Raw genomic sequence first — 56251 nt, 5'->3', positions numbered from 1 at the left:
CCGATCATGATGATCCTGAAGAACCTGCCACAGGCAGTCGTTCGGCGACTGCCGCTGTAGGGGCGTGCAATAAGGCGAGGGACGCTCCTGCTGGTTCAGCGAACCGCGGTGCCCTGCAGCGATTCGGTCCGCCACAGTGACTGCGGGTGGTTCAGCGCATCGGCAACGGCGTCCCTCTCGGCGAAGGCATCCTCGTCGACCAAGCCGGCGGATTCTGCGCGGCCGACGATATAACCGTCGGCGTACTCACGCCAGTTCCCATAAGCCTGACGGGTCACGTGGAGTGCGGAGTCGACCAGGGTGTCCGTGTCTTTCACGTCGATCAAGCCGGTCCGGAATGAGACGCGGAGCAGCTGAAGGGCTCGGGCGATATCCCATGCGGCCGTGTCCCGGGGGAGCACCGACGGCAGAACCTGCGGGGCATTCACCGTGATGAACGGGTCGAGCACCCGATGGACCTCCCGCACAGGATCCCTGTCCGGGAGGTTCTCCGATATCCTCCGGACCATCTCGTCAAAGAGATCTCCTGCCCTGTCGATTCGGGCCTCGAGCGGTCGTGCCACGATGTCTCGCGCATAAGGCAGCAGGACGCGATACCCCGGATCCCCGGCCTCGAGGATCAACTTCCATGCTGTATTGACCGCCGACGCTCCGGTCGTGACTCCCCACACGGAGTTCAGTCTCTCCTTGTCGAGCCGACACAGGCCTTCGAAGCCCGGAGGCGCTCCACTGCGATCGGAAACGAACGCGACCCACGAAAAAGACCGAGGACGGGCCCGGTAGTCCCCGCTCGGCCCGTCGACGACACGCCCCTTGTCCATCTCGAAGGGCATCGACAGCGACCACGCGAGCTGCCGCTCCCGGTTCAGTCGGTTCTCCCTGACGAGCGGGTACCTCCCCGCCTTGAACCCGTCGAGTGCAAGGTACTCGTCGTACGTCATCGATTCCGTGGTGTTGTCCGCATACACGGGAGGCAGCGTAGCAGGCTGCGAGGTGCTGAACCGTGGCCTTGTTGCCGCAGGATTCCATCGAGCACCATCGCCGACTGCCGCTATAGGCGGCGCAGCGATTCCCCTCTGCCCGCGAAAAGCGGATCGTCGTGCGCGTTCTGGCATATGCTCATGCCTATGACACGCTTCGACAGGATCACGGTCGACCCCGCAAGGATGGGCGGCAAGCCGACTATTCGCGACCTCCGCCTGTCGGTCTCCATGATCGGCAACATGGTGGCCGGCGGGAAGAGCGTGCCAACGATCCTGGACGAGTATCCCTTCCTGGAGAAGGAAGATGTTCAACAGGCGTTGGCCTACACCGCGGCGCTGGCGGACAGTGAGTACTACCTCGAGCTTCAACAATCCGAGTGACGTAGCGCAACAGCCCAGGAGGCGCTACCGAATCACTCGGAGTCAACCAATCCCAGGGCTTCTCTGCCTGCATGCGCCAGTCGAAATCGGAGTGGCATTGCCGATACCTGCCGGATAAAACCACGATCGACAAGGTCGGCTGTCCTTGGGCGGACATACTGCTTCGATTTTTTCAGGGACTTCGCAATGACCTCCAGAGTTACCTCTCCCTTCACCCCAAACAACGATGCCTGCCCAATGATGGCCAGAACCTCTACGGCACCATTCTTCGACCCCCGGAAAGTGTCGTCATTCTTCAGTTCCGGAACCCGGGCGACAATCGCGTCAATCTGCTTCTTCCTGTGCTCCAGATCGTCACGCATTCGACCCTGGGCTTCCGCAATGATCTCCAACATGGAGGTGACGAAAACCGTGGCATCGCCGTGATTCAACGGCTGCTCAGCGTCCTGAAATGCCTTATAGTACCGTTCTTTGTTGTCAGCGATCGTGGCCGACAGAGACAACCACGCGACGGGCGACAAGCTCCGGCCCAAGTCCAGTGCAAGCAGGTAGCGCCCAGTTCGTCCGTTGCCATCATAGAACGGGTGCACATTCTCGAAGATGAAGTGGGAAATAACTGCCCTGACCAGTATCGGGATGTCATCATTCCGAGACTGACTCAACATCTCGCGGAGCCCAGAGACAATGATCTCCTCGGTGGGCGACCCCGAATGAACTACTTTCTGTCCTGAGGAGATATGTACAGCACCAGCCCTGAACAGATCCCCATCCAGTGAGTCACCGGAATCAATTTCCCCGTCAGTGACGTCGTCGTAGATACGGCGAATGTCCTCAATAGTCCCCGGCGGCTCCACGGTGTTGTCCGACAATGCACTGTAGAGCCGCGCCATCTCGCGGAAACGCCGTTGCTCCGATACTGCACCACCCTGGACCGCATCCAAGACATCCGCAATCTCCTGGCGAGTGGAATAGACGGCCTCAATATCGTTCGTTGCGTAGATCTCCTCCACAATCATCGTCCGCAGATAGTGGTACTGCACAGCACGGGGGAGGCTTCTCCATACCTGGCGCGCCCGATTCTCATGGTCCATGATCCGCTCGATCAAGCGTGCAATGTCCGGTGTTACCAGGCAGAACATCGTGTGGTCGCCGACCATGAAGTTCCAGTGGATCGCGGCAGGTGACGACCGGCGGGCCGCCTCTTCACCGTCGGCAGTGCTGCGGTCCCGCTGATGGAAGATCGACTTGAGCGTGCGGTAGGACATCATCGAACCCTTCGTGGTGTGTGCCGAACCTGGTCTACGGGCACGCTGAGATCATGTTGCCGACCTCAGATCTAGCCCAACTTGATGTAAATGGCACTTTACATCAAATTGGCGGTCACCTTCCGGCACCAGAATGATCCACGGGGCCACCGAGATCATTCTGACCCCGGCTAAGCCCCTACCCCACGAACGGGTAGTCGGTGTAGCCGTGGGCGCCGCCCACGTAGAACGTCGAGGAGTCCGGCTCGTTGAGCTCGAGGCCGTCCTTCCAGCGACGCACCAGGTCCGGGTTGGCGATGAGCTGACGGCCCACGACCGCCGCATCCGCCAGGTCGTCCTCGACGATGTGGCGTGCCTCGTCGAACTGGGTGACCTTCCCGAATCCGCTGTTGAGCAGGAATGCCCCGCCGAAACGCGCGCGCAGCGCGGCGACCAGGTCGCCGTCGATGTCGGCGTGCAACACCGACAGGTACGCAATCCCCACGTCGCGGATGCCGTCAAGGAGGGCACCATAGGTGGCCAGGACGTCCTCCCGGTCGTCCTCCGGCACGCCCTGCACACCGTGCTCCGGGGAGATACGCAGCGCCGTACGGTCCGCTCCGATCTCCTCGGCGACCGCGCGCACGACCTCGACGGTCAGTCGCGCCCGGTTCTCCGGCGACCCGCCGTAGGCGTCCTCCCGGTGGTTCGAGGACGCGGCGGTGAACTCGTGCAGCAGGTAACCGTTCGCGCCGTGGATCTCCACGGCATCGACGCCGGCATCCACCGCGCGGCGTGCACCGTCCACGAACTCCTGGATGATGCGCGGGATCTCGTCGGTGGCCAGGGCACGCGGCACCACGCCATCGAGCTTGCCGGAGAACCCACGGACCGGGCCGCCGGTGCCGAGTGCGCTCGGGGCCTCCGGCTCACCGCCGCGCAGCAGGTCAGGGTGGGACGTGCGCCCGCCGTGCATGATCTGCATGACCAGGGTGCCGCCGTCGGCGTGGACGGCGTCGGCCACCCGGGCCCACCCGTCACGGTGCTCGTCGGTGGCGATGCCGGCCTGGCCGGGGAAGGATCGGTTGCTGAAGGCGGGGAAGGTGCCCTCGGTGAGCACCAGTCCGGCGCTGGCACGCTGGCGGTAGTACTCCACGTGCAGGTCGGTGGGGTTGCCGTCCTCCTCGGCGCGCTGGCGGGTCAGCGCGGCCATGGTCACCCGATTGTTCAGGTGCAGAGCGCCGGCGTCCAGCGAGTCGAAGAGGGAGTTCACTGAAGTTGCAGTGGTTGCGGTGGTTGCGGTCGTTGCAGTCGTTGATGTCGAAGTCACGTCCGGTCAACCTGGTGTGCGGCGGCGGTATTCCCAGACGACGTCAGAGCAAGCTAATTTTGCAGGTTCGGTACCCACATGACCACCTCGGGCCAGATAAGGAAGATCACGGCGATCACCATCGTCGCGAGGACGTACGGGAACGCGCCCTTGAAGACGGTGATCGGATTCACCCTGACCGCCTTCGCCACCACGAAGACGTTGATACCCATCGGTGGGGTCACCATTCCTGCCTCGGCAAGGAGAACCACGTAGATGCCGAACCAGATCGGGTCGTATCCCAAAGCCTCCACCACCGGCAGTGTCACCGGGACCGTCAACGCGATGATCGCGATCTGATCCATGAAGAACCCCAGGACGATGTACACCACGCCGATCAACAGCATGATGATGAACGGGTTCCAGCTGGAGCCGCCAATGCTTTCGACCAGCTTCGGAGTCACGCGGGTCTCGGTGATGAAGATGCCCAGGATCCCTGCGGAGATGATGATCGCGAAGATCATCGCCGAGGTTTTCACAGTCTCCAGGATCGCCACGCCGACAGCCCGGGTGTTCCACCGGCGAAGAGCGATGACCAGCACGAGTGACGCGAGAACGCCAAGTGCCGCAGCCTCGGTCGGGCTGGCGATACCGAAGAAGATGGACCCGACGACCGCGATGAAGACGACCAGGAGCGGCGACGCCTTCACCAGATAGCGCAGTTTCGTCCCGAAGGACGACCGCTCACCCTTCGGTGCGGCACTCTTGTCGCGAAGGAAACCGAGGTACATCGTGACAACCAGGCTCAGGGCGATCACAATGCCAGGGAAGAAACCTGCCACCAGGACTTTCCCGACCGGCGCCTCGGCAGTGATCGCGTAGAACACGAGGATGATGCTCGGAGGAATCATGGCGGCCAACGTTCCGACCACGGCGACGAGACCGGTGGCGGTACCTGTCCGGTAGCCCTCCTTCAGCATGCGGGTCGTCGAGGTCTGCGCCAGCGTCGCCGCCGCAGCCGTGGATGACCCAGACACGGCGGCAAAGGCCGCACCCGCTCCGACGGTGGCCACAGCCGTGCCACCGGAGATCCGTCCGACGAAGCTTCGCGCGGCGTCGAACAACGAGTCCAGGAGCCCGGACAGGAGCATCAACTGTGCCATGAGGATGAATAGGGGAATCGCGGAGAGCGAGTTCGACCGGACGGCGGCGAAGGGGGCCGATTCCATCGCGTGGAGGGCCAGGCCGGGACCGCCGATAAAGAGGAGCCCCACCAGTCCCGCGGCAAAGACCGCGAAGCTGACCGGAACCCGCAGCATGACGAGAACAACGAGGAGGAGGAGGATCGACAATGCCAACATGGTCAGTGCACCTCGCCCGGGTCGTAATCGGAGTAGGGGCGGTCCCAGGGTGCGATGAGTTCACGCACCAGGTCGAGCGCCACCACGATCACACCGAGAAGTGCGGACAGCGGCACGATGACCAGGAATGTCCAGTCGGGAAGAGGCAGGTCCGCCAGACCCGGCAGGACCCGGTGACCGAGCTCCACGGACATCGCCGTCTTGTTCCATCCTGCGACGAGCAGCGTCAGCAGCACGGTCAAAATCAGGAGATGAATCAGTACCAGGATGACTTTCCTGATCCGCGGGTTCAGCCGGGCGAAAAGGGAGGCGACGGCAATGTGCGACGCCGTCCGGTACGCGGTCACCAGACCGAAAAAGGCGATCACCGGCAGCAGGAACTTCTCGATGACAGAGACGTTCCACCCCAGGGGATGGTGGAAGACCGAACGCATCACGATCTCCACGAGTGTCAGGATGCACAGGACGACCACAGAGGCACCGGCAATCCAGGCGCAGAACGCCGATAGCCCGTTCTGCACGCGGTCCAGGCGCGGATGATCCGTGTCGCGGAACCCGAACGCAGTGGGAATCGCGTTACCCTGATGGCTTAAATGGACGATTGTAGAGGACACGGGTATCAACTCTTCTCGATGTGGTGGTTGGAGTAGTGGTCCATCGCGGTCGTGAAGGCGTCGAGCACGCGGCGTCCGGGCAGACCCGCTGCCTCAGCGGTCTCCACCCAGTTCTCGACGACGGGCTCGGTGGCACGACGCCACTCGTCCCGTTGCGGCGAAATGTCGTGGAGCGTGACGCCTGCGTCCTCCATCGTCTGGTACGCCTCGGCGTTGGCGTTGTTGAGTTCATCGCAGACCGACCGCTGTGCGATTTCGGCGGCCGCGATGACGGCCTGCTGTTGGTCCGTGGAAAGCCTCTCCCAGGCATCCGTGTTGATCCCGTAGAACACGGTGATCGAGCCGAGCTCGGCCCCGACCGTGGTGTCGGTCAGGACGTCCTCGAGACCGTAAGGGGTCACGCTGACCGGGCCGGTCACCGTGCCTTCCACCGTCGATCTCGAGATCGCCTCGTAAAAGTCGCCGGTGGGCATCGACACGCCGGCAGCGTCCAGTCCGTCGACGACCCTGTCGAGGGACCCGCCCGGGGAGCGCAGAACAAGGCCGGCCGCGTCCTCCGGGGACGTGACCTCCACTCCTGACGTCATGACCTCGTAGGAAGGCACCGTCGACGCCCAGAGCGGACGGAACTTCATGTCCTCGAGCTCTTCGTCGTAGAGGATGTTCCCCGGCGCCCCCAACTCCATCATCGAGTAGCCGATGGCGCAGGCGTCCGAACCGAAACCGGGCAGGTCACCGACACTGGACAGGGGAAATTCCGAACTGTTGTAGGACGGCGAGACGATCCCCAGATCCACGATCCCGCCGCGGAGGGTATCGGGGAGGTCCTGGACGGCCCCCATCTGTCCTGAGGCGAAGTAGTCCACCTCAACTCCTGACTCGCCGAGCGCGTCGAGGAACGGGGTTGTCCCGCCGACTCCGAAGGGGTGGGTCAGGGCCCAGCCGTCGGCCATCTTCAGGGGGTTGGTGGCGGTACCGTCCCGCACTTCGGGCGTGCATGCCGTGCCGGACGCCAGGAGCGTCACTGCCGCGACGGCTCCGACGATGGTGCGGGTCACGGCCAGAATGCCGCGCCGACTTCCGGGGGTTGTCCTGGGAGACATGACCCACTCCTCTGGTTGTGGATGAACTGTTGTCTGGTCACGGGCCGTCATGTTTACGACGCTCCTGTCCTGGCAGGGCGTTCCTGAGGATCTTCTCCGCCTGCCGGATGAGAGGGGCATCCACCATCCGTCCACCGACGGTGGATACTCCGCCGCCACGTCCGCTGTCGATGACGTCGCGTGCCCACGCCACTTCGGCGTCTCCGGGTCGGAATGCCTTCCTGATCACCTCCGCATGTGAGGGGTGGATACATGCCTTGTAGGTGAAACCACTGGCCACGGCATCCGAGGACTCCTCCGCCAGGCCGGCCACATCGGCGATGTCCAGATACACCGAGTCCACGGCGTCGGTCCCGGCCGCGCCACAACTCAACAGCACTTGTGAGCGGGCCGTCCGGCAAACGTCGCGGTACCGACCCGACGGGTCCCTGCTCGACTTTCCGTCGAGCGAGGCGATGAGGTCTTCTGCACCCCACATCACAGCGCTTACACCAGAATGGGCGGCGATGGCGGGGGCACAGAGGACTCCCTGGGCCGTCTCGATCAAGGCCACCACCTCCCATCGGTCCATGCCGTCGAGGTCGCGGGGATCCTCGACCTTGGGAAGCATGATCCTCGTATATTTTGTCCGCGCCACCGCCTCCAGGTCGGCGTCCCTGTGCCCGCTCCCGGCAGGGTTCACCCGGACGATGACCCGCGCTGGGTCCACCGGGCACTCCACGAGGGCGGTACGGGCACGGTCCTTGTCCACATCGGCGACGGCATCCTCGAGGTCGATGATGACCGCGTCCGCAGCTGCCAGTGCTTTCGTGTACCGCTCGGGACGGTCACCGGGACAGAACAACCAGACAGGTCCGGGGATACTCATGCCGGTTCACCCCCCTCAGGTGACAGGCGCATCAACGTGGTGCGGGTGACCATGGCGACGACCACCCCGTCCTGATTCTCGGCGATATGCTTGAATGTGACGATCCCCTGGTCAGGGCGGCTACGCGATAGCCTCTTCTCCAGCACTTCGGTGCGCCCGTAGATCGTGTCTCCGCTGAAGACGGGGGCCGGGAACACCGTGTCCCCGAAACCGAGGTTGGCCACGATGGTGCCCTGTGTCAGGTGCCCCACCGACAAGCCGACCAGTACCGACATCGTCAACAGACTGTTGACCAGCGGTTCGCCGAACTCGGAGCTGCTGCTGCGTGCTGCGTCAAGGTGAAGGGACTGCGGGTTCATCGTCAACGTGCTGAACTGGATGTTGTCGGACTGGGTCAATGTCCTTCCCGGTGCATGGCGGTAGGTCACGCCGGTCTCCAGTTCGTCGAACCAGAATCCGCGTTGCTCCACTGTCCGGTACGGTCGGCTCTCTGTGGTCGACGGAACGGGGTTGTTCATCATGCCACCTCCCCGACGATCAGCGGAGGTTCGGTCGCTGCCTCGACCATCTCCCTGGTGACACCCGGTGACAGTTCCCGGAGGACCAGTCCTTCCGTGGTGACGTCAATGACCGCGAGGTCAGTGACAATACGGTCGACGCAGCGGCGACCAGTGGCGGGGAACGAGCACTCACGCACAATTTTCGGTGAGCCGTCTTTCGCGGTGTGTTCCATCATCACGATCACCCGACGGGCGCCGTGGACGAGGTCCATCGCCCCTCCCATCCCCTTGATCATCTTGCCCGGGACACTCCAGTTGGCGAGATCTCCTTCACCCGACACCTGCATCGCGCCGAGAATCGCCGTGTCGATGTGACCTCCCCGGATTAAGCTGAACGACTCTGCGGAGTCGAAGAAGGAAGCTCCGGGGAGCGTGGTCACCGTCTCCTTGCCTGCGTTGATGACGTCGGGGTCGACGGCGTCGACGGTAGGGTACGGACCGACCCCGAGAATGCCGTTCTCCGACTCGAGGACGACGTGGCGCCCCCGGGGAATGTGGTTCGGGACCAGCGTGGGAAGCCCGATCCCCAGGTTGACGTACTCTCCGTCGTGAAGCTCATCTGCCACGCGTCGCGCGAGGGCCTCTCGGTCCAGGCTCATGGTCGTACCATCCTTTTCTCGATCTTCTTGCCTTCGTCGCCGACGCGGACAACCCGCTGGACGTAGGCCCCGGGGGTATGTATGTCATTGGGGCCGATTTCTCCCGGTTCCACCAGCGTCTCCACCTCGGCGACGGTGATCCTGCCCGCGGCCGCACACAGCGGGTTGAAGTTTCGGGCCGCGCCGTCGTACCTGAGGTTTCCGTGCCGGTCGCCGACCGCTGCCCGGACCAGCGCGAAGTCGGCGGTGATCGCCTCCTCCAGGATGTAGTCCCTCCCGTGGAAACTGCGTGTCTCCTTAGCCGGGGAGACGGTGTCGACTGTCCCGTCGGTCCGGTACTTCCACGGCAGCCCGCCCTCGGCGACCTGCGTCCCGACGCCGGCGGGTGTGAAGAAGGCGGGGATCCCCGCACCTCCGGCACGGAGCCGCTCCGCGAGAGTGCCCTGGGGGCAGAGCTCGAGTTCCAGTTCCCCACTGAGGTACTGCCGGGCGAACTCCTTGTTCTCACCGACGTAGCTACTGGTAGTACGGGATATCCGGTGGTGGTCGAGCAGAAGCCCCAGACCGGTGGCATCGATGCCGCAGTTGTTGGAGATGGTCCTGAGGTCCCCTACTCCCTGGTCAAGCAACGCCTCGATCAGCCGGAAGGGAATACCGCACAACCCGAAGCCGCCCACGGCGAGACTTGCACCATCGGGGATGTCCGCGACCGCGTCCACGGTCGACCGGTATGTCTTATCCATTGTTCCTCACAATTCTCTGCATCAGCGCCGCAGAGCATCCGTTCTCCGCCAGCACTCGTTCGGTGTCTTCGCCTTTACGCCGCGGAGGCGTCCGGAACGCCCCTGGAGTCCGACTGAGTTTCACGGGCACGCCGGGGCCGGTGTAGTCGTCCTCCCGGACGACCATCTCCCGGAATGCCACCTGTTGACTGTCGAGTGCCTCATTCACGGTGTTGACCGGCGCTGCGGGGATCCCCCGAGAGAGGAGAAGATCGGACAGGGCATCCCTGTCGAAGTCCGCGAGAGCATCCTCCAGGAAACGGCGCAGGCGCTCCCGGTTGCCGACACGTCGGGCGTTGGTCACGAAATCGGGGTCGTCGGCAAGCTCCGGCCGTCCAAGCAGTGTGGTGAGATCCCTGAACTGCCGGTCGTTGCCTGCACCGATGAACATCGCCCGCCCGCCGGCCGAGAAGACGTCGTAGGGAGCGATCGTCGGATGGGCGGAGCCCGTGCGTACCGGTTCCCGTCCATCAACGAACCAGGACGACGAGTGGGGGTGCAGGAGGCTGACAGCGCTGTCCAGGAGCGTGGAATCCACCCGCTGACCACGCCCGGACCGGTGGCGCTCAAGGAGTGCAAGGAGGATCCCGGAGAAACTCAGCATTCCCGTGACCATGTCCACCACCGGCACTCCGATACGCAGCGGGGCCCCGTCCGGTTCCCCGTTGATGCTCATCAGACCCGAGTAGGCCTGTAGGGCCGCGTCATACCCGGGAGTGCTGCCCATAGGGCCCTCGGTGCCGTAGCCGGTGATGCGGCAGTGGACCAGCCGGGGGAACTCGCGTTCCAGCCGGTCGTCGGTGAACCCCCAGCGGGCCAGGGTGCCCGCCTTGAAATTCTCGACGAGTACGTCCGCACCCTGCAGAAGTGTCGTCAGTGCCTCCACACCTTCCGGAGAGGTCAGGTCCAGACAGATATTGTCCTTGTTCCGGTTGAGTGCCGAGTAGTACCCACTGGTGTCACCGTCCAGGAACGGCGGCCCCCAGGTCCTCGTCTCGTCACCTGCGGGAGGCTCGACCTTGATCACCGTCGCACCGTGATCGGCGAGCATCTGGGTGCACAACGGGCCCGCCAGGACCCGGGACAGGTCGATGACCTGCAAACCTTCCAGGCTCCCCGCGCCGGTCTTCTCTGTTTTCTCCACTGCGTTTCTCCGCTTTTCTCTTCTCAGGTCCGTCGGTACCGTGCGGCCCGCGGGGTCAGTACGACTTCGGCAGACCCAGCACATGGTTGGCGACGTAGTTCATGACCATCTCCTGGCTCACCGGGGCGAGCCGGAGGATCCGCGACTCCCGGAAGTAGCGTTCGACGTTGTACTCCCTGGCGTAGCCCATCCCGCCGAGCGTCTGTATGGCCTGGTCAGCAGCCTTGAATCCGGCGTCTGCACAGAGCCACTTCGCCATGTTCGCCTCGCGTCCACAGCTCAACCCACGGTCGTAGCGGGATGCGGCGTTCCGTGCCATCAGTTCTGCGGCGTCCAGTCGGGTCTGGCATTCGGCCAGGGGGAAGGCGATTCCCTGGTTCATGCCGATCGGACGGTCGAACACGATCCGTTCGCCGGCGTAGGCGACCGCCTTCCGCATCGCGGCGCGTCCGATACCGAGTGCCTCATGGGCCAGCAGGATACGTTCCGGGTTCAGCCCGTCGAGCAGGTAGCGGAATCCCTTCCCTTCGTCACCGACACGTGCGGTGTCCGGCACGAAGAGGTCATCGAAGACGACCTCGTAGGACTGGACAGCGTTCCGGCCCATCTTCGGGATCGCTTGGACACTGACGGCGTCGTCGTCGATGTCGGCGAGAAACAGCGACATCCCGTCGGTCGGCTTGGCGACCTGGTCGCGTGGCGTGGTCCTGGCGATCAGGACCATTTTGGTGGACTGCCCCGCTTTCGTGATCCAGACCTTGCGTCCGTTCACCAGGTATCCACCGTCCACCTTCTTCGCGAACGTCCTGATACGGGTGGTATCCGTGCCTGCATCGGGCTCGGTCACTCCGAAACAGACATGCAGGGAGCCGTCGACCGCCCTGGGCAGGATCTCCTGACGCAGTTCCTCACTTCCGTGCTTGACCACCGTGTTCAGGCCGAAAATGGTCAGGTGCATCGTACTGCAACCATTCATCCCGGCTCCGGACTCCGCGACCTGCTGGAGCAGCACGGAGGCCTCAGTCACCCCGAGTCCACCGCCTCCGTACTGCTCGGGAATCGCGATACCAAGCCACCCGCCGTCGGCGAAGGCGGTGTAGAACTCCCACGGGAATTCTCCCAGTCGGTCCTTCTCTGCCCAGTAGTCGTCCCCGAAACTATCTGCGAGCTCCCTCGCCCCGTCGCGGAGGTCCCGCTGGTCCTCACTGAGTTCAAAACCCATGTCGTCCGCCCATCTCGTTGTCGTCCTAGTTACGAACGCTCGTTCCTATATAGGAACGTTCATTCACGAATACAACATAGTTCAGGAGGTAGGATCTCGTCAAGAGGCTTCCAACAACCGGCCACTCACACCGTCGGGATCCACGCGGGGCCACTACGAGCCCACCTACCCACAGGAGAGCAATGAACGACAGCACGCCCCGGACTGAACCCCTGCGCCCGCCACGGGAGGGATCGGCACACCGGACCGTGTCGCGAGTGACGTCGATCCTGGAACTCGTCTCCGCCTCAGAGCCCGCCGGAATGAGTTTGGCCGCGCTCGCCGAAGCACTGCAGGCACCGAAATCCTCGGCTCATGGACTAGTCCAGGGACTGTTGTCCGTGGGCTACCTAGTCGGGACGGAAGGCATCTACCACCTAGGTCCCGCCCCCGGCGCACTCCTCCGTTCAGCACAACCCCCGCTCGCCGAGCGTGCCCGCCCCGACATGGAGGCGCTGAGAGACGACATCGACGAAACAGTCGTCCTATCGGAGCTGGTCGGTGACACCTTCGTTTACGTGACGATGGTCGAAGCACATCAGGCGATCCACTACTCGACACCACTCGGCATCAGGAAGGCACTCGTCCCCATGAGTGCTGGCCGAGCATTTCTCTCGACCATGAGCAACAAAGCCGTCGATGCCTACCTACGAAAGCATCCCGACCTAGACGGGGAAGCCCTTCTGGACGACCTCGCCAACATCCGCCACACCGGTGCCGCCATCAACCGAGAACTGACCGTGCCCGGCCTTAGCGCAGTGGCGAGTGCTATCGGCACAGCGCAACCGGCGCGGTGGGCACTGTCCGTGGCAGGCCCTACGGACCGACTCTCGGCACATATCGACGAAGTAGCCGGGAAGGTAACCGCAACGGCCAACCGGATCTCACAATTGCTTTAATCCCATCCGACCACCCCTTGCCCGATACCCCATAGGGGTATACAGTCGGACGTGTCAGAAACATTGAAGGCAAGGAGAACACCATGGCCACCGTCACCAAGAACTACACCGTCGAAGGCATGACCTGCGGACACTGCAAGGCCTCCGTGGAGGAAGAGGTCGGCGACATCGCCGGCGTCACCTCCGTCGCGGTCGACCTGTCCACCGGCGCGGTCAGCGTCACCGGCGAGGACGTGACGGACGACGCAGTCTCCGCCGCCGTCGCCGAGGCCGGCTACACCGTGAAGGCATAACCATGACCACCCCAGTCGAGAGCAACCCAGTTCAGACCACCCCGGTCGACGTGATCCATCTCGACCTCGGCGTGACCGGCATGACCTGCACGTCCTGCTCGGGCCGGGTGGAACGCAAGCTCAACAAACTCGACGGGGTGGACGCCACGGTCAACTTCGCCACCGAATCCGCCTCCGTCGACTACGACCCCTCCAAGGCCGACACCTCCACGCTCATCGACACCGTGCGCGGAGCCGGCTACGACGCTTTCGCGATGAAGGACGACAGCGTTGCGGACGACGGGGACGGCGGCAGCGACGAGCCCGCCGCAGCCACCAGTGCCACCGACACCGCCCGCGACGACGAGGCCGCGGACCTGAAGAAGCGCACCATCGTCTCGGCGCTGATCACCGTGCCCGTCGTCCTGCTCAGCATGGTGCCGGCACTGCAGTTCGACAACTGGCAGTGGGCGGTGCTCACCATGGTCACGCCCGTCTACTTCTGGGGCGGCGCCCCCTTCCACCGCGCCACGCTGGTCAACCTGCGCCACGGCGCATTCACCATGGACACCCTGGTCAGCCTGGGAACCACGGCGGCCTACCTGTGGTCGCTGTGGGCGCTATTCCTCGGCAACGCCGGCATGCCCGGCATGACCATGGAGATGCACCTGCTGCCCTCGAACTCCACGATGGACGAGATCTACCTCGAGTCCGTCGCCGTGGTCATCACGTTCCTGCTGCTCGGACGCTGGTTCGAGACTAGGGCGAAGGGACGCTCCTCCGAGGCGCTGCGCTCCCTGCTGAACATGGGAGCGAAGGACGCCACGGTGCTGCGCGACGGCACCGAGGTCCGCGTACACGTCAAGGAACTGCAGGTCGGGGACGTCGTCGTGGTGCGTCCCGGTGAGAAGATCGCGGCGGACGGCGTGGTCACCGACGGTACGTCGGCGGTGGACGAGTCGATGCTCACCGGCGAGTCCGTGCCCGTGGAGGTCACCGTCGGCGACACCGTCACCGGTGCCACGATCAACGCTTCCGGACGCCTGCTCGTCAAGGTCACCCGCCTCGGCGAGGACAGCACGCTGTCGCAGATGGCGAAGCTCGTCACCGACGCACAATCCAAGAAGGCCCCGGTCCAGCGCCTGGTCGACCGGATCTCGCAGGTCTTCGTGCCGGCGGTGATCCTCATCGCCGTAGCGACGCTGCTCGTGCACATCGCACTCGGCCACGGTGTGGCCACGGCATTCACCGCCGCGGTGGCGGTGCTGATCATCGCCTGCCCCTGCGCCCTCGGCCTGGCCACCCCCACCGCCCTGCTGGTGGGAACCGGACGCGGCGCGCAGCTCGGGCTACTGATCAAGGGCCCGGAGGTGCTGGAATCCACCCGGCGCGTGGACACGGTGGTGATGGACAAGACGGGCACGGTCACCTCCGGTGTCATGTCGGTCTCCAATGTCACCACCACCGGCGCCAACGGCACGACGGACGTGCTCGCCGCGGCGGCTGCGGTGGAGACCGGTTCGGAGCACCCGATCGCCCGCGCCATCGTGCGCGCGGCCGAGCAAGCCGTGCAGGACGGTAAGATCGCCGAGATCCCGTCCGTCACGGACTTCGCCACCACCGCCGGCCACGGCGTGACCGGCACGGTGGACGGTTCGACGGTCACCGTCGCCCGTCCGTCCGACGCCCTGCCCGACGAGCTGCGCCTCGCCGTGGAGCGGGCGCAGCAGGACGGCGGCACACCCGTCGTCGTCGAGATCGACGGCGCGGGCGTCGGCGTTGTCACCGTGCGCGACACGGTGAAGCCCACCTCCGCCGAGGCCGTCGCCGGTCTCAAGGAGCTCGGGCTCACCCCGGTGCTGCTCACCGGCGACAACGAGGGGGCGGCGAAGGCCGTCGCCGCGGAGGTCGGCATCGACCCGGCCAACGTCATCTCCGGTGTCATGCCAGAGGGGAAGGTCCGGCACATCGAGAGGCTGCAGGCCGAAGGACGCAATGTAGCCATGATCGGTGACGGGGTCAACGACGCCGCCGCCCTCGCGGTCGCCGAACTGGGCCTGGCGATGGGCGCGGGGACGGACGTGGCGATCGAAGCGTCCGACATCACCCTGATGAACAACGACCTGCGCTCCGCGGTGGATGCGATCCGCCTGTCACGGCGCACTCTGCGCACGATTCGCGGCAACCTGTTCTGGGCATTCGCCTACAACGTGGCGTTGATCCCCGTCGCCGCCATCGGGCTGCTCAACCCGATGCTCGCCGGGGTGGCCATGGCGTTCTCCTCGGTGTTCGTGGTCTCCAACTCGCTGCGGCTGCGCGGGTTCCGCTCCAGCCACAGCAGCTGAGCGGGCCTCACACCAGCGGGTTGCCCTCGGGGATCTGCCCGCAGGTGCCGGTGGGCTCCACCCCGTCGAAACGGGCGTTGACCCACGGCACCATCTGCGCGGCCCAGGCAGCCCCGCCGAGGCCGTGCCCGCCGAGCGGCAGTTCCCGGTAGTCGACCACCGTGCCATCGGCGCAGTACTGCCGGGCGAGCGAACGGGTGTCGCCGAGGAGCATCACCCCATCGCCGTCGCCGAGCTCCGGGTGCTCCGGGGTGTCCTCTGCCTCGCCGCCGCCGGCCTGCACCAGCAGCTGAGGGAACGCCGGAGTGTCACGCAGGGCCATATTGGTGTCGTCGAGAAGGTCGCGGACCTCGGGAATCGCATCAGGGTCGGGGTACTCGGGCAGGATCATCTCGTCCCACCGCAAGTGCTCGTAGGAGTCGGACGCCTCACCAATGGCCACCCGGTCCAGATCCTCGAAAACCTCCCGACCGAGATCGGTGAGGTAGGGATCCATGTCCACACCGTAGGCGCGGGTCAGCCCCACCATCGCCATGCCGACCACGCCGGACCAGCCACTACCTTCCCCGGCGTAAAGCAGATTGTTTTCGGGGCGCACCATCGTGCCGCCCTGAGCCACGCCGACGATGTTCGCCGCCACGTCCGGGGCATAATCCTGCGCCATGATCGCCGCCCAGCCAGCACCGATGGACCCGCCGGAGTAGCCGGTCAGCGCCAGCGGGGAGTCGGAGGCAACGTCCGCCTCCGGCGTGCGGTACGCCGCGCGCATCCCGTCGAGAATGATCTGCCCGTACTCCTGCCCGGCGGCGAAGATGCCGCGTTCCCCCTGGATATCGGGCATGACCACGGTGTGTCCCGAGGCGAGCAGCGGCGCGATGAAGGCGAGTTCGGCCAGGACGATCACTCCGCCTTCACCCACCGTGCCCGACAGCACGCGCGATGGCCCGTCGGACGGACGCATCGAGTCGTAGAAGCTGGCGTACATGACCGTGTTCCCGGAGGGTTCAACGGACGCCGGCGGGTGAATCACGCTGGTCACCGCGGCGGTGGGCTCGCCGAGGGTGTCGGTGGTTCGATACTGCACCTGGGTGACCTGCAGTGGGGCGTCGAACTCCTCCGTGGTCGTCGGGATGGTGCGCTGCTTCAGCGGAGCACCGGGCGCGTACGCCTCGCCGACTGTGGCGTCGGTGGCGGCGTCCGGCAGGGCGAAGAAGGACGCATCGTCCTGCACCGTGGGAATCTCCGCCGGTGCCGTGACCGGTGCCGTCACCGGCGGGTCCTGCTGGGCGGTGCCGGCGCACGCCGGCGCGGCGGTCGCCCCCAGGGCGAGGACGAGCAGCGCCCCGAGCGTCCTACTACGCATCCCCGTCAGCCCCGGGCCACGACGCCGGCGAGAACCTGAGCCACGATCTTCTCCGCGAGCCCACGGACCTCCGCAGCGTCCTGATCCTCCCGCGGACGGAACCACATCGCCGTACTGTTCAGGCTGCTCAGCAGCACACGGGTGGCCAGCCGCGAATCGCCCGCGCGCACCGAACCATCGGCAATACCCTCCTCGACGACGTCCCGAAACATCACCTCGTACTCCTCCCGCAAGCCATTCAAGGTGCCGAGCAGGTCACGCTGACGCTCCTTCAGCGCGGCGAAACGCTGACCGGGAACGCCCTGGTGGATGGCGTTGTGGTAGCCAAGGTGCTCCATGAGGTTCACCACGTGGGCCACACACATCGCCGTCAGCCGCGCCTCACCGGTCCCGGGTGTGGCGGCGTAGGGCTCCACGGTACGGCGGACGTCGCGCATGCCGTTTTCGTAAACCGCCAGGTAGATATCGAACTTGGAGCGGAAGTAGTAGTAGACCCGGCCTTTGGTCGCACCGATCTCGTCGGCGATATCGTCGATCGTCGCCCGGTCGAAACCTTTGCTCTCGAAGACGTCCGCGGCGGCGTCAAGGATCTCGCGCCGCGAAGAATCGTGGGCGACGGAGTCGACGCCGAAGGTATCCGAAGTCATAGTGTTTCCACCCTATACGTTTCCTGAGTCGCTCACCCCTCCAATTCGAAGAGCCCGGCCGCACCCATGCCGCCACCGATGCACATGGTCACGACCACGTACCGCGCCCCGCGGCGACGCCCCTCGCGCAGGACGTGGCCCACCATGCGCGCACCACTCATGCCGTAGGGGTGACCGATCGCGATGGCACCGCCATTGACGTTGTACTTCTCCGGATCAATGCCCAACTGGTCACGGCAGTACACCGCCTGGGACGCGAAGGCCTCGTTGAGCTCCCACAGGTCAATGTCCTCCACGCTCAGGCCATGCTGTTCAAGCAGCTTGGGAACGGCGAATACCGGACCAATGCCCATCTCATCGGGTTCGCAGCCGGCGACGGCAATTCCGCGGTAGGTACCCAGGGGCTCCAACCCGCGGCGGGCGGCCTCGTCCTTCTCCATGAGGACGACGGCGGCCGCGCCGTCCGACAGCTGGGAGGCGTTGCCTGCCGAGATGGTGGCAGCGTGGCCGTCCCTGTCGGGGAGCACCGCCTTGAGCTTCGCCAGGCCCTCGGCCGTCGTAGTGGGGCGGTTGCCTTCGTCGAGGGAGAGGCCGCCCGCGGGCACGATCTCCTCGTCGAAGATGCCAGCCTCCTGGGCGGCGGCGGTCCGACGCTGCGACTCCAGCGCGTACTCGTCCTGCGCCTCCCGCGAGACACCGAACCGCTCCGCGACGTTCTCGGCGGTCTCGAGCATGGAAATGTAAACGTCGTGACCGTTCTCCCGGAGCCACGGATCCACCGCCCGGTAGGTGTTGCGGTGGTCGTTCTGCACCAGGCTGATCGACTCCACCCCTCCACCGACGGCGACCTGCAGACCGTCGACCATGATCTCCTTGGCAGCAGTGGCTATCGCCATCAGGCCGGACGCGCACTGCCGGTCGACGGTCATCCCCGGCACCGTGACCGGTAGCCCGGCACGCAAGGCGGCCTGACGTGCGACGTTGTACCCGGTGGATCCCTCCTGCATCGCGCAGCCGAGGATGACCTCCTCGACCTCCTGCGGATCGAGACCGGCACGCTCCACCGCCTCTGCGATCGCCAGGCCCGCGAGCTCCTGGCCCTGGGTGTCGTGGAAGGCCCCCTTGTAGGCACGGCCGATGGGGGTTCGGGCGGTCGAGACCACCACTGCTTCTCTCATGGTCTAGTTCTCCTGGGTATCGGGGTTCTCGGGGCTGTACATGGCGACGGACATGGTGGACGTCAGCCCGCCGTCGAGTGGAATGGTGGTGCCGGTGATGAAGGAACTCGCTGGTGCAAGGAGGAACGTCGCCAGGGCGGTGATGTCCTCCGCCCGGCCGATCCTGCCGAGCGGATTGGCGTTACGCATCTCTTCGCCGTGGTCGTCGAGCACCCACCTCATCATTTTCGTGGGGAAGGGCCCCGGCGCGATGGAATTCACCAGAATTGACGGTGCCAGCGTTGCTGCCATGTGTTTGGTGAGGTGATGCACAGCGGCCTTGGACGCGGAGTAGGCGTAGTTCTCGTAGTTCGGTACGGCGAGCCCATCGATCGACCCGATGTTGATGATGCGCGAGGGCCCCTTATTGCCGGCCTCCAGTAGCGGTCGCAGCTGCTGCGCAAGCAAAAATGGGGTCTTAATGTTCACACCCATGACCTTGTCCCAGGCGTGGGCCGGGAAGTCATCGAAGGGGGCACCCCACGTGGCACCGGCATTGTTGACTAGACCGTCGAGGTGATCGGTGATGCTGGAGACCTGCTCGGCGAGGTCGCGACACCCGTCCTCGGTGGAGATGTCCGCGGCGATGGCGTGGACGTCGCCGAAATCGCCGAGGGCCCGCCCCGCCTCCTCCGCAGCGTCCGGCTTACGGGTGGATATCAGGACGGTCGCACCGGCGCGCAGCAGTCCTTCCGCGAGCATCCTGCCGATGCCGCGTGCACCACCGGTGACCAGGATGGTCCGGTCGGAGATGTCGAAGAGCTCTGAGGCGGTCACGACGCCAATCCCTCCGTCCCAGCGGCTCCGACCGACTCTGCGGCGAGCCGTGCGGAGCGCAGCGCCGGACGGCGAACCTTTCCTGCGTCGTCACGCAGCTGTTCACCGACGGTCTCGAATGTTCGCGGGACCTTGTTGCGTGACAACCGGGACGTCAGGAACCCGAGCAGCTGCTCCTCGTCGATCCGTGTCCCCGTGGTGTTCATGATGGCGTGCAACCTGTTGCCCGCGCGGTCATCGGGCAAGCCGATAACCACGGCGGTGAGCACCTCCGGGTGCTCCATCATGGCCGCCTCAACCTCGGCGGGGTAGATGTTCACTCCGCCGACGGTGACCATGTCGGACCGCCTGTCGTGCAGGTACAGGTATCCGTCCTCGTCGAAGTGCCCGACGTCGCCCAGGGACGACCAGCCGTTGTGCGTCTTCGGTTCCGCACCAATGTAGCGGTACGTCGCCGGCATGCCGTCCTCGGGACGCATGTACACTTCGCCGGGCACTCCGGGGTCCTGGATCTGATTGCCGTCGTCGTCCAGCAGGACCATTCGACCCCAGGTCACCTGCCCGATCGACCCAGGATGGTTGAGCCATTCGTCACCACGGATCGTGCATCCAGCCTCCGCCTCGGTACCAGCGTAGAGCTCCCAGAGGCGCTCGGCACCGAGCCACTCGATCCACTCCCGCTTCAGCCAGGCCGGGCACGGCTCAGCACAGTGCCAGAATGACCTCACCGACGACAGCGAGTAGGACTCGCGGATGTCCACGGGCAAGGCGAGGATACGGCGCATCATGGTCGGGACCAGGTAGATCCAGGTGGCGGCGAACCGATCACTCTCCGCCAGCGTCCCCTCGGCGTCGAACCGATCCTGCAGGCAGACGGTTCCACCGCGGAAGACCGTGCACAGTGTCACGCTCAATGGGGCGTTGTGGAACAGCGGGGCGGTGATCAACGATCGCTCGCGCGGTCCGACTCCCCAGAAGGTCTGGTCGGCCTCCGCGGTCACCGCCTCGCGACCGGACATGATGATCTTCGGACGCCCGGTGGAGCCGCCGGAGACCGGGGCCTTCCAGGACTTCGCGGTCTGAGCCTCAACTGCCTCTGCCGACCACGCCGTGGACAGTTCGGCAAGGGTGACAACTGCACTGACCCCGGCGAGAGCTTCCGCTCCTTCGGGAACGATGACCGCAGCCGGTTCCCCGAGGTCGAGAATCGCGGACAACTCATGGGCTGTCATCCGCGGTGAGAGCACCTGGGGGCTGGCCCCGGCCTTGTAGCAGGCGAACACTGCGAGGATGAGGTCAGTGGAGTTCGGCAGAAGGATAGAGACGATACGTCCCGGTTCCGCCCCGCGTGCTGTGAGGCCACGGGCAGCCCGATTGCTCCCCTCCTCCAGTTCTTGCCAGGTAAGCGAGCGTCCGCCCGCCTCCACCACGACCGTGTCGGGCATTTCCGCGGCGTAGAAGCCGGGAATCGCCGACAGCGGAAAGCCGAGCTCGGGTTCTCTGGTCATGTCACTCATTTGTCCTCCTCGAAGGTCTCGCCGTAACGGACGAGCCGATCGTTCACGTCCGCCTGCCGGAACGTCGTCCCGGTCTTCGCCGCCTGGGCGGCCTCCTTTGCCATCACCTGGTCCTCCTTCTTCAGAGCCCGCCCGAGTGCGATAGACAGCAGGCCACCGACTATGGAGACTCCGATGATGATCCAGAACCCGGTGGTCGGAGTACCCGAGGCGGTCTCCGCCAGGCCAAAGACGTAGGGTCCGACGAATCCTCCGGTGAGCCCGACGGTGTTGATGAACGCCAGGCCGGCCGCTGCCATGAGGCCGGTCATCCGCGGCATCGCCACAGACCAGAACAGGGGAAGCGTCCCGAGAAACAGGAAGCCGAGCACACCGATCAGGATGATCCGAAGCACCGGCGAAGACGTCATTAGAAATGCCGCTGCGGCGACGGCACAGCCGATGGCGAGGATTCCGATGATGGCGGACTCGTTGGTGTATCGCTTCGCGATTCGGGGAATCACGAGGACACCCACCGTGCCACCGACACCGGTGACTCCGCTGAGCAGCCCGACTGTGAAGCTACTGTTAATGTTCATTTCCTCGACGATGGAGGGGACATTGAAAGTCACACCGTTGTTCGTGACCTGATTGAGGAAGTAGATGAGCCCCACGAGCAGGATGAACGGGCGGCCGAAGGCGACTTTGAAATTGCCTCTGAGCGAATGCCGTTCATGCGCCTCATCACCGCCCGTCGCCGCCTCCGTGAGAGCATCGGCCTCCTCCTGACTCAGCCAGTCCGCTTTCTGAGGCTTGTCCGGCAGCATGAACAGGACGACTAGCCCCACGAGGATGGTCAGTAGGCCCTCGACGAGGAACATCCACTGCCAACCATGGAGCCCCGCCGTGTCCTGCATACCCATCAGAGCACCGCCCAAGGGAGCTCCGAAGAACATCCCAAGGGTCGCGGCAAGATAGGTGTACCCGATTGCGGTCGCGCGGTCCTTCTGCGCGAACCACTGCGTGATCATGAACATCATCGCCGGGAACAGACCCGCCTCAGCCGCGCCAAGGAGCATGCGCAAGAGGTAGAAGGTGAAGTCGTTGGTCACGAACATCATCAGTGCGGTGACCGTTCCCCAGCTCGCCGCGATGCGGAAGATCCACCGACGAGGCCCGACGCGGTACATGATGAGGTTGCTCGGAACCTCGAGGAAAGCGTAGGTGATGAAGAACAGTCCGGCTCCCAGACCGAAAGCGGCGACACTGATGCCGACGTCCGCCTGCAGGTGCGTCTTCGCCATCGCAATGTTGGTGCGGTCCACATAGGACATGAAGTAGGCGAGGCACAGGATCGGCAGCAGCCGGAGCATAGCCTTCCTCGTGGCCAGTGCGTGGATGCCTCCCGTGGCCTTGTCACCGCCGCTGGGCTCCCGGACGACCGGGGGATTCTTGATCGACATCGTGCTCACCTCCCCAGTCCGGCGGCTGCGCCTGCGCTCGCGGAGCCTGAAGCTTCCTTGGCCAACCGCACATACAGTGCCGTCTGGTCGAATGCGGACCCAAGGGTGTGCGGGTCCCCGAGATCAGAGATCCTGTCCCAGTTCGCAGCAACTCCTTCGGCCGTGCACTCCTCCGCTGCCAGGGCCACCGGCTCTGCCTCGACCATGCGGGAGACCGCGAAGACACCGGCACCAGCACCAAGGATCACCCCGGTCGGGGCGTCCTGCGAGACGAGGAATACGGCACCGGGAGCGACCGTCTCCGGGCCGAGCTGCGCTGCAGCGTCCTCTTCGATCAAGCCCTCTGTCATCCGGGTTGCGGCGGTGGGAGCGAGCGCGTTGACCCGGATTCCCTTGCGCTCTCCCTCGATGGCCAGGACGTTGGCGAGTCCGACGAGTGCGGACTTCGCCGCGCCGTAGTTCGCCTGGCCGAAGTTCCCGTAGATTCCGGAAGCCGAGGTTGTCATCAGGATGCGCCCGTAGCCCTGCTTGACCATGTGCGGCCAGGCGCCCTTCGTGCAGTTCACGGAACCCATGAGGTGAACATCGACGACCTTGCGGAAATCGTCGAGGTCCATCTTCGCGAACGTCTTGTCGCGCAAGATGCCAGCGTTGTTGACGAGGATGTCGATTCGGCCCCATCGCTGTACCGCTTCATCGACCATCGCGGCGGCCGCCGTGGCATCCGAAACGTCGGCGGACGAGGCGACGGCCTCTCCACCGGCTGCGGTGATCTCGGCGACGACTGCGTCGGCGGCACCGAGGTCGTTGACCACGACCTTGACTCCCCGGGACGCCAGGTCGAGGGCGTGGGACCTGCCCAGACCTCCGCCGGCACCGGTGATCACGGCTACTTGTCCTTCAAAGTTCACGGTTGCTCCTTATCGCCTTCACCTGCAGTACTCCCGAGTATTATGTGTCACAGGTCTCATTTGTGTCAAGGAGATTATCTAGACCACAAAATCTCTTCACGGACGGCCTACGCGAGGTCAAGCAGCCGACCAAAGCGACTTATGGGAGTAGAAAGATGCTGATCCAGTTACGCCCCCATCACCCCCGAACCCACGCCTGACCTGCGGCACAAGAGAACACTGGAGAATGCGCGGGGCACCCAGCGTGACCGTGCACGAACACTCACCTCATACCCAGAGGAGCACCAGTCATGACCGCTTTGATCGCGAGCTACGCCCGCACCCCGTTCACCAAGTTCACGGGGCAGCCCCACGACCTTCTGTCCGACCAGCCCGCCACCGCATTGGGCTCGCACGCTGCGAAGGCCGCGATCGAACGCGCCGGCATCACCCCCGACAAGATCGACCAGGTCGTCTTCGGCCAGGTCATGCAGGCCGGCGCGGGTGAGAACCCCGCCCGCCAGACTGCCGCCGGGGCAGGCGTGCCGAAGACGGTCCCCGCCATCACCCTGAATGCCGTCTGCCTGTCCGGCCTGGAGGCCGTCGCCCAGGCCGCACGCCTGGTCAACGCCGGCGAGGCGGACATCGTCCTGGCCGGTGGCCAGGAGTCGCACTCCCAGGTGCCGCACGTGATCAACCTGCGCTCCTCGGCGGGACGCGGCGATGCCACCCTCGTGGACCTCATCGACCTCGACGGCCTGCAGGACATGTTCTACAACATCAACATGGTCGAGCTCACCGAGCAGGGCAACAAGGAACTCGGCGTCTCCCGTGAGGAACAGGACGCCTACGCCGTGGAGTCGCAGCGACGCGTGGCCGAGTTCGCCGACTGGCGCAACGAGGAGATCGCACCCTTCCCCAGCGCCGCGAAGGACGGCGGCGACCTGGCCTGGGACAACAGCGGCCACGAAGGGACCACCATGGAGGGTCTGGCAAAGCTGCGCCCGATGCTCGGCGGTGAGAACGACACCATCACCCCCGGGAACACCGGTCCGCTGGCCAACGGAGCAGGCGCACTCGTGATCGTCAGCGAGGACGCCGCCGAGAAGTACGGCATGACCCCGATCGCCCGCATCGAGGCGACCGCCTTCGTCGCCGGCCCGGAGGACAACACCTACCTGCACTCCCAGCCGTCCCACGCCATCTCCGCCGCACTGAAGAAGATCGGCGCCACCCCGGACGAGCTCGTCGCCGCCGAGATCAACGAGCCCTTCGCCCTCGTCGGCCTGCAGTCGGCCCGTGACCTGGGACTCTCCCCCGAGGTCGTGAACCCGCACGGTGGTGCGCTCGGCCTGGGTCACCCCCTGGGTGCCACTGGTGCGCGCATCATCGGCACCCTCGCCCGCGAGCTCAAGGACGCCGGCCCCGGTTCCCTCGGCGCCGCCGCGGCCTGCGGTGGTGGCGGCCAAGGCAGTGCTGTGGTGCTGCGCGCGCTCTGACTCGAGCGTCCTGAAACGGCACCCGCTTCCTAGCCGCGCAGTTCCTCGAGCAGCGGGGCGTACATCCGGGCCTTGATCGTCGCCAGGGTGTCCCCCGCCTTGCCCGTCTGCGCGGCGGCGAGGTCCACGGCGGTGGGCAGCACGTCCTGCTCATCGACGGCGCGGTCGACCACTCCGGACGCCGCGGCGTCCACCCCACCGAAGCGCTCGGAGGTGACCATGGCTCGGTGGGCGACCTGGCGGTCCAACCGCTCGCGCACCAGCGACGACATACCGAGGGTGAAGGGGATGCCGATGTCGGCCTCCGGCAAGCACCAGAATCCACGGTCGGCACGCATGACCCGCAGGTCGTGGGCCAGAGTGAGCATCGCACCAGCGGCGTAGGCGTGTCCCTGTACAGCAGCGACGGTGACCACCGGCAGCGACAAGATTCGGGCGTAGAGGGCCTCCACGCTGGCGAGGTAGTCGGCGCGCTGGTCCTGGTGAGCGTCAAGCCACTCCAGGTCGAGGCCGTTGGAGAAGAACTTGCCGGTGGCGGTGGTGACCAGGGCGCGGGGCCCGGTGGCCGCGGAAACCTCGTCGAGCAGGGCCGTGACCTCCTCGACCCAGGTCGGGTGGAAGCGGTTCTCGGAGTCGCCGAGATCGAGGACGAATACGTCGTCGCGGCGGGTAAGAGTGGGCACAGTTTTCCTCACGGATCGGCGGGCGGTGACTCCCCCAGTGTCGCAGGTGCGCGCCGCCGCCACCCCGATTTACCCGTGCTTACCCATGTTTACCCGTTGTTCGCCCGCTCGAGCAGTTCCTCCAGCTGTTCGCGGGTCACCGAGCCGCCGCTGAAGGTCACGATGCGGTCCAGGGGGATCGACGACATCAACGTCATCATGTCGACGCCGAGGCCATCCCCGCCGGAATCACCCGAGTCACCCGAATCACCGTCCCCACCGAAGACGTTGCCCAGCGACTCCGCCACCGACGGCACCGCCAGCGCCTCACCCAGGGTGGACTCCAACGTCAGCGGCACGTGGATCTCCTCGCCCTCCAGGTCGACTTCCACGGATCCGCGCAGGTCCCGGCTGGAGGATCCCAGGTGCACCACGTAGCGTCCCGGCTCCAGGACAAAGCGGTCGGCGCGCACGTCCCAGTACTCCAGGTCTCGGCGGTCCAGGTGGATCTCGATCTCCTCGCTCGCCCCGGGTTCCAGGGTCACCGACCCGAATCCGGCGAGCGCGCGTTCCACCCTGACCTGGGAGGAGTCCGGGACGGCAACGTAGGCCTGGACGACCTCGCGTCCCGCGCGGCGTCCCGTATTGGTCACCGTGACGGTGACGGTGATGCCGTCGCCGTCGTCGTCGGGCTGCCCGTAGACATCGTCATAGCGGAAGGTGGTGTAGGACAGCCCGTGGCCGAAGGGGTAGGCGACGCGCAGGTTGCGGGCGTCGTACCAGCGGTAGCCCACGAACAGGCCCTCGCTGTAGCGCACGTGGCCGTGTTCCCCGGGGAAGTCCAGGTAGGAGGGGTTGTCGGCGAGCCGCGCGGGCAGGGTCTCGGTAAGTTTTCCGGACGGGTTCACCACTCCGGTGAGTACGTCGGCGATGGCCGCCCCGCCACCCTGGCCGAGCAGGTTGGCGTCCAGAATCGCCGGGGCGAGGTCACTGACCTCCCCGAGTTCCAGGGCACCGCCGTGGGACAGCACAACCACGACCCGGTCCTGCACAGCACGCACCGCCCGCAGCAGTCCCAACTGTTCGGCGGGCAGGGAGATGCTACTGCGGTCGAGGCCTTCGGTCTCCTGGTCGGGCGACAGGCCGAGGAAGACCACGGCGATATCGGCGTTGGCGGCGTCCTCCACCGCCTCGGCGAGCAGCCCGGCGTGACGTCCCGAACCGTCCGTGGTGAACCCGGCGGCGTAGGTGACCGGCGCGGCGATACGTTCCTTGAACAGTTCCAATGGTGAGTCGACCCGGGTCGGGTTCACGTGCGAGCTGCCCCCACCCTGGTAGCGCGGTTCCGCGGCGAAGGCACCGATGACCGCGACAGAACCGGTCACGCCAGACGCCGCGATGGGGAGGATGTGACGGCCGTCGGCACCGTCGTTCTTGAGCAGGACGATGGACGCCGCGGCGGCCTCCCGCGCGAGTGCGTGGTGGGCGTCGGCGTCCACCGGCGAGCCACCGCCGGACGCCTCCTGCGCCTCCTGTGCCCGGCGCGCCCGGTCGGCGAGGCGCGCGACGCGTCCTGCGGCGGTGGTGACGACGTCCTCCTGAAGTTCACCGGCCTCGACGGCGGCGACGACTTCGGCGTCGGACGTCCCACCGTCCGACGGCATCTGTAGGTCGAGACCTGCCGCGACGGCGGCCACCCGGCCGCCGACCGCGCCCCAGTCACTGACGACGACCCCGTCGAAACCCCACTCGCCACGCAGGATGTCGGTGAGTAAATCGTGGCTGTGGCGTACGGGCACCCCGTTGACGGCGTTGTAGGAGCACATCACCGTCCAGGGGCGGGCGTCCTCCACGATCCGGCGGAAGACGCGCAGGTAGACCTCGCGCAGCGGCCGGGGGTCCACGTCGGAACTGACGCGCATCCGGTCATTCTCCTGGTTGTTCAGCGCGAAATGCTTCAGACTCGCCCCCACTCCCCCGTCCTGCAGGCCGGTGACCCACGCGGAGCCGAGGACGCCGGACAGGTGCGGGTCCTCCGAGTAGTACTCGAAGTTGCGCCCACCCAGCGGCGACCGTTTGATGTTCACGCCGGGGCCGAGCAGAACCTGGACGTCCTCAGCACGGGCCTCGGCGGCCAAGGCCGCGCCCACGCGTTCCACGAGCTCCTCGTCCCAGCTCTGCCCGAGGCCGGCCGCCGGCGGGAAGCAGGTCGCCGGCACGCTGCCGGCCAGGCCCAGGTGGTCCACCCCGCCGGTCTGCTTGCGCAGGCCGTGGGGGCCGTCGGTGAGCATGATCGAGGGGATCGTGCCGTGCTCTCCGGCTACGTCCTTGGTCTGCCAGAAGTTGCGGCCCGACCCCAGGGCGGCCCGGTCGGCCAGTGGCAGTGCTGATACGTCTGTGGTGTGGTGGCTCATGGTGTCCTTTGTACGGGGAATCGTGTTCCGGTGTGGCGGGGGCCACTGTGGTCACCAGATAAAAGCCACATGAAAGGGCATGAAAACAGGTGAAGACACAGAGACGGCCATAATCGGAACCTTCCGCACCGGGGCAGTCAGGGGTACAGTCTGCGCAAGACCACCCGCCCAACCAGAAACGAGCGCCATGTCCGATACACCCCGGCCCAGTCCCGTCCACCTCGTCATCATGGGCGTCAGCGGGAGCGGCAAAACCACCATCGCCGAACAGCTCGAAGAGCGCACCGGCGTGCCCTACGCCGAAGCCGACGCCTTCCACCCCGAGGCGAACAAGAAGAAGATGGGATCGGGCCAACCCCTCAACGACGACGACCGCTGGCCCTGGCTGCACGAACTGCGCGACTGGATGACCTCCCAGGCACAAAAGGGGCACTCCACCATCGTGACCTGCTCGGCGCTGAAGAAGTCCTACCGCGACGTGCTCCGCGAGGCCGTCGGCGACGAGTTCTTCGTCCTGCTCGACGCCCCGGAGGACGTACTCGCCGGACGCATGGAGGTCCGCAAGGGCCACTTCATGCCGGCCTCCCTGCTGCGCTCGCAACTGGACACCCTGGAAGGTCTTGACGCCGACGAGAACGGCCTCACCGTGGACGTCACGGAGCCCCCCGAGGCCCTCGCCGACGAGGTCCTCGCGCTCAGCGCGCTGGCCGTGCTGGTCGATGAAGGCGGCCGGCCGTGAGCCTGGCGGCCGCCTCCGTCACCACAGCCGCCGCCGCGACAGCCGGTGAGGGCCAACTCGTCGTCGCCGCCGTCGTCGGCATCGCCCTGATCATCGGCTTGATCGTCTGGGCGAAGCTCAATCCCTTCCTGTCGCTGATGATCGGTTCGGCGGTGCTGGCGCTCGTCGCCGGAACCCCGCTGGTCGAGGCGTTCGGAAGCTTCACCGAGGGTTTCGGCGGCACCGTCGGCGACGTCGGCGTGCTCATCGCCCTGGGCGCGGTGATCGGCCAGTTCCTGGTGAAATCCGGTGCCGCCGACGCCATCGTCGACGCCTTCCTCGACCGCACCCGACCGGCGCTACGCCCCTGGGTCATCGCCGGGCTGGCGATGTTGCTGGGAATCCCGCTGTTCTTCGAGGTCGGCATCGTCCTGCTGATCCCGGTGGTCATGCTGGCCGCGCGCCGCTCCCAGCTGCCGCTGATCCTGCTGGGCATCCCCGCCCTGGCCGGTCTGTCCGCCCTGCACGCCCTGGTGCCGCCGCACCCAGGCCCGCTGATCGCGGTGGACGCCCTGGGCGCCAACCTGGGCCTCACCCTGGCCCTGGGCCTGCTGGTCGCGGTTCCCGTCGTGGCCATCGCCGGCCCGCTGTCGGCGAAGGTGATGGCACGGTGGGTGCCGATCGAGGCACCGACCTCCATCTCCGGCCAGGACATCACCGAGAGCTCCGACGAGAACCGACCCTCCGTGGGACACGGCCTCACCGTGGTGCTGCTGCCGGTGGTCATGATGCTTTCGCGCACCGTGGTGGAGTCGCTGCAGATCTCCGAGGACTCCGTGGTCTACAAGACTTTCGAGTTCCTGGGCGAGCCCATCGTGGCACTGCTCGCCACCGTGCTGGTGGCGATGTTCTTCCTCGGCTTCGGCATGGGACGCACCCGCCAGGAGGTGTCCGACCAGGTTGGCGGCGCTTTCGGCCCGATCGCCGGGGTGATCCTCATCGTCGGTGCCGGCGGCGGTTTCAAGCAGACCCTGGTCAACACCGGGGTCGCCGACGTGGTCGGCGAGTGGGTGCAGGCCGCCCCGGTTTCCCCGCTGATCGCCGGCTGGCTGGTCGCGGTGTTCATCCGCCTGGCCACGGGTTCGGCGACGGTGGCTACCGTGACCGCGGCCGGGATCATGGCCCCGGTCGCCGCGGGCATGGGTTCGACCGAGGTCGCGCTGATGGTGCTGGCCGTGGGTGCGGGTTCGGTGATCTTCTCCCACGTCAACGACGCCGGTTTCTGGCTGGTCAAGGAGTACTTCGGCATGACCGTGCCGCAGACGCTGAAGACCTGGTCGCTGATGGAGACGATCCTGTCCGTGGTCGCCCTGGTCATGGTCCTGCTGCTCAACCTCATCATCTGACTGATCGACTGACCGTCCCGTCGCACGCTCCCCATGCGGGGCCACCCCTCCGGGTGGCCCCGCTTTGTGCTGCTCAGAATACAGGTAGGGTCGTGGGACTTTCGACCGACAGATGGGAGTACGAACCATGACCGACCAACTCACGTTCACCAACCCCGTCACCCGCCACCCCAGGATCGAGCCGCCGAAACAGCACCAGCCCGAACCGGGGCTGGACGCCGACCTCGTCCCCGCCGCCGACATCGGCGCCACCGGCTACCGCGGCACCGGACGCCTGGAAGGACGTAAAGCGCTGATCACCGGTGCCGACTCCGGCATCGGCGCGGCCACCGCCGTCGCCTTCGCCCGCGAGGGTGCCGACGTCGCCCTGGCGTTCCTCCCCGAGGAGGAGCAGGACGCCCGGCGCGTCGCGGACCTCATCGAGGCCGAGGGGCGTCGCGCCGTCCTACTGCCCGGCGACCTGGGCGACAAGGCGTACTGCGCCGACCTCGTGGAACAGGCCGTGGCCGGCCTCGGTGGACTGGACGCCCTGGTGAACAACGCCGGACGCCAGATCACCGTGCCCTCCTTCGAGGAGGTCACCGATGAGCAGTGGACGAGAACGTACGACGTGAACGTCCACGCCATGGTCCGGGTGACCAGGGCGGCGCTGCCGCACCTGGGTCCTGGGGCGACGATCGTGAACTCCACGTCGATCCAGGCCTACGACCCCTCGGACCACATCATGGACTACGCCTCGACCAAGGCGGCGATCAACAACCTCACCAAGAGTCTGGCCACCCAGCTGGCCCCGAAGGGGATCCGCGTCAACGCCGTGGCCCCGGGGCCGGTGTGGACGCCGTTGCAGGTGTCCGACGGGCAGCCGCAGGACGCGTTGCCGGGCTTCGGCCATGGCACCCCGCTGGGACGCGCCGGCCAGCCGGTCGAGCTCGCCCCCGCCTATGTGTTCCTGACCTCGCAGGAGTCCAGTTACGTGGTCGGTTCCACCCTCCACGTCAACGGCGGACAGATGACCCCGTGACGCACAACCACACGAAAGGACCCGAACGATGAAACTCGACACAGTCCGCGGCCTCAGCGATGCGCAGGGCCCCTTCACAACCCTCTACCTGGAGGGACGTGCCGCCTCCGAGGACGCGGCGAAGGAACTACGCCTGCGGTGGGACGCCCAGCGTTCCTCCCTCGCCGACGCCGGAGCCGGCGAGGAAACCCTCGCCACCATCGACGATGCCCTGTCCGGCCCCGACGTCACCGAGGTGCAGACCGACGGTCGCGTGATCGTCGCGCACCCGGGCGGCGTCCTGCTCGACGAAGCATGGGACGCCCGCGCCGGCACCGGCGACGACTCCGTCTTCGGCGACATCCCCGAACTGTCCGCTTATGTGCGCGAACGTGCACGCGCGGTGCGCGTCCTGCTCGCCGTCGTCGACCAGACGGGGGCCGTGGTCCGGCGCCTCGTGGCGACCGAGGACCGCAACCTCGACGAGAGCGGTCACGACGTCGTCGACGCCAGCAGCGACGAGCCCGTCCGCAAGCCCCGGCAGGGGGCGTTGTCGCACAACCAGATCCAGCGCCGCGCCGACGAGGCCGTCAAGCAGAACGCCCGCGGCGTCGCCGACCACCTGGAGGCCACGGCACGCTCCTGGCGTCCGGACGTCCTGGTACTGGCCGGTGAGACGCAGGGGCGCGCCGCCGTCCGCGGTGAACTGGGCACCGAACTCGCCGCGATCGTGCAGGAGACCGACGAGGGCGGCCTCGCCGAGGCGTCCGGCGACAACGCCGGCGAAGCCCTCGACCGCGCCGTGGGCACGATCGCCAGCGACGTCGCCGCAGGCCACGCCCTGGCACAGACCGAACGTTTCGAGGAGGCCCGGGCCCGCGGGCGCACCGCCGAGGGCGTGCACGCCGTGGTCGAGGCCGCCGGCATGGGCGCGGTGGAGACCGTGCTGCTCAACTACGACGTCCCGACCACCGGGGAGAGCGAGATCGTGGTCAGCTGCGCGCAGGTCGACGCCGATGCCGCGCTGATCGACGCAGAGGTCACCGACGGCATCGCCGCCGTTCTGCGCTTCGAGGCCCCCGAGGAACTGGGACGTTCGGAGTTGAACGGATGACCCAGGTCGAGCCGGGCTACGTCACCCGGCTCTGGCGCCAGGTCACCAGTCCGGAAGGCTCCACGGCCGCGCTGCAGATCGCCAAGTGCGTGATCGCCGCGACCGGGGCCTGGTGGATCTCGGTGACCTTCCTCAACACCAGCTTCCCCTTCCTCGCCCCGTGGGTGGCGCTGCTGACCATTGACGCGACGGCCTACCGCACCCTGTCGCGTGGGGTGCAGTCCACCATCGCCTCGCTGCTGGGCATCGGCGTGGCCTTCCTCGTCGGCCACCTGCTCGGCGTTTCCGTGTGGACGTACGCCCTGGCACTGCTGGTGGGGCTGGTCCTGGCGCGTCTGCCGTGGATCCGCGACGAGGGTGTCACGGTCGCCACGATGTCGATCTTCATCCTCAGCGACGGTTTCTCCGAGCAGCAACAGCAGTTCGGCGACCGCATGATGGAGATCGTGGTGGGCATCCTCGTCGGCGTGGTGGTGAACCTGCTGGTCCTGCCTCCGCTGCGGGACCGTCAGGCATCTCGCTACGTGGACAGCGTGAACCGCCGGATGGGGTCGGTGCTGGAGAACATGGGCGAGGAGTTCGCCTCGTCCTGGGACACCAACCACGCCGACGACTGGATCCGGGAGACCGACTCGATCAACGAGGAACTCAACTCCGCCTGGTCGGTGGTGCGTTTCGCCCGGGAGAGCCGACGCGCCAACCCGCGGTCCTACCTGGACCGGCTGCGCCAGGCCCGCGCCCGCGGGCAGGAGACCCCCGATCCGGAGGACGCCAGCTGGGAGGACATCCTGCGCCGCGCCGGTGAAGGCGTCTCGCACCTGCGCAACCTCGCCCGGACGCTGCGTGAGGCGTCCTACGCCGAGGGCGAGTGGGACACCCGCTTCCGTGAGGAGTGGGCCTCCGTGGCGCGCGACTCCGGACGGGCCGTCGCCGACCCGGATGCCGAGGTCGAGCCCTTGTCGACGCGCCTGGAGAACCTCACCGAGGAGCTCTCGAACGACGAGAACCTGCCGACCATCCACTGGCCGGTATACGGCACGATGATCACCGGCCTGCAGCACATCGTGGAGATCGTGGACGACGTTGCCTCCTCACGGGAGGCCCGCGCGCCCAGCTGAGGTCGCCGCGTGTTCGATTCCTCTGCTGTTTGTTCGAACACCGAAATTTTCATGTCCGTGTCCGGTGCGATGATCTGTCCAGTCCTTCGAGGAGAGGACGCCCCACCGAGACAGAGAGACGTGTCACCATGACCACGAACTTCCAGCCCCAGCCGTTCCAGCCCGAACCCTTCCAGCCTGAGCAGCCTGCGCAGCCCGCCAAGAAGCCCTTCTACAAGAGGATCTGGTTCATCGCCCTCGCCGTGGTCCTGGTGATCGGCGTGGCCGTGGCCGTCACCGGTGAGGACGACGAGACCACCACCGCCAGTTCCACCGAAACCACCCAGGTGAGCCCAGTGACCCCGGTTGCTGATGAACCGGTCGTCGACGAGCTGACGGACGAGGACGCCGCGCCCGAGGCCACGGAACCTGTCGTCGAGGAGGCTGTGGAAGAAGATACGGCACAGGACGCTGCACAGGACGCCGGCGGGGACGTCCCGCGCGAGTTCGACTCGGCGCTGCGTAAGGCGACGACGTACTCCGACATGATGCACATGTCCAAGGCCGGCGTCTTCGACCAGCTGACCTCGGAGTACGGCGAAGGCTTCTCCACCGAAGCCGCCCAGTACGCGGTGGACAACGTGGAGGCCGACTGGAACGCCAATGCCCTGGAGAAAGCACGGACCTACCAGGACACCATGGCCATGTCCCCGACCATGATCCACGAGCAGCTCGTGTCCGAGTACGGCGAGAAGTTCACCGTCGAGGAAGCCGACTACGCCCTCGCGAACCTGGAGAGTTAGGCTGCCGCTCTGTTTGGGGGGCTTTCGGCATATCGCAATAACAGTTATGCTTCCAGCACCACTGAGCGCCCCGGCGCTCAACCCTCAATCTCGCCAGGAGCTCAGCTGTGTCGTCCCGCCACCACCGTCCCGAGCGGGGCCGAAGGCTCCTCGCCGCCAGCCTCGCCGCCGCCCTGACCACAGGGGCCGTCGGGGCCGCACCAGCTTTCGCCGATTCCAGCCTCCCCGGTTCAGGCGCAGGATCAGCAGGTAGCTCGATGTTCGGTTCGGTGGCTGGCTCGGTGTCTGGCTCGGTCTCGGTGGTCGATGACCTTATTGCCGATGCCAAGCAGCAGGTCTACAACATCACCGATTCCGAATTCGTGCGCACTCCCCTGGCGAATGCGATTCTCGGGCGCACTTCTTCACCGGTGGTGGTGCTGGGCGCGCAACTGCAGGACGACTGCTCGGCACCGCAGGTGCTCGAGGACCGGTTGGACGCCGCGGCACGTCTGTTGAAGGAGCACCCGGAGAATCCGGCGATCCTCACCGGCGGAGTCACTGTCGAGGACTGCGAGAGTGAGGCAGCGGTCATGGAGGCCGGTCTGAAGGACCGCGGTGTCGACAACGACATCATCCTCGAGGAGGACTCGTGGAACACCCTGCAGAACGTGGAGAACACCGCCGGGACGATCAAGAAACTCGGCGGGACCGCGATCGTGGTGACCTCGGACCCCCACTACCTGCGGGCGCTGAAGAACTACCGTGACGCCGGCCTCCGCGCCTTCGGCTACGTCGGCGGCATCGGCTGACCGTCGACCCCCGTCAGTCCAGCATCTCCACGGTGACACGGTCCTCCGACACCAGGCAGCGGAACTGCGTCCCGTCATCGCGGGCCCCCTGGGTGACCTCGACGCCCTCGATGTGTTCGCTGAACACCTGCCCGTCGACGATCCAGCGGTCGGCGTCCGTGTCCGGTCGGGCGTCCCACAGGTCCAGCTCGGCGTCCTGCCCGTAGCCGGTCTCCCAGCGGACCTCCTCGCTGCAGTGTTCCCGCGCACCGGACTCCCCCAGCCCACCGGCGCGCGTCTGGTAGCTCTGCAGGAACCACCACAGGGCCACACCGCCGACCACCGCGACCAGGACGATCACGGTGACGGCGGTGAGGAGAACTCTACGGTCAGGCGTCCTGCTCATCCTTGACCCCGGCCGACGAACCGTCTGAAGTACCGGCCGCGTCCTTGCTCATGTCACGCGCATCGATGCGCAGCACCAGGGCCAGGACGAACACGATCACGGCGATGCCCGCACCGAAGTAGAACGCGATGTGGACACCGTCCACCAGGGCACCTATCGGCTCAGCCGCGGACGAGCGCGAGGAGCCGATGCCCATCACGGCGATGAACAGTGCAGTACCCGCCGCCGCAGCGAGCTGCTGCAGAGTGTTCAGGATCGCCGAACCGTGGGAGGAGATCTTGTCCGGCACGGCGGCCAGCGCGTTCGACATCAGCGGGGTCATCATCAGCGACAGGCCGATGTTCAGCACCACCGCGACGGCGGCGAGGTACCAGAAGGTCTTGTTCTCGTCGAGCATCAACAGCATGACCATTGCCGCGACGAGCAGTGCACCACCGGGGATGATCAGCGGGCGGGTACCCACACGGTCGTAGAGCCGGCCGACGATCGGACCCATCGCACCCATGATGATGCCGCCCGGCAGCGTGACCAGGCCGGTCTGCAGCTCGGAGAGACCCAGCACCGTCTGCCCGAAGATCGGCATGATGATGATGAAGCCGAACAGCGAGCCGAAGGACAACAGCATCAGCGTCATCGACAAGATGAACTCGCGGATGCGCAGGGGCTCGGTGTTCATCAGCGGGGCTCGGTGCTCCCCTGCGGCCTGGGCACGCATCAACATGCCCTGGCGCCGGAAGAAGACAACGAGCACGAGCGCACCAATGACCAGGCACACCACGGCGACGGTCGGGAAACCTTCGGCCGCAGCGGACAGGCCGGACAGGCCGTAGATCGTGGCGGCGAAACCGACGGCGGACAGACCCACGGACAGCAGGTCGAACGGCGGGCGGCTGGGCTCCTGGAAGTTACGGATCTGCCAGATACCCATGATCAGGGCGAGCACGGCCAGCGGGATCATGACGATGAAGATCCAGCGCCAGCTCAACAGCTCCAGGACGAGGCCGGCGAACGTGGGGCCGAGGGCCGGGCCCACGGCGATGACGATGGTCACCAGACCAAAGACCGAACCGCGCCGCTCCACCGGGATGAGGATCATGATGGTCGTCATCAGCAACGGCATGATCAGGGCGGTGCCAGCCGCCTGCAGGACGCGGCCGACCAGCAGGATGGCGAACGCCGGGGCCACGGCGGCGAGGATGGTGCCGGCGAGGAACAGCGACAGGGCGATGATGTAGATCGACCGGAGGGTCAACCGTTGCATCAGATAGCCGGTGGTGGGGATGACCACCGCCATGGTCAGCATGAACACGGTCGTCAGCCACTGGGCGACGTCCTCGGTGATATCGAACTCGCGCATCAGCGTGGGCAGCGCGTTCGACAGCGCGGTCTCGTTGAGGATCGCGACGAAAGCCGCCGCCACGAGAATTCCGATGAGCAGCCCGACGTTCACGCCCTGGTTGGCGGGACGGGTGCCCGTGTTCTGTGCTGCGGACATCGCTCCTGAGTCTGGTCCTGAGTCTCGTCCTGGGTGTGGATCGGTGTGTGCCATGGGGTTCCTCCCGGGGTACTGCACGACGAGGCCACACACGGGTGGTGTGGGATCGGTCGTCGGTGGGCTGTGGCGGCAGATCACACGCCACAGCACTCTGCACGGGTCATAAGGCAAGCAAAAAGACCCCCTTGCGATCGGAGGTCTCGTATGCGTTATCCGGGATGTCGGGCTCTATGGCAACGAAATACACCGCGCCCGTGCACTAGCCCTGCCATCTTAGAGGGGGTCGGTGACCCGTGCAACCTGGGTCTGACCACACATGACGTCGGTCAGCGGTCGGTCAGCGGTCGGTCGTAGAACCGTCCGTAGCTTCGGCATCGGACGCGTCTGAAGGCTCGTCGGAGGACTCGGACGCAGCGTCCTCGATGCTCTTCGCGTCCCCGGCGCCGGACCCCTCACCGGGGGTGATCTCGCCGGCGGACCCGCCGCCGAGTTCCGCACGGATCTGCTCCAGACGCGAGGCCGCTGCCATGTCACGCCCGCTGGTCTCGATCTCGGCCATGCGCCCGCGCACACTGTTCTCGGTGAGCTCCTGGGCACCGAGCGCATTGGCGTAGCGCGACTCGATCTTGTCGCGGACGCTATCGAGGGTAGGCACACTGTCGTCCGCCTGGATCCCCTGCATGGACTCCAGCGCCTGGTTGGAGCTCTCCTGCATCTTGGCCTGATCGACCTGGGCGCGCAGCTGGTCGATCTGGCCCATCTGCTCCTTGAGCCGGACCTCGGACTGCTTCTGCTGCTGCTGTGCCTGCTCCGCGGCCTGGGTGGCCTGGGCGTGCATCGTCTTGGTGTCCTCGATCTCCTGCTCCACGGTGACGAGCTGGGTAGCGAAGATCTCCGCGGTATTGGTGTACTCGCCGGCGGCGGCGGAGTCCCCCTCCGACGCGGCCTTATCAGCCTGCTGGAGGGCGGTGCGCGCGTTGTTCTGCAGCTTCTCCTGGTCCTTGACCAGCCGATTCAGGGTCATCTCCAACTGGTTGCGGTTGCCGATGATCCGGGCGGCGGACTCGGTGACCTCACGGTGCTGCTTCTTCGCCGCCTCGGTAGCCTGCTGGATCTGAACCTTCGGGTCGGCGTTCTCCTCGATAGTGGTGTCGAGGGACTGCATCAGGTACTTCCAACCCTTCGAGAAGGGATTCGCCATGGCGGCACTCCTAACGTTGTCTTCCGCGGTCTAAAACTGTCTTCGCACGGCGCGTGTCCGGTCCATCCCCAGCATAAAGGGTTTTCCGTCTGCCCGTCCCGTAGGACGGTTACCATCGGTGAACATGACTACAACCGCCGCCTGCATCGAAGCCACCTCCGCCGGGGCCGACCTCACAAAGGGCACCATCACCCGCCGCGACCTGCGCGCGGACGACTGCCTGCTCGAGATCCGCTGGTCCGGCATCTGCCACTCCGACATCCACACCGTCAACGGCGACTGGCCCCACGAGAACTTCCCCCTGTCCCCGGGACACGAGATCATCGGCACCGTCCTGGAGACCGGTGCCGACGTCACGAAGTACTCCGTCGGCGACACCGTCGGCATCGGCTGCATGGTCGACTCCTGCGGCGAGTGCACGTCCTGCGCCGACGGCGAGGAAAACTACTGCCTCGAGGGGCTGATCGGCACCTACAACGGTGTCGACCGGCACGACGGCAGCATCACCCAGGGCGGCTACTCCACCCACATCGTGTGCCGCGAGGACTTCCTCATCCGTATCCCCGAGCTCCCCGGCGGCATCGACGGCGACACCATGGCCGCGATGACTCCCCTGCTCTGCGCCGGAATCACCACCTACTCCCCCCTGAAGCACTGGGGTGTGGGCCCCGGCTCCCGCGTTGCGGTAGTCGGCATGGGCGGACTCGGCCACGTGGCCGTGAAGATCGCCGTCGCCCTCGGCGCCGAGGTCACCGTCTTTTCCCACGGCCTATCAAAGAAGGAGGACGGCCTGAAGTTCGGCGCGTCCTCCTACGTTGCGACCGGCGGCGATGCCGCCGACACCTTCCACAAGGACCACGCCGACGAGTTCGACCTGATCCTCAACACCGTCTCCGCCGTCCTGCCGATCCACCGCTACATCAGCATGCTCGCCGTGGACGGCACTCTGGTCATGCTCGGTCTCCCCCCGGAGGGCATGAACATTCGCACCGGACAGCTCGCTCGCCGGCGGCGCAGCGTCGCCGGCTCGAACATCGGCGGCATTTCCGAGACCCAGGAGATGATCGACTTCTGCGCCGAACACGGCATCACCGCCGACATCGAGCTGGTCTCCGCCGACAACGTCAACGAAGCCTACCGGCGCGTCCTGGGGTCACAGGTGCGCTACCGCGCCGTCATCGACGCCCGCACCATCTAGCTAGCCGTTCTGCTGCTGCTCGGCGACCTTCTTGCGCACGTCGTCCATGTCCAGGCCCTCGACCTCGCCGATGAGGTCGGTGAGGGCCTTGGGCGGCAGCGCGCCGGCCTCGCGGTAGACCAGGATGCCGTCGCGGAACGCCATCAGCGTGGGGATCGACTGGATCTGCAGGGCGGCGGCGATGTCCTGGTTCGCCTCGGTGTCGATCTTTCCGAAGGTGTAGTCCGGGTAGTCCTCGGACACCTTCTCGTAGACGGGCCCGAAACGCTTGCAGGGACCGCACCATTCGGCCCAGAAATCGAGCAGCACAATGCCGTCGCCCTGGATGGTGTCCTGGAAGTTCTCGCTGGTGATCGTGGTGGTGGCCATTGCCGTACCTTCCTCACTGTTCTGGATCTGTTCTAGATCAGTTGTCGAGTCTGTCTCCCCGGGTTCAACGTCACGTCCGGCCGGACGTATTCCCCGCGGGGTTCCTCGCCCCACGGTACCGGGGACCGGGGCGCAACGTCACGGCTCCGCTGAACCGCCTGCGGCGGCCCAGGCGTTCCGATAATGTCTGGGAACATGACTACTCACCCCACCGGCACCTACAAGCTGTGGAAGAAGCTCAACGGCACCGCACCGGCCCGTGGCCTGTTCTCCCTCGGCTTCAGCCTGAAGGCACCGTACTTCCGGACCGTCTTCCCCCGCATCCGCGTGTCCGAGCCCGGGCGTGCCGTCGTCCGCATCGGCGACTGGTGGGGCGTGCGCAACCACATCGGCACCTTCCACGTCATCGCCGCGCTCAACGGGGCGGAGGCCGCGATGGGCATGCTCTGCGAGTCCAGCGTGCCCACCACGCACCGCTGGCTGCCGCGCGGCATGCGCGCCGACTACCCCACCAAGTCCTCCGGCGGACTCACCGTGACCGCCACCGCGGACTTCCCGGACTTCTCCACGATCACCCGTGAGACCGGCGGCCAGCTCGTCACCGTGGACATCGCCCTGATTGACGATGCCGGCAATGAACCCGTGCACGCCGAGATCGACGTGTGGCTGTCGGCGAAAAAGAGCTGATCACCAGTCCGTAAGCCAGTGTCCGAGCAGGAAGGCCACCACGGCCAGCACGGCCATGGCCACCACTGAGATGACGCCCGGCAGCACGCGGCCCCCACGCAGCAACCCCACTGCGTCCACCGAGGCGCTGGAGAAGGTGGTGAAGCCACCGCACAGGCCCGTCCCGACCAGGGCGATCAGCCACCAGCTGTCCGTGAGCCCGTAGAGCGCGCCCAGCACCAACGAGCCCACGGTGTTGATCACCAACAGCCCGAGAAGCAGGTCGCTGCGGGAGCGACGCGAGATTGCCGCGTCCAACCGCCACCGCAGCCACGCACCGGAGCCGCCGCCGAGAGCGACGAGCAGCGCCGCGACGAGGGACACTTCGCCGGTCATGCGGCCGCCCTCCCGTCACCGGGCACCAGGCGTTCGCCGCACCACAACCCCGCGCGTGCAAGCAGCAGCCCCAGAACGACCGTGCCAACAAGGTAGACGACGGGCCCGAGCATGCCCCCGGCGTCCTGTACGGTCGCCGCGGCGATCGCCGAGTAGGACGTGAACCCGCCCAGCAGGCCCGTGCCGAGGGTGAGTCGGACGCGCGCGCGGCGTCCCGGGGAACCGTTGCGTCCGACGTCCCGGACGAACGGCAGCACCCCGACGAGCATGCCCATGGCGAAGGCCCCTACCTGGTTCACGACCAGGAGGGGCCACAGGGAACCGGCCACGCCGGTATCCACGGTGAACGTCCAGCGCAGGAACGCGCCCGCCGCTCCCCCGGCGAACACGAGGAGACCGGCGGCGCGCGCGCCGTGCTCCGTACTAGGACCAGACGTCACAGAAGTCATGTCCGCGATGCTAGGCCACCGCGGACGATTCGTCAGGCGGTCAGGAGTTCTTCGTGGCCGAGATGTCGAAGTTCAGCTTGATCTTCTCGGACACCAGCACGCCGTCGCTCTTCAGCGGGGCGTTCCAGGTCAGGCCGAAGTCGGTGCGGTTGATCTCGGTGGAGCCCTCGAATCCCACGCGGCTGTTGCCCCAGGGATCGGTGACCTCGCCGTCGAACTCGAAGTCCACGGTCACCGACTTGGTGACGTCCTTGATGGTGAGGTCGCCGGTGACCAGGAGGTGATCGTCGCCCTTGGCCTCGACCCCGGTCGAGGTGAAGGTGATCGTGGGGTAGGTCTCGACGTCGAAGAAGTCGGCGGACTTCACGTGGCCGTCGCGGTCGGCGTTGCGGGTGTCCAGCGAAGCCGCCTGGATCTCCACGGAGATCGAGGCGTTGCCCAGACCCTCGTCCGTGGTGGCTGTACCGGTGAAGTCGGTGAAGGAACCGCGGACCTTGGTGACCATTGCGTGACGGGCGATGAAGCCGATCTCGGAGTGTGCGGGGTCGATGGTGTAGCTGCCGGCGAAGTCGTTGATGCTGCTCATGATGATTTTCTCCTTGGTGGGGTGCGTTACGAACGCCAGCGTAGGCCGATGTAGTTGATGTGTCAACTACCCAGGCGTTGTGGTTCAATGGATCTCATGACGAACGGCAAGACTGCACCGACAGCACCCTGGCTCTCCGAGTCCGAACAGCACCTGTGGCGCTCGTGGCTGTCCGTGGCACGGCGCATGGACTCCGCACTGGCGCGCGACCTGCAACGCGACACCGGACTGTCCATGGCCGACTACGAGGTTCTGGTGAACCTGTCCGAGGCCCCCGAGTACAAGATGCGTATGGCGGTGCTCGCCGACCGGCTGACCTGGGACCGTTCGCGACTGTCCCATCAGATCACCCGCATGATGAAACGCAGCCTGCTGGCGAAAGAAACCTGCAACTCCGACGGACGCGGGGCCTTCGTCGTCCTCACCGACCAGGGCTTGTCCACGATCCGCGACGCCGCCCCCTCCCATGTGGCGTCCGTGCGCCGACTCATGTTCGACGTGCTCGAGGACGGCCAGGCCGCTGACCTGGACGCCATCCTCACCACCCTCTCCAGGCAGTTCGAGGAGTAATCCCTCCTAGACTCCCCTACTAGACTCCCCTGCTCAGGTCCGAGAACTTCGAGTAGTGCAGCTGGTGGGCGACCTGCACGGTGCCGATGGGGCCACCGCGGTGCTTCGCCAGGATCAGGTCGGCCTCGCCGGCCCGCTCGTGATCACGGTTCTGCGCGTCCGGACGGTTGATCAGCAGGACGATATCGGCGTCCTGCTCCAGCGAACCGGACTCACGCAGGTCGGACACGCGCGGTAGCGCGTCGTCGCCACGGGACTCAACACCACGGTTGAGCTGCGAGATCGCGACCAGGGGGACGTCGACCTCCTTGGCCAGCAGCTTGAGCTGACGGGAGAACTCTGACACCTCCTGCTGACGTGACTCGACCTTCTTGCCCGAACTCATCAGCTGCAGGTAGTCGACCACGATAAGACCCAGGTCATGCTTCTGCTTGAGCCGGCGGGCCTTCGCCCGGATCTCCGTCATCGTGAGGTTCGGCGAGTCGTCGATGTAGATCGGGGCATTCTCGATCGCCGTGACCCGCTGGGTCAGCTTGTCCCACTGCGAGTCGACCATCTTGCCGCCACGCATCACGGACAACGGCACCTCGGCCTCCGCGGAGAATACGCGCATCATCACCTCGGACTTGCTCATCTCCAGCGAGAACAGCACGGAGGCACGGTTCTGCTGGACCGACACCGAGCGCATGAAGTCCATGGCCAGGGTGGACTTGCCCACACCGGGACGGGCCGCGACGATGATCATCTGCCCGCCGCGCAGACCATTGGTCATCTCGTCGAGCTCGCTGAACCCGGTCATCACGCCTTCGCCCTGACCGTCCCCGCTCTCCAGGGCGTCCAGCTCGTCCATCGTGGACTCCAGCAGGTCCTGGAGCACCATGTAGTCCTCCGAAGCGGACTCATTGGTGATGTTGAACATCTCCTGCTGCGCGCGATCCACCACGCTCTCCAGCTCATTGCCCTCCAGGCCGGAGTAGCCGAACTGCACGATCCGCGTGCCGGCGGACACCAGACGGCGCAGGACGGCCTTCTCGGAGACCAGGTCGGCGTAGTAGCCCGCATTCGCCGCCGTGGGCACCTTCGACGACAACTCGTGGAGATACGGTGCCCCACCCACGCTGTCCAGGAGGGCGTTGTTGTCCAGACGCCCGGCGAGGATCACCGGGTCGACCTCCATGCCCTCTCCGTAGAGCTCGAGCATCGTCTCGTAGATCGTGCGGTGGGCCGGCCGGTAGAAGTCGTCCGGACGCAGCCGCTCCACGACGTCGGCGATGGCGTCCTTGCTCAGCATCATGCCGCCGAGGACGCCCATCTCCGCCTCAGTGTTCTGCGGCATCTGCCGCGGCTCTGCGAAGGCACCTCCGTCGTTGGACGCTCCGCCGCGTCGGCGGTAGCCGCCCTGTCCCCCGCCCTGGCTGCCACCCGAGGCTCCGCCGCGCGCTGCGCCTGGGGCGTCCTGCGGCGGAGGCCCGTCCCACTGGTCGGGCTCCGGCGGCAGCGGCACGGCCCCTGCATCGTCGGCGAAACTGTCCCGTGCCCGTTCCGGTGTACTCATGCCCAAGAGTCTAGCCCCTGGGGGCGGTATTCCCCGAGGGCGTTCTCCAGCCTGTGCACAACGCCGACAGAGCCCTTGGCGCGGGAGTTATCCACAGGACGTGTGCATGACTTGTGCACTGAATGTGTGGCTGGAGACGAACTGCCTGTTCGGCCTGTGGACAACTTGTGGACAAAGATCGCCCTGACCTGGGATTATCTGCGTCCTTGCTGGTCACAGAGGTGTTAGACCGAATTATGGGCATCGACGTCCAGTGGACAACTCCGGTTGTTGCAGGCCAGAACCACGCCCCTGAGCAAAAGACGAGGTCAGAGGGAGGGTCGATAGAGACATATTTAGCGGATTTTTCGGGGGAGTTATCCACAGTTGTCCACAGGCCTGCGGAACACTGTGCACAACGCGCACACGCCCCAGCACACCCCAGCCCACTGACCGCCCCCGGACATGCCGAAGGGCCCGTCGACCGGTCGTCATGACCGGGCGCGGGCCCGTCGAGCTGTGCTGTTGTCTTACAGATGGTGGCGTTCGTCGCCAACGTCGCGGGGAGGCCCGGGCATCACGGACATCGTGGACACGAACCGGTTGTCTAGGCCGGCACGCCCCGGGTGTCTAGGCCGGGGGTGTCCACAGGTCCACTCGGGGCTCCTGCAGCGCTATGGCGAGCGGAGAACTACTTCTCTGCGACGACCTTGAAGTTCAGTGACGCGACAACCTGCGAGTGCAGCTTCACGTCGACGTTGTAGGAACCGGTCGCCTTGACGTCACCCTGATCGAGGACGATGGAGCGCTTGTCCAGATCGCGTCCGCCAGCAGCCTTCACGGCGGCGGCGACGTCCTCGGCAGTGACAGAGCCGAACAGCTTGCCCTTGTCCGAGGTGCGCACGGTGACCGTGACGTTGTTCAGGCGATCGATCTCGTCCTTGACCTCGCGAGCGTGGTCGAAGTCGCGGATGACCTTGTCCTGCTGTGCACGGCGGATGTTCTCCACCTGACGCTCAGCGCCACGGGTGGCGGTGATGGCGTAGCCGCGCGGCAGCAGGAAGTTGCGTCCGTAGCCGGCCTTGACCTCGACGATGTCACCAGGGACACCGAGGTTGTCGACGGCGGCAGTGAGGATCAGCTTCATGATCCGTAGCCTTTCATGGTTTCGGTAGATCCCGGAGGATCTGGGGTTGACTCACACGACAGATCAGAACGGCGGTTCGTCGCCGCCATCGAAACCGGACTGCGGAGCGGAGTTCCACGGGTCATCGTCCGACGCGGCGTTACGCCCGCCGAACCCACCCTGACCACCGGTGTTACCACCGTTGAAGCCCTGGTTGGATTGACCACCCTGATTTCCCTGCTGACCACCGAAACCACCCTGGCCACGGTTACCACCGAAGCCACCCTGGTTACCGGCCTGGCCGCCGCCCTGCGGGGCCTGCTGGCCACCGAAGTTCCCACCCTGACGGGGGGTCTTGGTGACCTGGGTCGTGGCGTACTTCAAGGACGGACCGACCTCGTCGGCCTCGACCTCGAACACGGTGCGCTTCTCGCCCTCGCGGGTTTCATAGGAGCGCTGCCGCAGACGGCCATTGACGATAACCCGGTCACCCTTGGTGAGCGAGTTCGCCACGTTCTCGGCCGCCTGGCGCCACACGTTGCATTGGAGGAACAGCGCTTCGCCGTCCACCCACTGGTTCGACTGGGAATCATACCGGCGCGGCGTGGAGGCCACTCGGAAGTTCGCGACGGCGGAACCGCTGGGGGTGTACCTCAGCTCGGGATCCGCGACGAGATTTCCGACGACGGTGATCGGGGTGTCTCCCTGTGCCATGTCAGTTTCTCCTGTCAGTCAGTATCAGTCGGTGTCGGTTCGACGTTGATGCAGATGTCGTGAAGACGCCTACTTGGCGTCCTTGCGCAGCACCTTCGTGCGCATGATGATCTCGTTCAGGTTCAGAACGCGGTCGAGCTCCTGGACGGTGGCCGACTCACAGTTCAGGTCGACGACAGCGTAGATGCCCTCTTCCTGCTTGTTGATCGGGTACTCCAGGCGACGCTTGCCCCAGATATCAACCTTGTCGACCGTACCGTTTTCCTTGCGGACCGTCTCGAGGAACTTGTCCAGGGACGGGGAAACGGTGCGCTCATCCTGTGACGGGTCGATGATAATCATCATCTCGTATTGACGCACGGACCTCATCACCTCCTGTGGTCTAGTGTTTTTTCGGCCGTATCCGGGAATGGATGCGGCAGGAGGGTTCGTTGCGTCAGCAACCTGATCAGGATACACGCCACACCCCATTCACCCAAGTCAGGCGGGGCCCGCGGTAGCCCAGAACACGGCGATCAACACGGGAATCAGGGTGATGAACACGATCGCGGCACCGAACAACCCCCACACCACCGCCGGACGGCGTTTCGCCATGAAGCTGGCGAAGGAACCGCCGAACAGGAGGAATCCGATGAAGACGCTGCCCATCGTGACCAGCAGCTCTGTACTGGACATCAGAGGTTATTGAGGAAGTCGTCGATCATCCGGCCGATGTCGGTGTCCTGACCGCCGCCATTGCCTGTGTCGTCGCCGGTGTCCGGTGCGGTGTCGGCCGAATCAGCGTCGGAGTCATCGTCGTCGCCACCGGTGCCGGCGGAGGCCTCGTCACCGGCGGACGACTCGCCTCCACCCGTTCCCGAGGAACCGGCCTGCGGATCCTGGACCACCGGGACAGAGCCGCTGAACTGCTCGATCGGGTCATTGACGAGCGCCTCGTCCATGTAGCCCTGCCAGATGTCCGACGGCGACTGTGAGCCGTACATCGAGCCGCCATAGCGCGCATCGACCAGCGGCTGGCCGTCGGTGTCGCCGATCCACACGGCCGTCGCCAGCTGCGGCGTCGAGCCGATCATCCAGGCGTCCTTGTTCTGCCCGGTGTCACCCAACTGGGCGGTACCGGTCTTCGCGGCGCTGGGGCGTCCACTCGCCAGCGAGTGGTTGTTGGAGTAGGCGGCGATCGGGCCCATGGCCGCGATCACCTCGTCAGCCACCTCGGGCTGAACGACCTGCGTGGACTCCATGTTGGTGTTGTCCAGCAACATCTCGTCCTCGGAGGTCTCGACCTTCCAGACGAAGTGGGCCGGGATGTACTGACCGTGGTTGGTCAGGGTCGCCAGCGCGGACGCCATGTCGATCGGGCGGGACTGGTACTGGCCCAGGGTGATGCCCTCGTAGGGGGTACCGCCGTCCTCGCGCAGGGTCTCGCCGATACCCGGCAGTTCCTCGGCAACGCCGAGGCGGTGCGCCATGTCGGCGACGTCCTGCGGGCCGTTGTTCAGGTCGCGCGCCACGCGGATGAAGGACGTATTCAGCGAGCGCTTGAGGGCCTCGGCCATCGAGCAGCTACCGCAGGACGCACCCTCCACGTTGTTCACCTCGGTCGCACCGGTGGTGACGGGGGAGGAGTCGTAGTTCGTCGAGGTGGGAATGCCCTGCTCGACCGCGGCGGCCATGGTGAAGATCTTGAAGGTCGAACCGGTCTGCAACCCGGCGTTCGCCCAGTCGAGGCCCGTGGGATCATCGCCGCCGTAGTAGGCGCGCACCCCACCGGTGTTGGGGTCGACCGACACACCCGCCGAGCGCACGGTGTCCGCCTGCGACTCCATCACGGAGTGCACGTTCTCCACCATGGCGCGCTGGTGATCGGCGTCGATGGTGGTGGTGATCTTCAGGCCGCCGGTGTTCACGGCCTCCTCGGTGATGCCGTTGGCGTTGAGCTCGGCGAGCACCTGGCTCTTGATCAGACCGTTGGTACCCTCCGCCACGGATCCGGAATCCACCTGGGCGGGGTCGATGACCTCGGGGTAGACCATCTCATCGCGTTCTTGCTGGGAGATCGTGTTCATGTTGAGCAGGCCATCGGCGACGTAGTTCCACCGCTCCTCGGCCTCGGGACGGTTCGTCCACGGGTCGAGCTGGCTGGGTCGCTGAATCGACGCGGCGAGCACCGCGCCCTCCGAGGGGCTGAGCTCCTGGATCGGCTTGTTGAAGTAGGCGCGCGACGCCGCCGAAATGCCGTAGGCGTTACGTCCGAAGTAGATGGTGTTGAGGTAGGCCTCGAGGATCTCGTCCTTCGACCATTCCCGCGACATCTTCGACGAGATCACCAGCTCCTTGCCCTTACGGACCAGGCTGCGCTCGTCGCCGACGACGGCGTTCTTCACGTACTGCTGGGTGATGGTCGAACCGCCGCCGGCGTCCTCACCGGTGAGCTGGCCGAGCGCGGCGCGTCCGAAACCGGTGACGGAGAACCCGGGGTTGTCGTAGAAGTCGCGGTCCTCCGCGGCGAGGACGGCGTCCCGCACGTGCTCCGGGATCTCCTCGATGTCCACGTTCTGGCGGTTGCCCTCCGGCGGGACGATACGAGCGAGCTCGGTGGTCCCGTCGTTGGCGAAGATCTGGGAGATCTGGTTGTTCACCAGTTCTTCCGGCTGCGGCACCTTCGTCACCGAGTAGGCGGCGAAGAACGTCACCAGCGGTATCACGATGAGCACGGCCAGGACTGCCGCCACGGAAGCGAAAAGACGGCCCCACACCGGCTTGCGCGTGCGGGTGCGCTGACGCTTCGTGGAGTCGTTGGAGTTGGTCGAGTCGTTAGTCACGTGGCTGTTCTCTCCGTACTGGAATTACCGGCACCGTACATGTCTTCCCTGATCAGATGGTTCCATCCGCAGCGCAGGCAGACCTCCACCGTGTGGACAGCCACCCCGCTCCCGGATCCTCCGGCAGGGTCCGCGTCGCCGTGGTCCTTAGCAGACCGCGCGACGCCGTCAGGAAACAGGGTAGCGAGGATAGCGCTGATCTCCGAAAGACTACGCGCCGTTCCGGACTTTTCCCCCATTGCCGCACCGTGGACCCACATGCTCTCGCGCAGATCCTCCGCCCCGCAGACCGGGCAGGGCCGGCCGGCGCGCACGCCGAGGACCTCGGCGGACGACCGCAGGCCGCGGTCGGCGTCGCAGACGTCCGCGCGGCGACGTTCGCCGCGACGCAGGGAGCGGAGCGTCCTACGGCGGTCGAGGTCGTGGGAGACGGTGTGGACGGGTTGCACGGTGGTCGACATGATGCGGCCATCCTATCCCGCGCCCCGGACATGGCGAACCGGAAGCGGTGAATCGGTCAAGACCCGGTGTTGACCGGTCAAGTACCACTTCACCCCACGTCAGGCAGTGTTTTTCCCGAGCGGCAGGGCTAACGTCCGGACCCATGAGTTCTCAGGACACCAACACCATCAAGCTGGCCATCGCCGGCATCGGCAACTGCGCAACATCCCTGCTCCAGGGCCTGGAGTTCTACAAGGACACTCCCGACGACGACACCGTCCCCGGCCTCATGCACGTCCGCTTCGGCGACTACCACGTGCGCGACATCGAACTCGTCGCCGCCTACGACGTGGACGCCGACAAGGTCGGCAAGGACGTCGCCGCGGCCACCGAGTCCGGCCAGAACTGCACCATCAAGATCTGCGACCTGCCGGACCTGGGCATCACCGTAAGCCGCGGCCACACCGCCGACGGCCTCGGCAAGTACTACCGCGAGACCATCGAGGAATCCACCGAGCCGGACGCCACCCACGACGAGGTCGTCGCCCACCTGCGCGAGACCGGCGCGGACGTCCTCGTGTCCTACCTGCCCGTCGGCTCCGACGAGGCCGACAAGTTCTACGCCCAGTGCGCCATCGACGCCGGCGTCGCCTTCGTCAACGCCCTGCCGGTCTTCATCGCCAGCGACCCGGAGTGGGCGAAGAAGTTCGAGGACGCCGGCGTCCCGATCGTCGGCGACGACATCAAGAGCCAGGTCGGCGCGACGATCACCCACCGTGTCCTGGCCCGCCTCTTCGAGGAGCGCGGCGTGACCGTCGACCGCACCTACCAACTCAACGTCGGCGGCAACATGGACTTCAAGAACATGCTCGAACGCGACCGGCTCGAGTCCAAGAAGGTGTCCAAGACCCAGGCGGTGACCTCGAACCTCACCGGCGCCCTCGCCGGCAAGACCGACGACCGCAATGTGCACATCGGCCCGTCCGACTACGTCCAGTGGCTCGACGACCGCAAGTGGGCATTCATCCGCCTGGAGGGCCGCGCCTTCGGCAATGCGCCGATCAGCCTGGAGTACAAGCTGGAGGTCTGGGACTCCCCGAACTCTGCCGGCATCATCATCGATGCCGTGCGCGCCGCCAAGATCGCCAAGGACCGCGGGCTGGGCGGGCCGGTCGACCCCGCATCGACCTACCTGATGAAGTCCCCGCGCATCCAGCAACCCGACGACCGGGGCCGTGCGGACCTCGAGACCTTCATCTCGCAGGGGTGACCACACCATTTTAGGGGGCCCCGACACCCCACCTGACCTGCCCGGAGGCGATCATGTCAAGGAAGTTCACAAACCTAAAGGTGGTAGCAGTATACCTTTCGGTGGCAAAGCACGGTAGGTTGGTGTCATGACCGCTACCCCGTCTGAAGTCGCGAAGCGCCTGCGGCCCGTCGTCACCCGAATGTACCTCCTGTACTTCCGCCAGACGACGCAGTCCAGCATCAGCACCGCGCAGCTCTCCATCATGATGAACCTCCAGACTCACGGCGCCCTGCGCATCAGTCAGATCGCCGACCTGGAGTCGATCCGCATGCCCACCGCATCCAACGCGATCAATCATCTCGAATCGCTGGGCCTGGTGTCCCGCGTCCGCGACGTGAGCGACCGCCGCGGCGTGCGCGTGAAGCTCACGGACCTCGGCCGCACCGAGTTGACCCGCATCGGCGACGAGCGGGACAAGCAGATGGCGAACATCCTCTCGGTCCTCGAGCCCGACCAGCTGGAGCGTGTGGAGGACTTCATCCCCACGCTGGAGGCTGGCATGGAGGTCTTCGACTCCCGTCGCATGGGGGAGAAGTAGTCGGTGGATCCGCTGCGCGTGCTGCTGGCCTGGCGGCCGGACGGCGACCCCGTCGGTGACTCCACCAGTACCGGTACCGACACCGCCTCTTTCGTCTCCTGGCTGTCCCGCACCGCCGAGATCAGCGTAAAGCCGGTGACGGTGATCCCCCGGATCTGGCCCGAAGGGGTCGACCGGGTGGACGCTGCGGACGCCGACGCCGTTCGCCGGTTCGAGGAATGGGCGGCGGCGGAGTCCACCGCCTGCCATGCGGCAGCCCGCACCGCCCTCACCGAGGCCGGTGTCCCGGAGTCGATGATCGACGACAGTGATGAGCTGCTTCACAGCCACTCCGAGACCACCGCGCTGATCCGTTCCGCGGAGGAGTTCAGCGCCGACCTCATCGTCGTCGGATCACGCTACGGCACCTCCGGCGGCCCCGTCGGACGGTTCCGCGCCGGTTCCACGACGGACGCGCTGCTGCACTGCGCCCCGTTGCCGGTGGTTACCGTGCCGCGCACCCCGACCCTGTCGAAGCACGGTGTCACCCGTGTCAGCTGTGCCTACGTGGACAACGAGCAATCCCACCAGGCACTGCGCAAGGCCGCCGACCTCGCTTCCCGGTGGGGCGTGCCGCTGCGTCTGGTTGCCTTCAGTCCTACCGGCGCATCGATGTACCCCACGCTCACCCCGTTCCCGGACGCCGCCGAAGCGGATGAACGATGGCGCAACCAGGCGCTCGACATCCTGGAGCGCGGCCGCGAACGTGCCGAGGAGCGCCACCCCGACCTGCGGGTCTCGGTGGAGGTCGGCTCCGGGACCGGCTGGAGCGGCGCGATGGACGACGTCCACTGGAAGAAGGGCGAGATCCTGGCGGTCGGTTCCTCCGTGCTCGGTGCCTTCAACCGAGTCTTCATCGGGCCGTCGACCAACCAGTTGCTGGCGAACTCGCCCGCTCCGGTGCTGGTCAGTCCCGTCTGACAGAATCCGGGGCCGTGGGTACTAGACTTGGGGGCATCATGTCCGCTGAGCACAGTAACCCCGAACGCCCCGGCAACCCCGCACCGCAGGATCCCCTCGACCACCTCGAGGACCTGGACCGGCGCACGTCGGTCAAGCAGGCCTGGCAGCTGGCGATCGCTTTCCCGGTGGTCACCATCCTCGCCTGGATCATCCTCGACCAGACAGTGGGGGACACCGCCGCCCGGATCATCCCCACCATCATCGCCCTCTTCGGCCCCGTCGTCGCCGGGCTGGTGGTGCTGCGCAAGTGGCGCCGCTACCAGTGGTGGCAGCCGTTCATGGGCACCTTGTGGTGGTTGATCCCGTTCTTCCTCATCATCTTCACCACGCTCCCGGTTCCCCTCATCACCAACCACTGAGCCGCCGCCCCGGAATCAAAATAGTCGCCCTCCCAGGTAGCGAATCGACCCGATTCCCTACCTGGGCGGATTCTAGCGATCGGCGCACCACCCTCACGGGTAGCGGATCTCCTTAAGCATCACCAAGTATATCGTCGAGCTCGGCCCACATCGCCTCGGCGGGGCTAGCCCACCCAAGCGCTTTGCACGGCCGGTTGTTCATCATCCTCTCCACGTCCCTCAACCGATCGAGTCCGTGAACCGACAGATCCGTCGATTTCGGGAAGTACTGGCGCAACAAGCCGTTGGTGTTCTCATTAGGCCCGCGCTGCCACGGCGAATGCGGATCACAGAAGTACACATCCAGATCCGCCGCGATGCTGATCTCCTTATGCAATGACATCTCCGTGCCTTGATCCCACGTCACCGACAAGCCAACCTGATGGGGCCGACCCCCGGTTGCCCCGACACCGGTGTGCTTACCGGGGCCACCACGACCCGCGGTGTTCTCCTCGAGTTTAGGGCCCTCCACCGGCGCCTTACCGAGAAATTGATAGGCGAGGCTCTTCGGATTAAGCACCGCGCCCTGAATTAAATACCTTTATTTAAACGGTGTATTGGCGAGTCTAGTTCGCTTGATAGTAGATTCGCCATCTTTGTCGTCCCCATGGGAAGAAATGGGGAAAACCCGGCGGCGGATAATCCTTGCTTCGACTCCCTAGAGGACTCGATACATATCTCCGGCTTTGTTAATGTGTCGCGTACGCCGATCATTGAAATATCATCTATTGAGATTCTGCGAGTAATTCCAGATTCTATAGAAATCTCGCCGTTTTCTATAGTAAGTTTTGCGGGAATCAATCGCCCCTTAATGAGAAGAAGTGATACGTATCCCGCTACCGGGATATACACTATAGAGCATACTATCAGTCGATATCTCCAGTGATCGGCGAGTGTGTCATATGCAACAATCGGCAGTAAAATGACCGCCTCTAGAATAACCATCCAAAGTGAAAACGCGTAGAACAAGTATCCTTTTAATATTAACGACCCAGAATCGGTTCGTTTTTCGGTGACCAAAGAGAATGGGCACAGGTCCGGAATGAGTACCGCCGGACAAAGCACAACGCCAAAGATAAAAAAGTACAGGCAGACTATTGCCAATACACGGCCATCTTGATTTGTCCCAGAGTTGAATATATATGCTGCAAATAATATTACGCCAGAAATGCCCACAGCCCTCATTGGCAATTTGAATACCATGTTGCGCATTGGCTTAACTCGACTCGATATGGGGCCCATCATCGCACCCCATCCCCGGCCAACCGCCTATGGAAGACATAAGAATTTAAAAGCACATAGTCCGTGTGTAATTCTTCGTCTCGACCCCAAGAGTACTCCACCCTTCCCATATAGTCGTACTCTTCTGGGCCTAGTTCAAACTCGACAATAGCGTACTTCGAGTGGCTAACTGTCGACCACTGGGTCCAACGTGGCGCACCTTGCTGCAGTCTGTTGTCGTCAAAGGTTGTTACCTCTTTGAGGTACCGAGACAGTGGAATGATTCCGAATATCGACCCGCTTGTCATCGTATTAATTCCATCAATCTTTCCCCCTTCCTTATGTATATAGCAATCCTCTTGCGGCAAACTGGATGATTCTACCTTCGTCCAGTTCGCTGGAGGCGCGGACGCTATAGGAAAGACTGTAGGTGAATATCCGTCCCATTGTTGAATGGCACCATTGTTGGTGTTTATAACGTCTTGTAGTGTAGTCATGATTAGTCAGCGAACCAATCCCATATATTTTTAGCTCCTTCTGTGACAGCCCAGCTCGCTCCGGTGGAGACTACTGCAACTGCAGCGGCGGTGCCCCATGCTGGGGCGGTAAGGCCGGCAACTGCAGTACCTGCGCCAATCAACGCGTATGTTCCCATGCCGGCAAGTGCGCCACCGCCTGCGCCTGCAAGGGGGGGTCGCCCCAGATAGCAGGGCTCGGTAGAAGCTGATTGTCGGCGCGTCATAGCTCTCACCAGGTGCTAGAGCCGGTAGCGGATAACGACGCGACCAGTTGTGTATCGAGTGTCGGGTTACGTCCGCCAGCTTCGCCACTTCGATTTGGGTCATCCCGGCTGCGACCAGGGTCAGTGCCAGCCTGCGGACCAGGTGGTTGGAGTGACGCCGGTGGACGTGCAGGCCATGTCGGGTCAGCCACAGGTTGACCGTCGACACTGGGCGGGGATGAAGGCGATGAAGTCCCGGGCACTCTCGGCGGGGCTGGCTCGCCGGGTCGGCGGGGCGGTTGGAGGTGGGGTCGGTGCGGGCACTGCTCACTCCTGAACAGGTCAGGGGTGTTGCAACGACCACTGGAACCCAAGCAGGGAGGGCGACTATTCTGCATCCTCACCTGCATCGCCCCCGGGAAACCCCGCCCCGAGCCCCCCAACCCCCGGGGCAGCAGCCCTACTTCGCCACGATGTTCACCATCTTGCCCGGCACCACGATGATCTTCGCCACGGTCTTGCCCTCCACGTGGGAGGCGACGTTGGGTTCCGCCAGCGCGGCGGCCTCCACGTCCTCGCGGGAGGCGTCGGCGGCCACGGTCACCCGGCCGCGGACCTTGCCCATGACCTGCACGGGCAGCTCCACGGTGTCGTCCACGAGCCACGCCTCGTCCCAGGACGGGAAGTCCGCGTGCGACAGGGAGGTGGAGTGGCCCAGCCGGGACCACATCTCCTCGGCGATGTGCGGGGCCACCGGCGCCATCATCAGCACCAGCGGTTCCACGGCGGCCCGCGGGACGGATGCCCCGGTGTAGGCCTTGGTCAGGTGGTTGACGTACTCGATGAGTTTGGCGACGGCGGTGTTGTCGCGCAGGTTGGCGTAGTCGTCGTGCACACCGGCGACGGTGCGGTGCAGGGCACGCTGATCGTCGTCGGTCAGGGCGGCGGAATCACCGGCCACCCCGGCCACCGCAGGCTCGCCGGTAGCCTCGTCGACCACGAGTCGCCAGGCGCGCTGCAGGAAGCGCTGCGCACCGACGACGTCCTTCGTCGCCCAGGGGCGGGAAGTGTCCAGGGGCCCCATCGACATCTCGTAGACGCGCAGGGTGTCGGCGCCGTAGTTGTCGCAGATCTCGTCGGGGGAGACGGCGTTCTTCAGGGACTTGCCCATCTTGCCGTACTCCTGGGTGACCTCCTCGCCGTTGAAGTAGAACGTGCCGTCCTTCTCCTCGACCTCGTCGGCGGGCACGTACACGCCGCGGGCGTCGGTGTAGGCGTAGGCCTGGATGTAGCCCTGGTTGTAGAGGCGGTGGTAGGGCTCGTAGGACGAGACATGACCCAGGTCGAAGAGCACCTTGTGCCAGAAGCGGCTGTAGAGCAGGTGCAGCACGGCGTGCTCGACACCGCCGACGTAGAGGTCCACGCCGCCGGACGGCGCGCCCTCGCGCGGGCCCGTCCAATAGCGCTCGTTGTCGATGTCGACGAGCGCCTCGGAGTTCGTCGGGTCGATGTAGCGCAGCTGGTACCAGGAGGATCCGGCCCACTGGGGCATCACGTTGGTGTCGCGCCAGTAGGTCTGCTCGCCGTCGCCGAGGTCCAGGGTGACCTCGACCCATTCCTTGGCCTTGGCCAGCGGCGGCTGCGGCTCGGAGGAGGCGTCGTCGGGGTCGAAGCTGACGGGCTTGTAGTCCTCGACCTCGGGCAGCTCGACGGGCAGCATGGACTCGGGCAGCGCGTGGGCGACTCCGTCGGCGTCGTAGACGACGGGGAAGGGCTCGCCCCAGTAGCGCTGGCGGGCGAAGAGCCAGTCGCGCAGTTTGTACTGGATCTTCTCTTCGCCGAGGCCCCGGCCGGCGAGCCACTCGATGGTGGTCTCGATGGCGGCGGCCTTGTCCTGGCCGTTGAGGTCGAGGCCGTCGTCGTTGGCGGAGTTCACCAGCGTGCCGTCGCCGGTGTAGGCGGCCTCGGTGACGGGGACCTCCCCGCCGGAGACGACCTCGGTGATGGGCAGGCCGAAGACGGTGG

56 protein-coding genes and 2 pseudogenes (2 of these 58 cut by a window edge) are annotated in these 56251 nt (G+C 65.6%); 20 read left to right on the top strand and 38 right to left on the bottom strand.

Going from position 1 to position 56251, the window contains the following annotated elements:
- A protein-coding gene (locus ACT3SZ_RS04260; RefSeq protein ID WP_444616953.1) for a decaprenylphospho-beta-D-erythro-pentofuranosid-2-ulose 2-reductase crosses the window boundary here: on the top strand, positions 1-60 show its end. The gene continues 699 nt to the left of window position 1, outside the view; only the last 60 of its 759 coding nucleotides appear in the window; the start codon falls outside the window, past its left edge; it ends in the stop codon at positions 58-60.
- A gap of 35 nt (positions 61-95) precedes the next feature.
- Here the strand turns inward: ACT3SZ_RS04260 and ACT3SZ_RS04255 are convergent, their stop codons facing one another.
- Complete coding sequence (locus ACT3SZ_RS04255) at positions 96-968, bottom strand: DUF1266 domain-containing protein (protein WP_444616951.1); 873 nt, start codon at positions 966-968, stop codon at positions 96-98.
- A gap of 28 nt (positions 969-996) precedes the next feature.
- Positions 997-1095 (bottom strand): annotated as a pseudogene (locus ACT3SZ_RS04250) (CGNR zinc finger domain-containing protein); the annotation flags it as partial.
- Between the two features lie 32 nt (positions 1096-1127).
- Between ACT3SZ_RS04250 and ACT3SZ_RS04245 the strand changes: the two are divergent.
- Positions 1128-1364 (top strand): DUF433 domain-containing protein, encoded by a 237-nt coding sequence (locus tag ACT3SZ_RS04245; protein ID WP_444616950.1) that lies wholly within the window; start codon positions 1128-1130, stop codon positions 1362-1364.
- A 32-nt stretch (positions 1365-1396) separates the two neighbouring features.
- Here the strand turns inward: ACT3SZ_RS04245 and ACT3SZ_RS04240 are convergent, their stop codons facing one another.
- The 11 genes from ACT3SZ_RS04240 to ACT3SZ_RS04190 all read right to left on the bottom strand — a co-directional run bounded on the left by ACT3SZ_RS04240 (position 1397) and on the right by ACT3SZ_RS04190 (position 12170).
- On the bottom strand, positions 1397-2629 hold the full coding sequence (locus tag ACT3SZ_RS04240) for a Fic family protein (RefSeq protein WP_444616948.1): 1233 nt from the start codon (positions 2627-2629) through the stop codon (positions 1397-1399).
- Between the two features lie 178 nt (positions 2630-2807).
- The gene (locus ACT3SZ_RS04235; RefSeq protein ID WP_444617052.1) at positions 2808-3881 is read right to left on the bottom strand and encodes an alkene reductase; all 1074 of its coding nucleotides are present in this window, start codon (positions 3879-3881) and stop codon (positions 2808-2810) included.
- A 110-nt stretch (positions 3882-3991) separates the two neighbouring features.
- The gene (locus ACT3SZ_RS04230) at positions 3992-5278 is read right to left on the bottom strand and encodes a TRAP transporter large permease (RefSeq protein ID WP_444616946.1); all 1287 of its coding nucleotides are present in this window, start codon (positions 5276-5278) and stop codon (positions 3992-3994) included.
- A 2-nt stretch (positions 5279-5280) separates the two neighbouring features.
- On the bottom strand, positions 5281-5892 hold the full coding sequence (locus tag ACT3SZ_RS04225; RefSeq protein ID WP_444616944.1) for a TRAP transporter small permease: 612 nt from the start codon (positions 5890-5892) through the stop codon (positions 5281-5283).
- Positions 5893-5897: 5 nt separating this feature from the next.
- Complete coding sequence (dctP, locus tag ACT3SZ_RS04220) at positions 5898-6995, bottom strand: TRAP transporter substrate-binding protein DctP (protein ID WP_444616942.1); 1098 nt, start codon at positions 6993-6995, stop codon at positions 5898-5900.
- Between the two features lie 37 nt (positions 6996-7032).
- A complete protein-coding gene (locus ACT3SZ_RS04215; RefSeq protein ID WP_444616940.1) occupies positions 7033-7863 on the bottom strand; it encodes an HpcH/HpaI aldolase/citrate lyase family protein in 831 nt (276 codons plus the stop codon).
- Positions 7860-8384: a MaoC family dehydratase gene (locus tag ACT3SZ_RS04210; protein WP_444616939.1), complete on the bottom strand. Its 525-nt coding sequence runs from the start codon at positions 8382-8384 to the stop codon at positions 7860-7862. Before ACT3SZ_RS04210 ends, ACT3SZ_RS04215 begins: the two co-directional genes overlap by 4 nt.
- On the bottom strand, positions 8381-9022 hold the full coding sequence (locus tag ACT3SZ_RS04205; protein WP_444616937.1) for a CoA transferase subunit B: 642 nt from the start codon (positions 9020-9022) through the stop codon (positions 8381-8383). The genes ACT3SZ_RS04210 and ACT3SZ_RS04205 overlap by 4 nt, the downstream gene beginning before the upstream one ends.
- The gene (locus ACT3SZ_RS04200; protein ID WP_444616935.1) at positions 9019-9765 is read right to left on the bottom strand and encodes a CoA transferase subunit A; all 747 of its coding nucleotides are present in this window, start codon (positions 9763-9765) and stop codon (positions 9019-9021) included. Before ACT3SZ_RS04200 ends, ACT3SZ_RS04205 begins: the two co-directional genes overlap by 4 nt.
- A complete protein-coding gene (locus tag ACT3SZ_RS04195) occupies positions 9758-10948 on the bottom strand; it encodes a CaiB/BaiF CoA transferase family protein (RefSeq protein WP_444616934.1) in 1191 nt (396 codons plus the stop codon). Before ACT3SZ_RS04195 ends, ACT3SZ_RS04200 begins: the two co-directional genes overlap by 8 nt.
- 55 nt (positions 10949-11003) lie before the next feature.
- The gene (locus ACT3SZ_RS04190) at positions 11004-12170 is read right to left on the bottom strand and encodes an acyl-CoA dehydrogenase family protein (RefSeq protein ID WP_444616933.1); all 1167 of its coding nucleotides are present in this window, start codon (positions 12168-12170) and stop codon (positions 11004-11006) included.
- A gap of 257 nt (positions 12171-12427) precedes the next feature.
- On the opposite strand from ACT3SZ_RS04190, the gene ACT3SZ_RS04185 reads away from it, so the two are divergent.
- The 3 genes from ACT3SZ_RS04185 to ACT3SZ_RS04175 all read left to right on the top strand — a co-directional run bounded on the left by ACT3SZ_RS04185 (position 12428) and on the right by ACT3SZ_RS04175 (position 15725).
- Positions 12428-13108 carry an IclR family transcriptional regulator gene (locus ACT3SZ_RS04185; protein WP_444616932.1) on the top strand — a complete coding sequence of 227 codons (681 nt, stop codon included), beginning with the start codon at positions 12428-12430 and terminating at the stop codon, positions 13106-13108.
- An 83-nt stretch (positions 13109-13191) separates the two neighbouring features.
- Positions 13192-13401, top strand: a complete 210-nt coding sequence (locus ACT3SZ_RS04180) for a heavy-metal-associated domain-containing protein (protein ID WP_444616931.1) — start codon at positions 13192-13194, stop codon at positions 13399-13401.
- Between the two features lie 2 nt (positions 13402-13403).
- Positions 13404-15725, top strand: a complete 2322-nt coding sequence (locus ACT3SZ_RS04175) for a heavy metal translocating P-type ATPase (RefSeq protein WP_444616930.1) — start codon at positions 13404-13406, stop codon at positions 15723-15725.
- A 7-nt stretch (positions 15726-15732) separates the two neighbouring features.
- Here ACT3SZ_RS04175 and ACT3SZ_RS04170 read toward each other — a convergent pair whose 3' ends face one another.
- From ACT3SZ_RS04170 to ACT3SZ_RS04140, 7 genes are read right to left on the bottom strand one after another with little or no spacing between them, the layout of a single operon-like run.
- Positions 15733-17088, bottom strand: a complete 1356-nt coding sequence (locus ACT3SZ_RS04170; protein ID WP_444616929.1) for a lipase family protein — start codon at positions 17086-17088, stop codon at positions 15733-15735.
- Positions 17089-17093: 5 nt separating this feature from the next.
- Positions 17094-17735: a TetR family transcriptional regulator gene (locus ACT3SZ_RS04165; protein WP_444616928.1), complete on the bottom strand. Its 642-nt coding sequence runs from the start codon at positions 17733-17735 to the stop codon at positions 17094-17096.
- Between the two features lie 32 nt (positions 17736-17767).
- Complete coding sequence (locus tag ACT3SZ_RS04160) at positions 17768-18913, bottom strand: acetyl-CoA C-acyltransferase (protein WP_444616927.1); 1146 nt, start codon at positions 18911-18913, stop codon at positions 17768-17770.
- 3 nt (positions 18914-18916) lie between these two features.
- On the bottom strand, positions 18917-19729 hold the full coding sequence (locus ACT3SZ_RS04155) for an SDR family oxidoreductase (RefSeq protein ID WP_444616925.1): 813 nt from the start codon (positions 19727-19729) through the stop codon (positions 18917-18919).
- On the bottom strand, positions 19726-21246 hold the full coding sequence (locus tag ACT3SZ_RS04150; RefSeq protein ID WP_444616924.1) for an AMP-binding protein: 1521 nt from the start codon (positions 21244-21246) through the stop codon (positions 19726-19728). Before ACT3SZ_RS04150 ends, ACT3SZ_RS04155 begins: the two co-directional genes overlap by 4 nt.
- Positions 21243-22688: an MFS transporter gene (locus ACT3SZ_RS04145; protein WP_444616923.1), complete on the bottom strand. Its 1446-nt coding sequence runs from the start codon at positions 22686-22688 to the stop codon at positions 21243-21245. The genes ACT3SZ_RS04150 and ACT3SZ_RS04145 overlap by 4 nt, the downstream gene beginning before the upstream one ends.
- 5 nt (positions 22689-22693) lie before the next feature.
- Positions 22694-23599, bottom strand: coding sequence for an SDR family NAD(P)-dependent oxidoreductase (locus ACT3SZ_RS04140; RefSeq protein WP_444616921.1), 906 nt, complete (start codon positions 23597-23599; stop codon positions 22694-22696).
- A gap of 290 nt (positions 23600-23889) precedes the next feature.
- Here ACT3SZ_RS04140 and ACT3SZ_RS04135 point away from each other — a divergent pair, with 290 nt between their 5' ends.
- Positions 23890-25077: an acetyl-CoA C-acyltransferase gene (locus ACT3SZ_RS04135; RefSeq protein ID WP_444616920.1), complete on the top strand. Its 1188-nt coding sequence runs from the start codon at positions 23890-23892 to the stop codon at positions 25075-25077.
- Between the two features lie 29 nt (positions 25078-25106).
- Here the strand turns inward: ACT3SZ_RS04135 and ACT3SZ_RS04130 are convergent, their stop codons facing one another.
- Together ACT3SZ_RS04130 and ACT3SZ_RS04125 are read right to left on the bottom strand one after the other, a co-directional pair.
- Entirely contained in the window at positions 25107-25760 is a 654-nt protein-coding gene (locus ACT3SZ_RS04130; RefSeq protein ID WP_444616918.1) for an enoyl-CoA hydratase-related protein, read from the bottom strand.
- Positions 25761-25849: 89 nt separating this feature from the next.
- Positions 25850-28153: a glycoside hydrolase family 3 C-terminal domain-containing protein gene (locus ACT3SZ_RS04125; RefSeq protein WP_444616916.1), complete on the bottom strand. Its 2304-nt coding sequence runs from the start codon at positions 28151-28153 to the stop codon at positions 25850-25852.
- A 187-nt stretch (positions 28154-28340) separates the two neighbouring features.
- Here ACT3SZ_RS04125 and ACT3SZ_RS04120 point away from each other — a divergent pair, with 187 nt between their 5' ends.
- From ACT3SZ_RS04120 to ACT3SZ_RS04090, 7 genes are all read left to right on the top strand, one after another.
- Positions 28341-28892 (top strand): gluconokinase, encoded by a 552-nt coding sequence (locus tag ACT3SZ_RS04120; protein ID WP_444616914.1) that lies wholly within the window; start codon positions 28341-28343, stop codon positions 28890-28892.
- Between the two features lie 2 nt (positions 28893-28894).
- Positions 28895-30277: a GntP family permease gene (locus ACT3SZ_RS04115; protein WP_444617051.1), complete on the top strand. Its 1383-nt coding sequence runs from the start codon at positions 28895-28897 to the stop codon at positions 30275-30277.
- 127 nt (positions 30278-30404) lie between these two features.
- Positions 30405-31298 (top strand): SDR family oxidoreductase, encoded by an 894-nt coding sequence (locus tag ACT3SZ_RS04110; protein WP_444616913.1) that lies wholly within the window; start codon positions 30405-30407, stop codon positions 31296-31298.
- Between the two features lie 28 nt (positions 31299-31326).
- Positions 31327-32391 carry a baeRF2 domain-containing protein gene (locus ACT3SZ_RS04105; RefSeq protein ID WP_444616911.1) on the top strand — a complete coding sequence of 355 codons (1065 nt, stop codon included), beginning with the start codon at positions 31327-31329 and terminating at the stop codon, positions 32389-32391.
- The gene (locus ACT3SZ_RS04100; RefSeq protein ID WP_444616909.1) at positions 32388-33509 is read left to right on the top strand and encodes an FUSC family protein; all 1122 of its coding nucleotides are present in this window, start codon (positions 32388-32390) and stop codon (positions 33507-33509) included. The genes ACT3SZ_RS04105 and ACT3SZ_RS04100 overlap by 4 nt, the downstream gene beginning before the upstream one ends.
- Positions 33510-33637: 128 nt before the next feature.
- The gene (locus ACT3SZ_RS04095; RefSeq protein ID WP_444616907.1) at positions 33638-34291 is read left to right on the top strand and encodes an Ltp family lipoprotein; all 654 of its coding nucleotides are present in this window, start codon (positions 33638-33640) and stop codon (positions 34289-34291) included.
- A gap of 107 nt (positions 34292-34398) precedes the next feature.
- The gene (locus ACT3SZ_RS04090) at positions 34399-35082 is read left to right on the top strand and encodes a YdcF family protein (RefSeq protein ID WP_444616905.1); all 684 of its coding nucleotides are present in this window, start codon (positions 34399-34401) and stop codon (positions 35080-35082) included.
- A gap of 13 nt (positions 35083-35095) precedes the next feature.
- Here ACT3SZ_RS04090 and ACT3SZ_RS04085 read toward each other — a convergent pair whose 3' ends face one another.
- From ACT3SZ_RS04085 to ACT3SZ_RS04075, 3 genes are all read right to left on the bottom strand, one after another.
- The gene (locus ACT3SZ_RS04085; protein WP_444616903.1) at positions 35096-35467 is read right to left on the bottom strand and encodes a hypothetical protein; all 372 of its coding nucleotides are present in this window, start codon (positions 35465-35467) and stop codon (positions 35096-35098) included.
- Positions 35451-36962 carry an MDR family MFS transporter gene (locus ACT3SZ_RS04080; protein ID WP_444616901.1) on the bottom strand — a complete coding sequence of 504 codons (1512 nt, stop codon included), beginning with the start codon at positions 36960-36962 and terminating at the stop codon, positions 35451-35453. The genes ACT3SZ_RS04085 and ACT3SZ_RS04080 overlap by 17 nt, the downstream gene beginning before the upstream one ends.
- Before the next feature lie 337 nt (positions 36963-37299).
- Positions 37300-38163 (bottom strand): PspA/IM30 family protein, encoded by an 864-nt coding sequence (locus tag ACT3SZ_RS04075; protein WP_444616899.1) that lies wholly within the window; start codon positions 38161-38163, stop codon positions 37300-37302.
- A gap of 124 nt (positions 38164-38287) precedes the next feature.
- Here ACT3SZ_RS04075 and ACT3SZ_RS04070 point away from each other — a divergent pair, with 124 nt between their 5' ends.
- A complete protein-coding gene (locus ACT3SZ_RS04070) occupies positions 38288-39361 on the top strand; it encodes an NAD(P)-dependent alcohol dehydrogenase (protein WP_444616897.1) in 1074 nt (357 codons plus the stop codon).
- Here the strand turns inward: ACT3SZ_RS04070 and trxA are convergent, their stop codons facing one another.
- On the bottom strand, positions 39362-39730 hold the full coding sequence (trxA, locus tag ACT3SZ_RS04065) for a thioredoxin (protein ID WP_444616895.1): 369 nt from the start codon (positions 39728-39730) through the stop codon (positions 39362-39364). It abuts the gene before it with no gap.
- Positions 39731-39925: 195 nt separating this feature from the next.
- Between trxA and ACT3SZ_RS04060 the strand changes: the two genes are divergently transcribed.
- Complete coding sequence (locus ACT3SZ_RS04060; protein ID WP_444616893.1) at positions 39926-40417, top strand: hotdog fold domain-containing protein; 492 nt, start codon at positions 39926-39928, stop codon at positions 40415-40417.
- Here ACT3SZ_RS04060 and ACT3SZ_RS04055 read toward each other — a convergent pair whose 3' ends face one another.
- Genes ACT3SZ_RS04055 through ACT3SZ_RS04045 form a run of 3 tightly spaced genes read right to left on the bottom strand, consistent with a single transcriptional unit; the run spans position 40418 to position 41827 of the window.
- On the bottom strand, positions 40418-40792 hold the full coding sequence (locus tag ACT3SZ_RS04055) for a fluoride efflux transporter FluC (RefSeq protein ID WP_444616891.1): 375 nt from the start codon (positions 40790-40792) through the stop codon (positions 40418-40420).
- On the bottom strand, positions 40789-41241 hold the full coding sequence (locus ACT3SZ_RS04050) for a FluC/FEX family fluoride channel (protein WP_444616889.1): 453 nt from the start codon (positions 41239-41241) through the stop codon (positions 40789-40791). Before ACT3SZ_RS04050 ends, ACT3SZ_RS04055 begins: the two co-directional genes overlap by 4 nt.
- Before the next feature lie 40 nt (positions 41242-41281).
- Positions 41282-41827: a YceI family protein gene (locus ACT3SZ_RS04045; protein ID WP_444616887.1), complete on the bottom strand. Its 546-nt coding sequence runs from the start codon at positions 41825-41827 to the stop codon at positions 41282-41284.
- Between the two features lie 96 nt (positions 41828-41923).
- Here ACT3SZ_RS04045 and ACT3SZ_RS04040 point away from each other — a divergent pair, with 96 nt between their 5' ends.
- Positions 41924-42397, top strand: a complete 474-nt coding sequence (locus ACT3SZ_RS04040) for a MarR family winged helix-turn-helix transcriptional regulator (protein ID WP_444616885.1) — start codon at positions 41924-41926, stop codon at positions 42395-42397.
- Positions 42398-42416: 19 nt separating this feature from the next.
- Here the strand turns inward: ACT3SZ_RS04040 and dnaB are convergent, their stop codons facing one another.
- The 7 genes from dnaB to ACT3SZ_RS04005 form a co-directional block, all read right to left on the bottom strand.
- The gene (gene dnaB, locus ACT3SZ_RS04035; protein WP_444616884.1) at positions 42417-43952 is read right to left on the bottom strand and encodes a replicative DNA helicase; all 1536 of its coding nucleotides are present in this window, start codon (positions 43950-43952) and stop codon (positions 42417-42419) included.
- A gap of 670 nt (positions 43953-44622) precedes the next feature.
- The gene (gene rplI, locus ACT3SZ_RS04030; RefSeq protein WP_444616883.1) at positions 44623-45078 is read right to left on the bottom strand and encodes a 50S ribosomal protein L9; all 456 of its coding nucleotides are present in this window, start codon (positions 45076-45078) and stop codon (positions 44623-44625) included.
- 63 nt (positions 45079-45141) lie between these two features.
- A complete protein-coding gene (locus ACT3SZ_RS04025; RefSeq protein ID WP_444616881.1) occupies positions 45142-45771 on the bottom strand; it encodes a single-stranded DNA-binding protein in 630 nt (209 codons plus the stop codon).
- A 69-nt stretch (positions 45772-45840) separates the two neighbouring features.
- Positions 45841-46140, bottom strand: coding sequence for a 30S ribosomal protein S6 (gene rpsF / locus ACT3SZ_RS04020; RefSeq protein ID WP_301442409.1), 300 nt, complete (start codon positions 46138-46140; stop codon positions 45841-45843).
- A gap of 111 nt (positions 46141-46251) precedes the next feature.
- Positions 46252-46446 carry a hypothetical protein gene (locus ACT3SZ_RS04015; protein WP_444616879.1) on the bottom strand — a complete coding sequence of 65 codons (195 nt, stop codon included), beginning with the start codon at positions 46444-46446 and terminating at the stop codon, positions 46252-46254.
- The gene (locus ACT3SZ_RS04010; RefSeq protein ID WP_444616877.1) at positions 46446-48593 is read right to left on the bottom strand and encodes a transglycosylase domain-containing protein; all 2148 of its coding nucleotides are present in this window, start codon (positions 48591-48593) and stop codon (positions 46446-46448) included. Before ACT3SZ_RS04010 ends, ACT3SZ_RS04015 begins: the two co-directional genes overlap by 1 nt.
- The gene (locus ACT3SZ_RS04005; RefSeq protein ID WP_444616875.1) at positions 48590-49054 is read right to left on the bottom strand and encodes a DUF5318 family protein; all 465 of its coding nucleotides are present in this window, start codon (positions 49052-49054) and stop codon (positions 48590-48592) included. Before ACT3SZ_RS04005 ends, ACT3SZ_RS04010 begins: the two co-directional genes overlap by 4 nt.
- A gap of 143 nt (positions 49055-49197) precedes the next feature.
- On the opposite strand from ACT3SZ_RS04005, the gene ACT3SZ_RS04000 reads away from it, so the two are divergent.
- The 4 genes from ACT3SZ_RS04000 to ACT3SZ_RS03985 all read left to right on the top strand — a co-directional run bounded on the left by ACT3SZ_RS04000 (position 49198) and on the right by ACT3SZ_RS03985 (position 52245).
- Positions 49198-50304: an inositol-3-phosphate synthase gene (locus ACT3SZ_RS04000; protein WP_444616874.1), complete on the top strand. Its 1107-nt coding sequence runs from the start codon at positions 49198-49200 to the stop codon at positions 50302-50304.
- 127 nt (positions 50305-50431) lie between these two features.
- Positions 50432-50884 (top strand): MarR family winged helix-turn-helix transcriptional regulator, encoded by a 453-nt coding sequence (locus tag ACT3SZ_RS03995; protein ID WP_444616872.1) that lies wholly within the window; start codon positions 50432-50434, stop codon positions 50882-50884.
- Positions 50885-50887: 3 nt separating this feature from the next.
- Entirely contained in the window at positions 50888-51844 is a 957-nt protein-coding gene (locus ACT3SZ_RS03990; protein WP_444616870.1) for a universal stress protein, read from the top strand.
- A gap of 38 nt (positions 51845-51882) precedes the next feature.
- A complete protein-coding gene (locus ACT3SZ_RS03985) occupies positions 51883-52245 on the top strand; it encodes a hypothetical protein (RefSeq protein ID WP_444616868.1) in 363 nt (120 codons plus the stop codon).
- A gap of 112 nt (positions 52246-52357) precedes the next feature.
- Here ACT3SZ_RS03985 and ACT3SZ_RS03980 read toward each other — a convergent pair.
- Both ACT3SZ_RS03980 and leuS read right to left on the bottom strand, forming a co-directional pair.
- A pseudogene (locus ACT3SZ_RS03980) lies at positions 52358-52672 on the bottom strand (IS30 family transposase); the annotation flags it as partial.
- Positions 52673-54686: 2014 nt separating this feature from the next.
- Positions 54687-56251: the 3' portion of a leucine--tRNA ligase gene (leuS, locus tag ACT3SZ_RS03975; RefSeq protein WP_444616866.1), read on the bottom strand. Its footprint extends 1297 nt past the window's final position; the window shows 1565 of its 2862 coding nt (coding positions 1298-2862); the start codon falls outside the window, past its right edge — the gene reads right to left on this strand; it ends in the stop codon at positions 54687-54689.

Source organism: Corynebacterium sp. AOP40-9SA-29, assembly GCF_052377405.1.
Taxonomy (GTDB): domain Bacteria; phylum Actinomycetota; class Actinomycetes; order Mycobacteriales; family Mycobacteriaceae; genus Corynebacterium.
Note: the sequence above shows the minus strand (reverse complement) of the source record. Positions and strands in the feature narration are given on the sequence as shown.

Coding starts and splice junctions, on each gene's coding strand:
- ACT3SZ_RS04240 (WP_444616948.1), bottom strand. CDS start 2,629: ATGTCCTACCGCACGCTCAAGTCGATCTTCCATCAGCGGGACCGCAGC.
- ACT3SZ_RS04060 (WP_444616893.1), top strand. CDS start 39,926: ATGACTACTCACCCCACCGGCACCTACAAGCTGTGGAAGAAGCTCAAC.
- rplI (WP_444616883.1), bottom strand. CDS start 45,078: ATGAAGCTGATCCTCACTGCCGCCGTCGACAACCTCGGTGTCCCTGGT.
- ACT3SZ_RS04105 (WP_444616911.1), top strand. CDS start 31,327: ATGAAACTCGACACAGTCCGCGGCCTCAGCGATGCGCAGGGCCCCTTC.
- ACT3SZ_RS04040 (WP_444616885.1), top strand. CDS start 41,924: ATGACGAACGGCAAGACTGCACCGACAGCACCCTGGCTCTCCGAGTCC.
- rpsF (WP_301442409.1), bottom strand. CDS start 46,140: ATGAGGTCCGTGCGTCAATACGAGATGATGATTATCATCGACCCGTCA.
- ACT3SZ_RS04145 (WP_444616923.1), bottom strand. CDS start 22,688: ATGTCGATCAAGAATCCCCCGGTCGTCCGGGAGCCCAGCGGCGGTGAC.
- ACT3SZ_RS04045 (WP_444616887.1), bottom strand. CDS start 41,827: ATGAGCAGCATCAACGACTTCGCCGGCAGCTACACCATCGACCCCGCA.
- ACT3SZ_RS04075 (WP_444616899.1), bottom strand. CDS start 38,163: ATGGCGAATCCCTTCTCGAAGGGTTGGAAGTACCTGATGCAGTCCCTC.
- ACT3SZ_RS04150 (WP_444616924.1), bottom strand. CDS start 21,246: ATGAGTGACATGACCAGAGAACCCGAGCTCGGCTTTCCGCTGTCGGCG.
- ACT3SZ_RS04055 (WP_444616891.1), bottom strand. CDS start 40,792: ATGACCGGCGAAGTGTCCCTCGTCGCGGCGCTGCTCGTCGCTCTCGGC.
- ACT3SZ_RS04050 (WP_444616889.1), bottom strand. CDS start 41,241: ATGACTTCTGTGACGTCTGGTCCTAGTACGGAGCACGGCGCGCGCGCC.
- ACT3SZ_RS04170 (WP_444616929.1), bottom strand. CDS start 17,088: ATGCGTAGTAGGACGCTCGGGGCGCTGCTCGTCCTCGCCCTGGGGGCG.
- ACT3SZ_RS04160 (WP_444616927.1), bottom strand. CDS start 18,913: ATGAGAGAAGCAGTGGTGGTCTCGACCGCCCGAACCCCCATCGGCCGT.
- ACT3SZ_RS04080 (WP_444616901.1), bottom strand. CDS start 36,962: ATGTCCGCAGCACAGAACACGGGCACCCGTCCCGCCAACCAGGGCGTG.
- ACT3SZ_RS04095 (WP_444616907.1), top strand. CDS start 33,638: ATGACCACGAACTTCCAGCCCCAGCCGTTCCAGCCCGAACCCTTCCAG.
- ACT3SZ_RS04245 (WP_444616950.1), top strand. CDS start 1,128: ATGACACGCTTCGACAGGATCACGGTCGACCCCGCAAGGATGGGCGGC.
- ACT3SZ_RS04015 (WP_444616879.1), bottom strand. CDS start 46,446: ATGTCCAGTACAGAGCTGCTGGTCACGATGGGCAGCGTCTTCATCGGA.
- dctP (WP_444616942.1), bottom strand. CDS start 6,995: ATGTCTCCCAGGACAACCCCCGGAAGTCGGCGCGGCATTCTGGCCGTG.
- ACT3SZ_RS04230 (WP_444616946.1), bottom strand. CDS start 5,278: ATGTTGGCATTGTCGATCCTCCTCCTCCTCGTTGTTCTCGTCATGCTG.
- dnaB (WP_444616884.1), bottom strand. CDS start 43,952: ATGAGTACACCGGAACGGGCACGGGACAGTTTCGCCGACGATGCAGGG.
- ACT3SZ_RS04025 (WP_444616881.1), bottom strand. CDS start 45,771: ATGGCACAGGGAGACACCCCGATCACCGTCGTCGGAAATCTCGTCGCG.
- ACT3SZ_RS04000 (WP_444616874.1), top strand. CDS start 49,198: ATGAGTTCTCAGGACACCAACACCATCAAGCTGGCCATCGCCGGCATC.
- ACT3SZ_RS03995 (WP_444616872.1), top strand. CDS start 50,432: ATGACCGCTACCCCGTCTGAAGTCGCGAAGCGCCTGCGGCCCGTCGTC.
- ACT3SZ_RS04210 (WP_444616939.1), bottom strand. CDS start 8,384: ATGATGAACAACCCCGTTCCGTCGACCACAGAGAGCCGACCGTACCGG.
- ACT3SZ_RS04005 (WP_444616875.1), bottom strand. CDS start 49,054: ATGTCGACCACCGTGCAACCCGTCCACACCGTCTCCCACGACCTCGAC.
- ACT3SZ_RS04100 (WP_444616909.1), top strand. CDS start 32,388: ATGACCCAGGTCGAGCCGGGCTACGTCACCCGGCTCTGGCGCCAGGTC.
- ACT3SZ_RS04135 (WP_444616920.1), top strand. CDS start 23,890: ATGACCGCTTTGATCGCGAGCTACGCCCGCACCCCGTTCACCAAGTTC.
- ACT3SZ_RS04205 (WP_444616937.1), bottom strand. CDS start 9,022: ATGAGCCTGGACCGAGAGGCCCTCGCGCGACGCGTGGCAGATGAGCTT.
- ACT3SZ_RS04070 (WP_444616897.1), top strand. CDS start 38,288: ATGACTACAACCGCCGCCTGCATCGAAGCCACCTCCGCCGGGGCCGAC.
- ACT3SZ_RS04215 (WP_444616940.1), bottom strand. CDS start 7,863: ATGAGTATCCCCGGACCTGTCTGGTTGTTCTGTCCCGGTGACCGTCCC.
- ACT3SZ_RS04125 (WP_444616916.1), bottom strand. CDS start 28,153: ATGAGCCACCACACCACAGACGTATCAGCACTGCCACTGGCCGACCGG.
- ACT3SZ_RS03985 (WP_444616868.1), top strand. CDS start 51,883: ATGTCCGCTGAGCACAGTAACCCCGAACGCCCCGGCAACCCCGCACCG.
- ACT3SZ_RS04110 (WP_444616913.1), top strand. CDS start 30,405: ATGACCGACCAACTCACGTTCACCAACCCCGTCACCCGCCACCCCAGG.
- ACT3SZ_RS04200 (WP_444616935.1), bottom strand. CDS start 9,765: ATGGATAAGACATACCGGTCGACCGTGGACGCGGTCGCGGACATCCCC.
- ACT3SZ_RS04190 (WP_444616933.1), bottom strand. CDS start 12,170: ATGGGTTTTGAACTCAGTGAGGACCAGCGGGACCTCCGCGACGGGGCG.
- trxA (WP_444616895.1), bottom strand. CDS start 39,730: ATGGCCACCACCACGATCACCAGCGAGAACTTCCAGGACACCATCCAG.
- ACT3SZ_RS04165 (WP_444616928.1), bottom strand. CDS start 17,735: ATGACTTCGGATACCTTCGGCGTCGACTCCGTCGCCCACGATTCTTCG.
- ACT3SZ_RS04180 (WP_444616931.1), top strand. CDS start 13,192: ATGGCCACCGTCACCAAGAACTACACCGTCGAAGGCATGACCTGCGGA.
- ACT3SZ_RS04120 (WP_444616914.1), top strand. CDS start 28,341: ATGTCCGATACACCCCGGCCCAGTCCCGTCCACCTCGTCATCATGGGC.
- ACT3SZ_RS04085 (WP_444616903.1), bottom strand. CDS start 35,467: ATGAGCAGGACGCCTGACCGTAGAGTTCTCCTCACCGCCGTCACCGTG.
- ACT3SZ_RS04175 (WP_444616930.1), top strand. CDS start 13,404: ATGACCACCCCAGTCGAGAGCAACCCAGTTCAGACCACCCCGGTCGAC.